The sequence below is a fragment of the Variovorax raffinosi genome (assembly GCF_051216615.1).
Classification (GTDB): domain Bacteria; phylum Pseudomonadota; class Gammaproteobacteria; order Burkholderiales; family Burkholderiaceae_C; genus Variovorax.
This window is the reverse complement of record NZ_JBPJZR010000010.1, coordinates 222433-278667: the sequence shown is the minus strand read 5'-3', so window position 1 is coordinate 278667 and position 56235 is coordinate 222433. Positions and strand designations below refer to the sequence as shown.

The 56235-nt window shown below is 64.8% G+C and carries 48 protein-coding genes and 4 pseudogenes (2 of these 52 cut by a window edge); 34 read left to right on the top strand and 18 right to left on the bottom strand.

Going from position 1 to position 56235, the window contains the following annotated elements; all coding sequences use genetic code 11:
• The 3 genes in view from ACSFB7_RS27230 to xylB are tightly spaced (at most 40 nt apart) and all read left to right on the top strand, a layout consistent with a single transcriptional unit that may run on beyond the window.
• A protein-coding gene (locus ACSFB7_RS27230) for a carbohydrate kinase family protein (RefSeq protein ID WP_435475447.1) crosses the window boundary here: on the top strand, positions 1-81 show its final stretch. 888 nt of this gene lie to the left of the window's left edge; 81 of the gene's 969 nt are visible here — the last part of the coding sequence; its start codon lies off the left edge, out of view; its stop codon occupies positions 79-81.
• 14 nt (positions 82-95) lie between these two features.
• Positions 96-1037, top strand: coding sequence for an AraC family transcriptional regulator (locus ACSFB7_RS27225; protein WP_187107989.1), 942 nt, complete (start codon positions 96-98; stop codon positions 1035-1037).
• 40 nt (positions 1038-1077) lie between these two features.
• The gene (gene xylB / locus ACSFB7_RS27220; protein WP_435475446.1) at positions 1078-2544 is read left to right on the top strand and encodes a xylulokinase; all 1467 of its coding nucleotides are present in this window, start codon (positions 1078-1080) and stop codon (positions 2542-2544) included.
• Positions 2545-2619: 75 nt separating this feature from the next.
• Here xylB and groL read toward each other — a convergent pair whose 3' ends face one another.
• From groL to ACSFB7_RS27190, 6 genes and pseudogenes are all read right to left on the bottom strand, one after another.
• On the bottom strand, positions 2620-4275 hold the full coding sequence (groL, locus tag ACSFB7_RS27215) for a chaperonin GroEL (protein WP_042579049.1): 1656 nt from the start codon (positions 4273-4275) through the stop codon (positions 2620-2622).
• A gap of 55 nt (positions 4276-4330) precedes the next feature.
• The gene (gene groES / locus ACSFB7_RS27210) at positions 4331-4621 is read right to left on the bottom strand and encodes a co-chaperone GroES (RefSeq protein WP_093125512.1); all 291 of its coding nucleotides are present in this window, start codon (positions 4619-4621) and stop codon (positions 4331-4333) included.
• Between the two features lie 346 nt (positions 4622-4967).
• The gene (locus ACSFB7_RS27205) at positions 4968-5747 is read right to left on the bottom strand and encodes a winged helix-turn-helix domain-containing protein (RefSeq protein ID WP_435475445.1); all 780 of its coding nucleotides are present in this window, start codon (positions 5745-5747) and stop codon (positions 4968-4970) included.
• A 69-nt stretch (positions 5748-5816) separates the two neighbouring features.
• Positions 5817-6050: a hypothetical protein gene (locus ACSFB7_RS27200; protein WP_435475444.1), complete on the bottom strand. Its 234-nt coding sequence runs from the start codon at positions 6048-6050 to the stop codon at positions 5817-5819.
• Positions 6051-6090: 40 nt separating this feature from the next.
• A pseudogene (locus ACSFB7_RS27195) lies at positions 6091-6417 on the bottom strand (YadA-like family protein); the annotation flags it as partial.
• 75 nt (positions 6418-6492) lie between these two features.
• Positions 6493-11814, bottom strand: a pseudogene (locus ACSFB7_RS27190) (beta strand repeat-containing protein); the annotation flags it as partial.
• A 91-nt stretch (positions 11815-11905) separates the two neighbouring features.
• On the opposite strand from ACSFB7_RS27190, the gene ACSFB7_RS27185 reads away from it, so the two are divergent.
• Both ACSFB7_RS27185 and ACSFB7_RS27180 read left to right on the top strand, forming a co-directional pair.
• Positions 11906-12289, top strand: a complete 384-nt coding sequence (locus tag ACSFB7_RS27185) for a hypothetical protein (RefSeq protein WP_435475443.1) — start codon at positions 11906-11908, stop codon at positions 12287-12289.
• Between the two features lie 150 nt (positions 12290-12439).
• Complete coding sequence (locus ACSFB7_RS27180; protein WP_435475442.1) at positions 12440-12670, top strand: hypothetical protein; 231 nt, start codon at positions 12440-12442, stop codon at positions 12668-12670.
• Between the two features lie 467 nt (positions 12671-13137).
• On the opposite strand, the pseudogene ACSFB7_RS27175 reads toward ACSFB7_RS27180, so the two are convergent.
• Positions 13138-13260, bottom strand: a pseudogene (locus tag ACSFB7_RS27175) (ESPR domain-containing protein); the annotation flags it as partial.
• A 653-nt stretch (positions 13261-13913) separates the two neighbouring features.
• Between ACSFB7_RS27175 and ACSFB7_RS27170 the strand changes: the two are divergent.
• Positions 13914-14180: a hypothetical protein gene (locus ACSFB7_RS27170; RefSeq protein ID WP_435475466.1), complete on the top strand. Its 267-nt coding sequence runs from the start codon at positions 13914-13916 to the stop codon at positions 14178-14180.
• Positions 14123-14470: pseudogene (locus ACSFB7_RS27165) on the top strand (agmatine deiminase family protein); the annotation flags it as partial. The gene ACSFB7_RS27170 and the pseudogene ACSFB7_RS27165, both read left to right, overlap by 58 nt.
• Before the next feature lie 134 nt (positions 14471-14604).
• Here the strand turns inward: ACSFB7_RS27165 and ACSFB7_RS27160 are convergent.
• Complete coding sequence (locus tag ACSFB7_RS27160; RefSeq protein WP_435475441.1) at positions 14605-16194, bottom strand: phospholipase D family protein; 1590 nt, start codon at positions 16192-16194, stop codon at positions 14605-14607.
• Between the two features lie 179 nt (positions 16195-16373).
• Here ACSFB7_RS27160 and ACSFB7_RS27155 point away from each other — a divergent pair, with 179 nt between their 5' ends.
• From ACSFB7_RS27155 to ACSFB7_RS27140, 4 genes are all read left to right on the top strand, one after another.
• The gene (locus ACSFB7_RS27155; protein WP_435475440.1) at positions 16374-18473 is read left to right on the top strand and encodes a TonB-dependent siderophore receptor; all 2100 of its coding nucleotides are present in this window, start codon (positions 16374-16376) and stop codon (positions 18471-18473) included.
• 30 nt (positions 18474-18503) lie between these two features.
• Complete coding sequence (locus tag ACSFB7_RS27150) at positions 18504-19703, top strand: PepSY-associated TM helix domain-containing protein (RefSeq protein ID WP_435475439.1); 1200 nt, start codon at positions 18504-18506, stop codon at positions 19701-19703.
• A complete protein-coding gene (locus tag ACSFB7_RS27145) occupies positions 19700-19885 on the top strand; it encodes a hypothetical protein (protein ID WP_435475438.1) in 186 nt (61 codons plus the stop codon). Before ACSFB7_RS27150 ends, ACSFB7_RS27145 begins: the two co-directional genes overlap by 4 nt.
• Positions 19886-19955: 70 nt before the next feature.
• Positions 19956-22088 carry a TonB-dependent receptor domain-containing protein gene (locus ACSFB7_RS27140; protein WP_435475437.1) on the top strand — a complete coding sequence of 711 codons (2133 nt, stop codon included), beginning with the start codon at positions 19956-19958 and terminating at the stop codon, positions 22086-22088.
• A gap of 339 nt (positions 22089-22427) precedes the next feature.
• On the opposite strand, the gene ACSFB7_RS27135 is transcribed toward ACSFB7_RS27140, so the two are convergent.
• The 3 genes from ACSFB7_RS27135 to ACSFB7_RS27125 are packed head-to-tail and all read right to left on the bottom strand — an operon-like array spanning position 22428 to position 25176.
• Complete coding sequence (locus ACSFB7_RS27135) at positions 22428-23303, bottom strand: ABC transporter permease (protein ID WP_435475436.1); 876 nt, start codon at positions 23301-23303, stop codon at positions 22428-22430.
• 35 nt (positions 23304-23338) lie between these two features.
• Entirely contained in the window at positions 23339-24154 is an 816-nt protein-coding gene (locus ACSFB7_RS27130; RefSeq protein ID WP_435475435.1) for an ABC transporter ATP-binding protein, read from the bottom strand.
• Positions 24155-24156: 2 nt separating this feature from the next.
• Positions 24157-25176 carry an ABC transporter substrate-binding protein gene (locus tag ACSFB7_RS27125; protein WP_435475434.1) on the bottom strand — a complete coding sequence of 340 codons (1020 nt, stop codon included), beginning with the start codon at positions 25174-25176 and terminating at the stop codon, positions 24157-24159.
• Positions 25177-25353: 177 nt separating this feature from the next.
• On the opposite strand from ACSFB7_RS27125, the gene ACSFB7_RS27120 reads away from it, so the two are divergent.
• Together ACSFB7_RS27120 and ACSFB7_RS27115 are read left to right on the top strand one after the other, a co-directional pair.
• Positions 25354-26028: a response regulator transcription factor gene (locus ACSFB7_RS27120; RefSeq protein ID WP_187108006.1), complete on the top strand. Its 675-nt coding sequence runs from the start codon at positions 25354-25356 to the stop codon at positions 26026-26028.
• A gap of 330 nt (positions 26029-26358) precedes the next feature.
• Positions 26359-27780 carry a sensor histidine kinase gene (locus ACSFB7_RS27115; RefSeq protein ID WP_435475433.1) on the top strand — a complete coding sequence of 474 codons (1422 nt, stop codon included), beginning with the start codon at positions 26359-26361 and terminating at the stop codon, positions 27778-27780.
• A 34-nt stretch (positions 27781-27814) separates the two neighbouring features.
• On the opposite strand, the gene metK is transcribed toward ACSFB7_RS27115, so the two are convergent.
• Positions 27815-28996, bottom strand: coding sequence for a methionine adenosyltransferase (gene metK, locus ACSFB7_RS27110; protein ID WP_435475432.1), 1182 nt, complete (start codon positions 28994-28996; stop codon positions 27815-27817).
• Positions 28997-29217: 221 nt separating this feature from the next.
• Between metK and ACSFB7_RS27105 the strand changes: the two genes are divergently transcribed.
• Entirely contained in the window at positions 29218-30111 is an 894-nt protein-coding gene (locus tag ACSFB7_RS27105) for a lysophospholipid acyltransferase family protein (protein ID WP_435475431.1), read from the top strand.
• Entirely contained in the window at positions 30108-30992 is an 885-nt protein-coding gene (locus ACSFB7_RS27100) for an LpxL/LpxP family acyltransferase (RefSeq protein WP_435475430.1), read from the top strand. The genes ACSFB7_RS27105 and ACSFB7_RS27100 overlap by 4 nt, the downstream gene beginning before the upstream one ends.
• On the opposite strand, the gene ACSFB7_RS27095 is transcribed toward ACSFB7_RS27100, so the two are convergent.
• Positions 30986-31900 carry an alpha/beta fold hydrolase gene (locus tag ACSFB7_RS27095; protein WP_435475429.1) on the bottom strand — a complete coding sequence of 305 codons (915 nt, stop codon included), beginning with the start codon at positions 31898-31900 and terminating at the stop codon, positions 30986-30988. The genes ACSFB7_RS27100 and ACSFB7_RS27095 overlap by 7 nt on opposite strands.
• 85 nt (positions 31901-31985) lie before the next feature.
• Positions 31986-32735: a ribosome biogenesis GTP-binding protein YihA/YsxC gene (yihA, locus tag ACSFB7_RS27090; RefSeq protein WP_435475428.1), complete on the bottom strand. Its 750-nt coding sequence runs from the start codon at positions 32733-32735 to the stop codon at positions 31986-31988.
• Between the two features lie 73 nt (positions 32736-32808).
• Here yihA and ACSFB7_RS27085 point away from each other — a divergent pair, with 73 nt between their 5' ends.
• From ACSFB7_RS27085 to ACSFB7_RS27065, 5 genes are all read left to right on the top strand, one after another.
• The gene (locus ACSFB7_RS27085; protein WP_435475427.1) at positions 32809-33483 is read left to right on the top strand and encodes a c-type cytochrome; all 675 of its coding nucleotides are present in this window, start codon (positions 32809-32811) and stop codon (positions 33481-33483) included.
• Between the two features lie 127 nt (positions 33484-33610).
• Complete coding sequence (locus ACSFB7_RS27080) at positions 33611-35791, top strand: cytochrome c biogenesis protein ResB (protein ID WP_435475426.1); 2181 nt, start codon at positions 33611-33613, stop codon at positions 35789-35791.
• Positions 35788-37104: a c-type cytochrome biogenesis protein CcsB gene (gene ccsB, locus ACSFB7_RS27075; protein ID WP_435475425.1), complete on the top strand. Its 1317-nt coding sequence runs from the start codon at positions 35788-35790 to the stop codon at positions 37102-37104. The genes ACSFB7_RS27080 and ccsB overlap by 4 nt, the downstream gene beginning before the upstream one ends.
• 117 nt (positions 37105-37221) lie before the next feature.
• On the top strand, positions 37222-38238 hold the full coding sequence (gene msrP / locus ACSFB7_RS27070) for a protein-methionine-sulfoxide reductase catalytic subunit MsrP (RefSeq protein WP_435475424.1): 1017 nt from the start codon (positions 37222-37224) through the stop codon (positions 38236-38238).
• Between the two features lie 31 nt (positions 38239-38269).
• Positions 38270-38935 (top strand): protein-methionine-sulfoxide reductase heme-binding subunit MsrQ, encoded by a 666-nt coding sequence (locus tag ACSFB7_RS27065; protein ID WP_435475423.1) that lies wholly within the window; start codon positions 38270-38272, stop codon positions 38933-38935.
• A 22-nt stretch (positions 38936-38957) separates the two neighbouring features.
• On the opposite strand, the gene lysA is transcribed toward ACSFB7_RS27065, so the two are convergent.
• Both lysA and lptM read right to left on the bottom strand, forming a co-directional pair.
• Complete coding sequence (gene lysA, locus ACSFB7_RS27060; RefSeq protein WP_435475422.1) at positions 38958-40247, bottom strand: diaminopimelate decarboxylase; 1290 nt, start codon at positions 40245-40247, stop codon at positions 38958-38960.
• On the bottom strand, positions 40247-40474 hold the full coding sequence (lptM, locus tag ACSFB7_RS27055) for an LPS translocon maturation chaperone LptM (RefSeq protein ID WP_435475464.1): 228 nt from the start codon (positions 40472-40474) through the stop codon (positions 40247-40249). Before lptM ends, lysA begins: the two co-directional genes overlap by 1 nt.
• A 63-nt stretch (positions 40475-40537) precedes the next feature.
• Here lptM and cyaY point away from each other — a divergent pair, with 63 nt between their 5' ends.
• Entirely contained in the window at positions 40538-40870 is a 333-nt protein-coding gene (gene cyaY, locus ACSFB7_RS27050; RefSeq protein WP_435475421.1) for an iron donor protein CyaY, read from the top strand.
• A gap of 9 nt (positions 40871-40879) precedes the next feature.
• On the opposite strand, the gene ACSFB7_RS27045 is transcribed toward cyaY, so the two are convergent.
• Positions 40880-43288 carry a penicillin-binding protein 1A gene (locus tag ACSFB7_RS27045; RefSeq protein ID WP_435475420.1) on the bottom strand — a complete coding sequence of 803 codons (2409 nt, stop codon included), beginning with the start codon at positions 43286-43288 and terminating at the stop codon, positions 40880-40882.
• Between the two features lie 239 nt (positions 43289-43527).
• On the opposite strand from ACSFB7_RS27045, the gene ACSFB7_RS27040 reads away from it, so the two are divergent.
• From ACSFB7_RS27040 to ACSFB7_RS26990, 11 genes are all read left to right on the top strand, one after another.
• Positions 43528-44607 carry a pilus assembly protein PilM gene (locus tag ACSFB7_RS27040; protein ID WP_435475463.1) on the top strand — a complete coding sequence of 360 codons (1080 nt, stop codon included), beginning with the start codon at positions 43528-43530 and terminating at the stop codon, positions 44605-44607.
• Positions 44604-45224: a PilN domain-containing protein gene (locus tag ACSFB7_RS27035; RefSeq protein ID WP_435475419.1), complete on the top strand. Its 621-nt coding sequence runs from the start codon at positions 44604-44606 to the stop codon at positions 45222-45224. Before ACSFB7_RS27040 ends, ACSFB7_RS27035 begins: the two co-directional genes overlap by 4 nt.
• 6 nt (positions 45225-45230) lie before the next feature.
• Positions 45231-45908: a type IV pilus inner membrane component PilO gene (locus tag ACSFB7_RS27030; protein WP_435475418.1), complete on the top strand. Its 678-nt coding sequence runs from the start codon at positions 45231-45233 to the stop codon at positions 45906-45908.
• Positions 45905-46444 carry a pilus assembly protein PilP gene (locus ACSFB7_RS27025; RefSeq protein WP_435475417.1) on the top strand — a complete coding sequence of 180 codons (540 nt, stop codon included), beginning with the start codon at positions 45905-45907 and terminating at the stop codon, positions 46442-46444. Before ACSFB7_RS27030 ends, ACSFB7_RS27025 begins: the two co-directional genes overlap by 4 nt.
• The gene (locus tag ACSFB7_RS27020; RefSeq protein WP_435475416.1) at positions 46441-48615 is read left to right on the top strand and encodes a type IV pilus secretin PilQ; all 2175 of its coding nucleotides are present in this window, start codon (positions 46441-46443) and stop codon (positions 48613-48615) included. Before ACSFB7_RS27025 ends, ACSFB7_RS27020 begins: the two co-directional genes overlap by 4 nt.
• Positions 48616-48638: 23 nt before the next feature.
• Entirely contained in the window at positions 48639-49187 is a 549-nt protein-coding gene (locus tag ACSFB7_RS27015; protein ID WP_435475415.1) for a shikimate kinase, read from the top strand.
• A 33-nt stretch (positions 49188-49220) separates the two neighbouring features.
• The gene (gene aroB / locus ACSFB7_RS27010) at positions 49221-50330 is read left to right on the top strand and encodes a 3-dehydroquinate synthase (RefSeq protein WP_435475414.1); all 1110 of its coding nucleotides are present in this window, start codon (positions 49221-49223) and stop codon (positions 50328-50330) included.
• A gap of 73 nt (positions 50331-50403) precedes the next feature.
• Complete coding sequence (locus tag ACSFB7_RS27005; protein ID WP_435475413.1) at positions 50404-51534, top strand: deoxyguanosinetriphosphate triphosphohydrolase; 1131 nt, start codon at positions 50404-50406, stop codon at positions 51532-51534.
• On the top strand, positions 51531-52787 hold the full coding sequence (locus ACSFB7_RS27000; RefSeq protein ID WP_435475412.1) for an MFS transporter: 1257 nt from the start codon (positions 51531-51533) through the stop codon (positions 52785-52787). Before ACSFB7_RS27005 ends, ACSFB7_RS27000 begins: the two co-directional genes overlap by 4 nt.
• The gene (locus tag ACSFB7_RS26995; protein WP_435475411.1) at positions 52784-53359 is read left to right on the top strand and encodes a DUF1415 domain-containing protein; all 576 of its coding nucleotides are present in this window, start codon (positions 52784-52786) and stop codon (positions 53357-53359) included. Before ACSFB7_RS27000 ends, ACSFB7_RS26995 begins: the two co-directional genes overlap by 4 nt.
• On the top strand, positions 53356-54240 hold the full coding sequence (locus ACSFB7_RS26990) for a class I SAM-dependent methyltransferase (RefSeq protein WP_435475410.1): 885 nt from the start codon (positions 53356-53358) through the stop codon (positions 54238-54240). Before ACSFB7_RS26995 ends, ACSFB7_RS26990 begins: the two co-directional genes overlap by 4 nt.
• A gap of 12 nt (positions 54241-54252) precedes the next feature.
• On the opposite strand, the gene ACSFB7_RS26985 is transcribed toward ACSFB7_RS26990, so the two are convergent.
• Positions 54253-54972 (bottom strand): DUF1266 domain-containing protein, encoded by a 720-nt coding sequence (locus tag ACSFB7_RS26985; protein ID WP_435475409.1) that lies wholly within the window; start codon positions 54970-54972, stop codon positions 54253-54255.
• Positions 54973-55040: 68 nt separating this feature from the next.
• On the opposite strand from ACSFB7_RS26985, the gene ACSFB7_RS26980 reads away from it, so the two are divergent.
• The gene (locus ACSFB7_RS26980) at positions 55041-55736 is read left to right on the top strand and encodes a transposase (RefSeq protein ID WP_435475408.1); all 696 of its coding nucleotides are present in this window, start codon (positions 55041-55043) and stop codon (positions 55734-55736) included.
• Between the two features lie 185 nt (positions 55737-55921).
• Positions 55922-56235 carry the start of a glutamate synthase-related protein gene (locus ACSFB7_RS26975; protein WP_435475407.1) on the top strand. The gene runs 4441 nt beyond the window's last position, so the window shows 314 of its 4755 coding nt (coding positions 1-314); the start codon lies at positions 55922-55924; the stop codon falls past the right edge of the window.

The following is a 56235-nucleotide window of genomic DNA, read 5'->3' as shown; positions in this document are numbered from 1 at the left end:
GGCGCGGACCCACCGACGCTGGAAGCCGTTCACGCCGCGCTCGCGCAGGAAGACAATGGGGCTGCCGCTTCCCGGTCCTGATGATCGGTGCTGCCATGACAACCTCCACACGCAAACGCGCGATTCCCCGTCAGCGCCAGCCGGAGCTGGAGCGCGACTTTGCGCGCTCGCCCTCGCTGGGCTACGAGGCGCCTGAAGAAACCGGCCTGGTGCGCTGCCTGGCGCATGGCTTTCCGAGCCCGCTGGTGCGATGGCACTTCCATGAAGACTACGAGCTGCACCTGATCACCGAGACATCGGGCAAGGCCTTCATCGGCGACTGGATCGGGCCGTTCCAGCCGGGGCACCTGGTGCTGTGCGGGCCACGGCTGCCGCACAACTGGATTTCGCTCGACGTGCCCGAAGGCGGTGCTGCGGGGCGTGATCGCGTGATCCAGTTTCGCCACGAGCCGATCGAGCGCGCGGCCTCTGACATTCCGGAGCTGCGCGAGGTGATGCAACTGCTGGAACGCGCGCGCCATGGCATCGAGTTCTTCGGCATGTCGCAGCAGGCGCAGGCGCACTGGGACAGCATCAAGGCCGCGCGCGGCGTGCGCCGCCTGGGCCTGTTCTTCGAGTTCATGGCCGACCTGGCGCAATGCACCGACTACCGGCTGCTGTCGAGTGTGCAGATGCAGGGCGCGCAGGGCGCAGACGGCGATGCACAGGTCGATCAGATCAACGGCATCGTCAACCGCATCACCAACAACATGGCGGAGCCGATCTCGATGTCGGACGTGGCGGCCGAACTGGGCATGAGCGAGAGCCGCTTCAGCCGCTTCTTCAGGCGTTCCACCGGCAACAGCTTCACCGACTTCGTCAACCGCGTGCGCATCAACAGCGCCTGCCACCTGCTGATGCAGACCGACCACTACGTGACGGACATCTGCTACCAGGTGGGCTTCAACAACGTGGCCAATTTCAATCGCCGATTTCTTGAAATCAAAGGCATGACGCCGAGCGAATTCAGGCGCCAGGCCGACACGCGCTTCGGCTGAAACGACCCGAATCTTCGGGAAGCAATCAGGGAGAACTATCTTGTATCTGGGACTCGACCTCGGCACGTCCGAGCTCAAGGCGCTGCTGCTCGCCGACGATCACCGCATCGTTGGCGTGGCACGTGCCGCACTCACGGTCGAACGGCCGCAACCGCTGTGGTCGGAGCAGGCACCGGGCCAGTGGTGGCAGGCGCTGGAGCAGGTCATGGCGGAGCTGCGGGCCGCGCATGGCGAGGCGCTGTCGGGCGTGCGTGCCATCGGCCTGTCGGGCCAGATGCATGGCGCCACGCTGCTCGATGCGGCGGGCGAGGTGTTGCGGCCGGCGATCCTCTGGAACGACGGGCGCAGCGGTGCGCAGTGCGAGGCATTGACGCGCGCCGTGCCGCGCCTGGGCGAGATCGCGGGCAACCTTGCGATGCCCGGCTTCACGGCGCCCAAGCTGCTGTGGGTGCGCGAGCACGAGCCCGAGATTTTCAAGCGCGTGGCGCGTGTGCTGCTACCCAAGGACTGGCTGCGCTTCATGCTCAGCGGCGAAGCGGTCAGCGAGATGTCGGATGCGGCGGGCACGCTGTGGCTCGACGTGGGGGCGCGCGACTGGTCCGACGAACTGCTCGCGGCGACGGGGTTCACGCGCGATCACATGCCGCGGCTGGTGGAGGGCAGCGAGGTGTCGGCGCAACTCAAGCCCGAGCTGGCGGCGCGCTGGGGATTGCGCGAGGGCGTGAAGATCGCGGGCGGTGCGGGCGACAACGCGGCCAGCGCGGTCGGCATGGGGCTGGTCGAAGCGGGGCAGGGCTTTGTGTCGCTCGGTACCTCAGGCGTGGTGTTCGTGTCGACCGATCGCTTCTTGCCGAACCCCGCGCAGGCGATGCACGCGTTCTGCCATGCGCTGCCGAAGCGTTGGCACCAGATGTCGGTGATGCTCTCGGCCGCGAGCGCGGTGAGCTGGGCCGTGAAGGCATTCAAGTTTGCCGACGAGGCTGCGCTGCTTGAAGCGGCGGCGTCGGTTGCGCTGGCGGATCGGGCGCGATGCCCGCTGTTCCTGCCGTACCTGTCGGGCGAGCGCTCGCCGCACAACAATCCGAACGCGCAGGGCGCGCTGCTCGGGCTGACGCATGCGCACGGCCCGGCGGAGATCGCTTATGCCGTGGTCGAGGGCGTGAGCTTCGGTTTGCGCGACGGCTTCGATACCTTGCGACTGCCGGCCGACATGCCGCTGCGCGAAGTCGCGTTGGTGGGCGGTGGTGCGCGCAGCATCTGGTGGGGCCAGTTGCTGGCCGACATCTTCCAGGTGCCGCTCACGCTCTACGCAGGCAGCGAGACGGGCGGGGCGCTCGGTGCGGCGCGTCTTGCATGGCTGGCCGATGGCGGTGCGGTGGCCGAGGTATGCACGCTGCCGCCGGTGAAGCAGAAGCTGGTGCCTTCGTCCGAAGGTGCCGATCAACACAAGACGCGGCATGCGCGATTCCAGGTGCTGTACATGGCGCTGCGCGATCAGTTTCGTTGAGTCGAACGAGCGCGCAATAAAAAAGGGCCGCTTGCGCGGCCCTTTTTGTTTTGGTGAGCAGAGCTCAGCCGGGCATTACATGCCCATGCCGCCCATTCCGCCCATGCCGCCCATGTCGGGCATGCCGCCACCGCCGGCGCCCGATTCGTCCTTGGGTGCGTCAGCAACCATGGCTTCAGTCGTCAGCAGCAGCGAGGACACCGAAGCGGCGTTCTGCAGTGCGGTGCGGGTGACCTTCGTCGGGTCCAGAATGCCCAGCTCGAGCATGTCGCCGTACGTGTCGTTCGCAGCGTTGAAGCCGTAGTTGCCCTTGCCGGCCAACACAGCGTTCACCACCACCGAGGCTTCGCCGCCGGCGTTGTTCACGATTTCGCGCAGGGGCGCTTCGATCGCCTTCAGCACCAGCTTGATGCCGGCTTCCTGGTCGGCGTTGTCGCCCTTGACCGACTCGCCCACGGCTTGCTTGGCACGCAGCAGAGCCACGCCGCCGCCAGCCACAACGCCTTCTTCCACTGCAGCGCGGGTAGCGTGCAGGGCGTCTTCGACGCGAGCCTTCTTTTCCTTCATTTCGACTTCGGTGGCAGCGCCAACCTTGATCACTGCAACGCCGCCAGCCAGCTTGGCCACGCGCTCTTGCAGCTTTTCACGGTCGTAGTCGCTGGTCGCTTCTTCGATCTGAACGCGCACTTGCTTCACGCGGGCTTCGATGTCACCAGCAGCGCCAGCGCCGTCGATGATGATCGTGTTTTCCTTGCCCACTTCGATGCGCTTGGCTTGACCCAGGTCGGCCAGCGTCACCTTTTCGAGCGTCAGGCCCACTTCTTCAGCGATGACCTTGCCGCCCGTCAGGATGGCGATGTCTTCCAGCATGGCCTTGCGGCGGTCGCCGAAGCCAGGAGCCTTGACAGCCACAACCTTCAGGATGCCGCGGATCGTGTTCACGACCAGCGTAGCCAGGGCTTCGCCTTCGACTTCTTCGGCAATGATCAGCAGCGGACGGCCAGCCTTGGCGACTTGCTCCAGCACCGGCAGCAGGTCACGGATGTTGCTGATCTTCTTGTCGAACAGCAGCACGAAGGGGTTGTCCAACAGCGCCGATTGCTTCTCGGGGTTGTTGATGAAGTAGGGCGACAGGTAGCCGCGGTCGAACTGCATGCCTTCGACGACGTCCAGTTCGCTGTCCAGCGACTTGCCGTCTTCCACGGTGATCACGCCTTCCTTGCCGACCTTGTCCATCGCGTCAGCGATGAGCTTGCCGATGGTTTCGTCGCTGTTGGCCGAGATCGAGCCGACTTGAGCGATTTCCTTCGACGTGGTGGTGGGCTTCGAAGCCTTCTTCAGCTCGGCGACCAGGGCCGTCACAGCCTTGTCGATGCCGCGCTTCAGGTCCATCGGGTTCATGCCGGCAGCCACCAGCTTGAAACCTTCGCGAACGATGGCTTGTGCCAGCACGGTCGCGGTGGTGGTGCCGTCACCGGCGTTGTCCGAAGTCTTGGAAGCCACTTCCTTCACGAGCTGGGCGCCCATGTTCTGCAGCTTGTCCTTGAGTTCGATTTCCTTGGCGACCGACACACCGTCCTTGGTCACGGTGGGGGCGCCGAACGAGCGTTCGAGCACCACGTTGCGGCCCTTGGGGCCCAGGGTCACTTTGACTGCGTTGGCCAGGATGTTGACACCCTCGACCATGCGTGCGCGGGCTTCTCCGCCGAAGACTACGTCTTTTGCTGCCATGATGAATTAACTCCGAATGGATTGGATATGAATGAATCGAAAGGGAGGAGAAGTCTTACTTCTCGACGACTGCGAACAGGTCGTCTTCCTTCATCACGAGCAGTTCGTCGCCATCGACCTTGACGGTCTGGCCGCTGTACTTGCCGAACAGGACGCGGTCGCCGACCTTGACGGTCAGTGCGGTCAGTTCGCCCTTGTCGGTGCGCTTGCCCGGGCCCACGGCCAGGACTTCGCCCTGATCGGGCTTTTCAGCGGCTGCGTCGGGGATGACGATGCCGGAGGCGGTCTTGGTTTCGCTGTCAACACGCTTGACGATCACGCGATCGGCCAAAGGACGAAGTTTCATTGCATCTCCTGGATATGGATAAGAAACGGGTTTGTGGTCGGGCGCCGGACTGGAAGACCGGCGGCCCATCGACTGGGAGCGAGGGCTGTTAGCACTCATCATCAGCGAGTGCTAATGATAAGGGCAATCGATGACCTTTCAAGGGCAGGGCTTGGTCTGGAGGGCTTGCTGGACGCCGTTTTCAGCCGATTTCGAGTGCTTCCCGGCCGGCTTTTGATCGCACGATCGTGCTTTTTTTAGGAGGAAGCTCTGGAGCTTTTGTAATTGGGGGCGGCCCGGTTTCCTTGGACTCTTTCCGCTATTTGGCCGGTGCATAGCTGGGCGGGAGCAAGAAGTGCGAGGTGAATCACTTCCGGGCGGGGGTTGCCCTGGATGTATTGGACGAAGAAGGTACAGCCATGAGCTGATAGCCGGTTCCGTACACGGCGCGCAGCACGAATCCGTTCTCGTGGCGAAGGTCCAGCCGCCTGCGCAGGCCCGCGGCGCAGACGTCCAGCGTCCGCGCTCCTTCGCGCTGAGGCGCGTCCTTCCATAGCGATTTCTGCAGCCAGCCTCGCGTGAGCACCTCGCCGACATTGCGAAACAGCGCCAGCGCGAAAGCGAACTGGCGCGGCTGAAGAATGATTTCGCGATCGTGGTGCAGCACGGTGTTGCTGCCGCCCAGGAATCGGTAGTCGCCCCGCACGAGGGTGTCTTCCGCAACATGGGCTTCTTGCCGCTGGGCGTTGCCCGCTCGCTGAAGCAGCAGGTGAATCTGCCAGTCCAGCTCCGCATCCATCGCTGTCGGCGCCTCGAGGTCGACGGCATCGCGCCACCGGGCGTCGTCATCCATCGGTAGCAGACGTTCCCGGCCGCCGTCCTGAGTCGCGAGAAGCGCCGGCATGCCGAGTACCTTGCACACGGCACGCAGGCTCGCATTCGTCATTTCATCTTGCGGGGCCAGCAACAACAGCAGGCTGAACCGCACGCCGTTGCTCAGCGTGGTCAGAAAATCGGGAGCGCCCGCGAATACGACGGACTGATGTCCCATGCGATCCAGCCTGCCCTGCAAGGCCGCCGTGCGCGTACCGTCGCTGCCTAGAATGGCGATCGACAACGCCCCTCTCACGCCGGTCATCATCTTCATTTGCAAATGTTCGTTGGTTCCATGGCCGGGGCGCCAGCAGGCCCGCACCGGCATCGCCGGGTTACTGGCTTACTGGGTATCGCGCGGCGCGTAGCTTGTGAAGTACCAGCCGTTGGACTCGAGCTTTTCGTAGAAGGTCTTGCCGCTGCCCGCTTGCGTTGCGAAGTCGACGTTGGCCCTGCCGCCTGCAGGCAGGCCCAGGCTGTCGTCCGGGTAGTGAGCGAGCGCCGCCGAGGCGTCGGCGCTCGCAGGTACCGGCAGGCAGATCCCGAGGCCGCGGAGGGCCGCAGACTCCCTGGTCAAGGGGTGCGCGCCTTCCGAACAAACGGTCGAGCGCGGATGCTCAATCGAACTCATAGCCCACACCCACGCCGATGTTGAACTTCTGGCCGCTGTAGCCGCCGTTGACCTTGTAGACCCACTTGCCGTTGTCCGAGCGCCCAGAGAAGCCGACGGCCATCGCGCTGTAGCCCGAGTAGTTGCCCACGCCGACCGACAGCAGCGTCTTGCCCGGTGTCATCGCCTGCGGCAGCGAACTCATCGCGGTGGCTATGGCCACACCCGAGTAGGCAATGCGCTGCGTGCTGCTGATCTGGCCTTGCAGTTGGCTCTGCGCGGCCGTCAATTGCCCCAGGTTGACGGCATCGGTCGGCGCGATGCCCGGCGCGACGTTGCTGATGCGCGTGCCGGCCGGCGCCTGGCCATTGCCCAGCATGACCTGGTTGTAATTGACCGAGCCGTCCGGGTTGGTCGCGTACTGCACGCTGCTGGCCGTTACTGCGCTGGCCGTGGCCTTCAACTGCGCTACGTTCGTCGCGTCGCTGTCGGCCGTGCCTGCCGCGACGCCGGTAATCTGGCGGAACTGTCCGTTGGCCGCATTGCCCACGGACACGGCCGCCTGTGTGCTGGTGGTGGCATTGACGGCTGCCGCCTGCTGCGCGGCTGCGTTCGCTGGTACGTAGCCGGCCACACCGGCCGCCGTTGACGCCACAGAGCCCGAGCCCAGTGCGACACCGCCGCTTTGTTGCACCACCGCGCCGAAGCCGATGGCCGTGCCCTTGGAGACGTTCTGCGCCTGGCTCAACGGCGTGCCGCCGGCATCGGCGTTGTCGCCCAGCGCCACGCCTCCACCGCCTGCACGAGCATTCGCGCCGATGGCCTGCGAACCGGTGGCCAAGGCGCCCGTACCGATCGCGATGGCGTTCGCGCCCGTGGCCTGCGCACCGAAGCCCACCGCCACCGCACCGTCGGCCGTGGCCTGCGCGCCGTTGCCGGCAGCGAACGAGTTGGCACCGCTGGCTACCGACTGCGGGCCGATCGCCACCGCTTCCTGCCCGCTGGCACTGGAGTCCGCCGCCGTGGAGTTGGCATGGAAGTACTTGGTGCCAGTGTTGTAGATGGTGTTGACCGTCGTGCTCAGGCTGGTGACATTGAGGTTGGTGGTGCTCAGGCCGGAGGACAAGCTGCCGATGCCGCTTGCAGCGGTGCTCAGGCCCACCGAGGTGGAGGTCGAGAGACTGTTGAGGTTGACGTTGGTCGTGCTCAGGCCAGTGGACAGGCTGCTGACGCCGCTGATGGCGGTGCTGAGGCCGGTCGATGTCGAGGTCGACAGGCTGGCCACGGCGCTGTTGGTCGTGCTCAAGCCCGTCGACAGGCTGCCGATGTTGCTGGTCGCGGTGCTCAGGCCAGTAGACGTTGAGGTCGACAAGCTAGCAACAGAACTATTGGTTGTGCTCAGGCCCGTTGACAAGCTACCGATGCTGCTCGTTGCGGTGCTCAGTCCTGTGGACGTCGAAGTCGAAAGGCTGGCAACGGCACTGTTGGTCGTGCTCAAGCCAGTCGACAAGCTACCGATTCCGCTCGTCGCGGTGCTCAGGCCAGTAGATGTCGAGGTCGACAAACTCGCGACGGCGCTGTTGGTCGTACTCAGGCCAGTCGACAGGCTGCCGATGCTGCTCGTCGCGGTGCTCAGACCCGTAGATGTGGAGGTCGAGAGACTGTCGATGCTGCTGGTTGCTGTGCTCAGGCCAGTCGATGTCGAGGTCGACAAGCTAGCAACGGCACTGTTGGTCGTGCTCAAGCCAGTCGACAAGCTACCGATGCTGCTCGTTGCGGTGCTCAGGCCTGTGGACGTCGAAGTCGAAAGGCTGTCGATGCTGCTGGTTGCTGTGCTCAGGCCAGTAGATGTCGAGGTCGACAAGCTAGCGACGGCGCTGTTGGTCGTGCTCAGGCCTGTCGACAAGCTGCCGATGCTGCTCGTCGCGGTGCTCAAACCCGTAGATGTGGAGGTCGAGAGGCTGTCAATGCTGCTGGTTGCTGTGCTCAGGCCGGTCGAGGTTGAGGTCGACAGGCTGGCAACGGAACTGTTGGTCGTGCTAAGGCCAGTAGACAAGCTGCCGATGCTGCTCGTCGCGGTGCTCAAGCCCGTCGATGTCGACGTCGAAAGACTATTGATGCTGCTGGTCGCTGTACTCAGGCCGGTCGATGTTGAAGTCGACAGGCTGGCGACCGCGCTGTTGGTCGTGCTCAAGCCAGTCGACAGGCTACCGATGCTGCTTGTCGCGGTGCTCAGTCCCGTGGATGTCGAGGTCGAGAGGCTGTCGATGCTACTGGTCGCTGTACTCAGACCAGTCGAGGTTGAAGTCGACAAACTCGCAACGGCACTATTGGTCGTGCTGAGGCCAGTGGACAGACTGCCAATGCCGCTGGTAGCTGTACTAAGGCCCGTCGACAAGCTACCGATACTGCTGGTTGCTGTACTCAGCCCGGTCGAGGTTGATGTCGACAAGCTGGCCACAGAGCTGTTGGTCGTGCTGAGGCCTGTCGAAAGGCTGCCGATGCTACTGGTGGCGGTGCTCAAGCCCGTCGACGTTGAAGTCGAAAGACTGTCGATGCTGCTGGTTGCTGTACTCAGGCCGGTCGAGGTCGAAGTCGACAAGCTGGCAACGGAGCTGTTGGTCGTGCTGAGGCCAGTCGACAGGCTTCCGATGTTGCTGGTCGCTGTGCTCAAGCCAGTCGATGTCGAGGTCGACAAGCTGGCGACCGCGCTGTTGGTCGTGCTCAGGCCTGTCGACAAGCTACCGATGCTGCTGGTGGCTGTGCTCAGACCCGTCGACGTCGAAGTCGACAAGCTGGCAACGGCGCTGTTGGTCGTACTCAGGCCCGTCGACAGGCTGCCGATGCCGCTCGTCGCGGTGCTCAGACCCGTGGATGTCGAGGTCGACAGGCTATCGATGCTGCTGGTCGCCGTACTCAGCCCGGTCGAGGTTGATGTCGACAAGCTGGCAACAGAGCTGTTGGTCGTGCTCAAGCCCGTCGACAGGCTACCGATGCTGCTCGTCGCAGTGCTCAGACCCGTGGACGTCGAGGTCGACAAGCTGGCTACAGAACTGTTTGTCGTGCTGAGGCCCGTCGACAAGCTACCGATGCCGCTGGTGGCGGTGCTCAAACCCGTGGATGTTGACGTCGAAAGACTGTCGATGCTGCTGGTCGCCGTACTCAGCCCGGTCGAGGTCGAAGTCGACAGGCTGGCAACAGAACTGTTGGTGGTGCTCAGGCCGGTTGACAAGCTTCCGATGCTGCTGGTTGCCGTGCTCAAGCCCGTAGACGTCGAGGTCGACAAACTGGCGACCGTGCTGCTGGTTGTGCTCAGGCCGGTCGAAAGGCTACTGATGCCACTGGTTGCGGTACTCAGGCCCGTCGACAAGCTGCCGATGCCGCTTGTCGCGGTGCTCAGACCCGTGGACGTTGACGTCGAAAGACTGTCGATGCTGCTGGTCGCTGTACTCAGGCCTGTCGACAGGCTGCCAATGCCGCTGGTCGCGGTGCTCAACCCGGTGGACGTCGAGGTCGACAGGCTGCTGATGCTGCTCGTCGCCGTGCTCAGCCCGGTCGAGGTTGATGTCGACAGGCTGCCGATGCTGCTGGTTGCGGTGCTCAGGCCCGTAGATGTCGAAGTCGACAAGCTAGCAACCGCACTGTTGGTGGTACTCAGACCCGTCGACAAGCTGCCGATGCCGCTGGTGGTTGTACTCAGGCCCGTCGACAGGCTACCGATGCTGCTGGTCGCGGTGCTCAGGCCAGTCGATGTTGAAGTCGACAGACTTGCAACTGCGCTATTGGTCGTACTCAGGCCGGTCGACAAGCTGCCGATGCCACTGGTGGCTGTGCTCAGGCCGGTCGATGCCGAGGTCGAGAGACTTGCAACGGCGCTGTTGGTCGTGCTCAGGCCCGTCGACAGACTGCCGATGCTGCTCGTTGCGGTGCTCAAGCCCGTAGATGTCGAAGTCGACAAGCTGGCCACAGAGCTGTTGGTCGTACTCAGGCCTGTCGACAAGCTACCGATGCTGCTGGTCGCGGTGCTCAGGCCAGTCGATGTTGAAGTCGACAGACTTGCAACCGCGCTGTTGGTCGTACTCAGCCCAGTCGACAGGCTACCGATACCGCTGGTCGCAGTGCTCAAACCGGTGGATGTCGAGGTCGACAGGCTGCTGATGTTGCTAGCGGCAGTGCTGAGACCTGTCGAAGTCGATGTGGACAGGCTGGCAACAGAACTGTTGGTGGTGCTCAGGCCAGTCGACAAGCTACCGATGCTGCTCGTCGCGGTGCTCAGGCCTGTCGACGTCGAGGTCGACAAGCTGCTGGTGCTGCTGGTCGCTGTGCTCAGACCCGTCGAGGTCGAAGTCGACAGGCTGGCAACAGCGCTATTGGTCGTGCTCAGGCCAGTCGACAGGCTACCGATACTGCTGGTCGCAGTACTCAATCCGGTGGACGTCGAGGTCGACAGACTGCTGATGCTGCTCGTCGCGGTGCTCAGACCCGTCGAGGTCGAAGTTGAAAGACTTGCAACCGCGCTGTTGGTCGTGCTCAGGCCAGTCGACAGGCTACCGATACTGCTGGTCGCAGTGCTCAAGCCGGTGGATGTCGAGGTCGACAGGCTGCTGGTGCTGCTGGTCGCCGTGCTCAGACCCGTCGAGGTCGAAGTTGAAAGACTTGCAACCGCGCTGTTGGTCGTGCTCAGGCCAGTCGACAGGCTACCGATACTGCTGGTCGCAGTGCTCAAGCCGGTGGATGTCGAGGTTGACAGGCTGCTGGTGCTGCTCGTCGCGGTGCTCAGGCCTGTCGAGGTCGAAGTCGACAGGCTGGCAACCGCGCTATTGGTCGTGCTCAGTCCAGTCGACAGGCTACCGATACTGCTGGTCGCAGTACTTAAGCCGGTGGACGTCGATGTCGAAAGACTGCTGATGCTGCTAGTAGCAGTGCTGAGACCAGTCGAAGTCGATGTCGACAAGCTGCTGGTGCTGCTGGTCGCTGTGCTCAGACCCGTCGAGGTCGAAGTCGACAGACTTGCAACAGAACTGTTGGTCGTGCTCAGGCCAGTCGACAAGCTGCCGATGCTGCTGGTTGCGGTGCTCAAGCCGGTGGACGTCGATGTCGAAAGGCTGCTGATGCTGCTCGTCGCGGTGCTCAGACCCGTCGAGGTTGAGGTCGACAAGCTGGCGACGCTGCTGTTCGTCGTACTCAAACCAGTGGAAAGGCTGGTGATGCCACTCGCCGACGTGCTCAGCCCGGTTGAAAGACTGTTGATGCTGCTTGTTGCAGTGCTCAGGCCAGTGGACGTCGAGGTCGACAGGCTGCCAATGCTGCTGGTCGCCGTGCTCAGACCGGTCGAGGTCGAAGTCGACAAGCTCCTGATGCTGCTGGTTGCTGTGCTCAGGCCCGTAGACGTCGAGGTCGACAGGCTGCTGATCCCAGTGGAAGTCGAGGTCGACAAGCTGCTGATGCTGCTCGTCGCCGTGCTCAGGCCCGTCGACGTCGAAGTCGACAGGCTGCTGATGCTGCTGGTCGCCGTGCTCAGACCGGTGGAGGTCGAAGTCGACAAGCTCCTGATGCTGCTGGTCGCGGTGCTCAGGCCCGTAGACGTGGAGGTCGACAGGCTGCTGATCCCGGTGGAAGTCGAGGTCGACAAGCTGCTGATGCTGCTCGTCGTCGTGCTCGCCACGGAATACAGCTGGCTTCCGTTGATCGCGTCGGTGCTGTTGGCACCAACCAGGCCAGCTGCGACGTTTTGAATGCGGCGCTCCGCACCCGGGCCACCCACGCTCACCACCCCTGCCGATGAATCGCTCCCTGCAAAAGAGCCGAACGTCGTGCCACCAATGACCGCGTTGCTGACGGTTCCGGTGCCGCCGGTGGCAGCCGTTGCAGTGCCGGCAGTCGTCGCGCTCGGCCCGAGGGCAACCGATCCCGCGACGCTGGCATTGGACCCGAGACCGATCGCGATACCTGAAGTAGCGCCCGCGGTGACGATGGACTGCCCGCCAATCGCGATGGCATTGCTTCCAGCAGCCAATGCGCCGCCGGTGCTGTTCGAGCCGATCGCCGTGGCGCCATTACCGGTCGCGAACGCCGTTCGGCCCAGGGCAGCACCGAAATCACCGGTCGCCTGGGCTCCCGAGCCGATAGCCACCGAGCGATTTCCGTTCGCGACCGAGGCGGTTCCAAGTGCGAGGGCGTTCTCTGCGCCAGCCTGCGCACCGTAGCCAAACGCTGCGGAAGTCTTTCCTGCGGCGTTGGAGAGGGTGCCGAATGCAGTAGAACCACCACCGCTGGCATTTGCATTGTTGCCAAAGGCCGTTGAAGGCGCCAAGCCACTTGTATCGCCAACCGCCTTTGCGTTGGTGCCAAAGGCCATGTCATTGCTGAAGGCCGCGTTGGCGTTATTGCCAAACGCTGTTGCTCCTCCGCCATTTGCCCGGGCGCCGCTGCCGACCGCGGTGGTATTGGCACCGTTGGCAAAGGCGTTCAAGCCCGTGGCGATTGCACCGCTTGACGCGGCGTTCGCGCCGGTGCCAATCGCAATCGAATCATCGCCAGCGGCCGTCGTTGCCGTTGTGCCGCCACCGATGGCCAGCGCACGCTGACCGGAAGAAGCGGCCAAGGTCGAACTGCTGCCGATGCGCATGGAACCGTTGTTGGACGTGCCGCCGCCCAAGCCCAGGTTGCCGCTGTTCACGTACAGCTCTCCGCCCAGCGTCAGCGAGTTCGATCCGGTGGCGCTGGACGGGTTGTAGAAAAGCGCCCGGTTTGTTTGAGTTGCCTTATCGGTCGGGGCACACATCGACGAAGGGGAACCCAGTTGGGCGAGGGTGGGTACTGGCGTGCCCGATCCCAATCCCCCGAGAGACATCGAATTGCCGCCTGTCGGAGTGGGATTGCTGCCGCCGTAGTTGCCCATGACGGACACGCCCGCGGTATCGAACGTCCAGGTACAGGCGGTGTCCGAACCATCGTTGATGAAGATGCCGTAGCCCGCGACTGCGGGCAGGCTCACCCATCCGAGACATACCGCGACGACCGCGCCACTGACGCTTGCCACCCGGAATCGCTTCCGACCCTGGCTGTTGCCGCTCTGCTGGCTGGCGCTCGGCTTGCCGCGCGCGCTGAAGATTTCTGCAACAGCCACCCAGGCGCCAAGCGATTCGTTCCAGATGGATCGGTAAGTCTTATTCATAGTCAGTTCCCTTTGAGTAATTTCCAACTCGCATCTGCTCGATGCCGGATTCGCCTGTCCCGCTCTCCACCGCGCGCCGGTTCGATGACATGCCATCGCCAGTTGCGGGCTCGACCTGCAGCAACCCCCGCAGCTGCAATCGATTGATGCCCGCAAACGGCTGAAAATCGTCTCGATCCAGCTCGCGTTGTCTTGTTAACTTTTGTTATCTATTTTTGAAAATCGCGAGTCTAAAAGCCCTTGATTGCTTATGGGTGTTAACTATTTCTCAAGGTCTTCAGCGACTTTTGACAACTGCCCTGATTTGTCAAATGCCGGGTTGTTTGTGTGCGATTTGTCGCGCTCGGTGGACCGCGCCAATCGTCAGGTTCCACTCAGGATTCACCGAATTTCTGTATGCAGAGCGATGGGTCTCGCTCCCCCGACGCGGCCAAAGTTTTCGGCGATCAGCGGATTTATTTCGCGCGTCGCATCCAACGCAACGAGTTCCGCAGCGTTTTGAAACGATGTACTGAAAAAGCACTTGTCAATCTGGACGCCGCCGGTTCAGATTGATGACATTTGTGAACAATTTCCAAAGATGGCGGGCGCGCATGGCGCATGCGCACGAGCGCAATCCCCACGCCTGTCCGTGCCGCGATAGGGCTTGAGCAATGAGCTTCATTGACATTCGTCCAGGCCTTGCCAAAGACCTCGCGCCCGGCAATCGAAGGCACCGCTTTCATATCCCGCCGGGTTGCGGTACTTCGACGGCAGTTCCTCGAGGCATATGCAAGGCGCTTCCGCGGCCCGGACAGCCCGAGCGCGACCCGCTTTCGGACCTGCTGGACCTTGTCCGTATTCGCGGCGAGATGGCGCTCACGTGCACGCCCGAGGCTCCTTTTGCGCTGTCGTTTCCTGCCAATACCGCCTGCATGTAGTGACGCATGGCACGGTGACCGTGCACGTCGAAGGCGTGGATGCGCCCATCGAATTGAACCCCGGTGAGCTGATCTTGTTGCCGCATGGCACGGCGCACGTCATGAAGGCCGGCCACGCGCGAACGCGTTTCTGCGACATCTATGCGAACTACATCCTCGTGAATGGCGCGGTGATTTCCAGCGCCTTCGACGTGCCCCAGGACGAACAGGCGCGCGAGGTGTTCGCCCGCGCCTTCCCGGATCGCCGGATCGAACTGCTGCCGATCAGCGCGATCTCGCTGGGCGGCGGGGCCACGCATTGCCGCATTGCGCTACGCAGCAGCAGCCGATGCTGGGGAGCCGGCTGGCTGTTTGCGAGCTGGCCATGGCGTCACACGCCTGATGTTGAGCGGGCCGCTGCGTCGCGCGCTGCCCGCTCACCTGCTCACAACTGGTCGGTAGGCACGAACCAGGAAAACAGCAGCAGCTGCAGCCGCGTCAGCATGCTCGAGTCGGGCTCGCTGTCGAGCACTTCGTTGTTGACGTCGCCGGTGCCGACCCATTGCACGTTCTGGCCATCGGGCTTGAGCACCACGCGGTAGACGCCCTCGATGTCGTCGAGCTGGTAGGCGAACAGCAGCGCCTGCGTCAGGTCGAAGCTGCGCACGCGCACGCCGAATTCGGTGTTCAGCAGGGCCGAGCGTGGATCGAGATTCATGGAGCCGAGCAGCACCCACTGGCGGTCGACCAGCGCCAGCTTGGCGTGCAGCCGGCCGCGCGCCTTCTTGAGCAGGTCGCGAAACTGCCCGCTGCGCTTGAGCTGCTGGGTGCTCACCTCGTACAGGTTCACGCCCAGCTTGAGCATGTCGACGCGGTAGCGGTTGTAGTTGATGTTGACCAGCGGCTCGTCGCTGTCGGCGAGCGAGTTCGTGATCACCGTGATGTTCACGCCGTGATCGCGCCCCATGCGGATGCGGGCCATGCCCTCGTCGCCCGGAATGAAGTAGGGCGAGATCACCACCACGTTCGACTGGGCCGTCGCCATCATTTCGTGAAAGCGCTGTGCCAGCGATTCGGTGGGGTGCGTCATGACGCCCAGCGCCTTGTTGGGGCTGTCGGCGGTGGCGTGCGCTTCGGCGCGCATCCATTTCACCTCGTCGATGTTCGCGAGCTGCGCGGCCAGCGGCAGGTCGCCCAGCAGGTCGGTGATGGGCAGTGGGTCGGGCGGCGGGGCGTGGGCCGGGGAGGTGGCGGCGTCGAAATCGGTCTTCAGCGTTTCCGGCGTCAGGCTGGTGCTGGCGACCCGCTGCAGCGGGTAGACCACATCGCTGTTCCAGTAGGTGTCGAAGATGGCGGCGGATTCGGGAACCACCGGGCCGGCCATGAGCAGTTCGAAGTCGATGAAGTTCGCGCTCTCGCTGCGCAGGAAATATTCGTCGGCGAGGTTGCGCCCGCCCGCGATGGCCATGGCGCCGTCGGCCACGAACAGCTTGTTGTGCATGCGGTGGTTGAGCCGCCGGAAGTCGCCGAAAAATTCCAGCCAGCGTCCGGACGAATGGTCGCGCGCGTTCACGAAGGGGTTGAACAGGCGCACTTCGGCATTGGGCTCCGCGGCCAGGCCCAGCAGCAGGCGGTCCATGCCGGCCGTGTAGAAATCGTCGAGCAGCAATCGCACGCGTACGCCGCGTCGGGCGGCATTGCGCAGCTCGCGCAGGATCAGGCGGCCGGTCTTGTCGTTGCCGAGCTGGTAGGTCTGCACGTCGAGCGACGACTGGGCGCGGCGCATCAGTTCCAGCCGTGCATCGAGCGCGTAGGACGCCTCGATCAGCGGCCGCATGCTGGACAGCCCGTCGGGCGGGGCGTTCAGGCTTTCGGCCGCGTGGCCGAGCGCGGTGGCGGGCGAAGCGGCGATCGCGAGCGTTGGCGGCTCGGGTGTCCGGGGAGGCAGGCCCGCACATCCCACCAATGCAAAGGCGATCAGCAGCAGAGCCGGACCGCGCAGCGCAGGAAACAGAAAGGCAATGAGCTTGAGCATGAGGGCCGCCAACGCACGGAGAAGCCCGTGCGCGCGGCATCGTAGCTGCTTCACCCCCCAATCGAAGACGCAATTTCGCAACGCAACCCGCCGCGCCCGGGGAGGAATTGGCCGGATTGAGACTTTGTGGCCACTAGAATGAGAATGGTTCTTAATTGTATTTTCGGAGTGAAGCAGGAATGACGAGGTTGTTGGCGCGGCGCAAGGCCGCATCGGTGCTGGTGGGGTGCCTGGCGATTTACATGCAGCATCAGGTGCTGGCCCAGACGGCGGGAGCGGGTTCGCTGCCTGAAGTGCGGGTGGACGCAAACGCCGAGCCAGAAACCGCCAAGTCGCCCGTGATCGGCTATCGCGCGAAGAACGCCGTGACCGCCACCAAGACCGACACCCCGCTGTCCGAAACCCCGCAATCCGTCACCGTGGTCACCCGTGACCAGATGGTCGACCAGGGCGCAACCAACCTGCAGGACGCGCTCAACTACGCGGCCGGCGTGCGCTCCGATGCGTACGGCCTCGATTCGCGCAACGATGCGGTGCGCGTGCGTGGCGCGACGCCCGACGTCTATCTCGACGGCCTGCGCCAGTCCTACGGCTACTACACGAGTACCACCCGCACCGAGCCCTACACGCTGGAGCGTCTCGAAGTGCTGCGCGGCCCCTCGGGCATGCTGTTCGGCGCGGGCACGGCCGCCGGCGTGATCAACATGGTGAGCAAGCGACCATTGCAGGAAGCGCAACGCGAGGTGAGCGTGCAGTTCGGCAGCTTCGGCCGCAAGCAGATCCAGGCCGACCTCACCGGTCCGCTGAATGCGGACGGCAGCCTGTCGTACCGCCTCGTCGCCCTGCAGCGCAAGTCCGATACCCAGGTCGACCACGTGCCCGACGACCGCAGCGTGATCGCGCCCTCGCTGACCTGGCGGCCCAACGCCGCGACCTCGCTGACGCTGCAAGGCCTGTGGCAAAAAGACAAGAGCGGCAGCAGCTCGCAGTTCCTGCCGTGGCAGGGCACGCTGCTGCCCAGCATCAACGGCCGCATTCCCACCAGCCGCTTCATCGGCGAGCCGGGCTTCGACTACTACGACAGCGAGCGCAAGACCTTCGGCTGGCAGTTCGAGCACAAGTTCAACGACGACTGGACCGTGCGGCAGAACTTCCGCTACGCGCGCAACCAGAACGACAACCGCTACCACTACGGCGATTCCTTCAGCGATCCCGGCGGTTGGGCCGCGGACCCTGTCTTCAAGCGCGTGCTGGGCCGCTACTACGACAGCTCGCTGACGCGCAACCGCACGCAGACGCTGGACAACCACGTCGAAGGCCACTTCCAGACCGGCGCCTTCAAGCACACGCTGCTCGTGGGCGCAGACTTCGCGCGCCAGCGCGAGAGCGTGTGGAGCGGCACCACCTTCGACACCATCGACGTCTACGCGCCCGTCTACGGCCATGTCGACGTGCCCGAGCGCACCGCCCGCCCGCGCACGCGCCAGCGCCAGAACGGCTTCTACCTGCAAGACCAGATCAAGTTCGACAACTGGATCTTCGTGGCCGGCCTGCGCCACGACAGGGCCGTGTCGAGCGCCGAAGGCAGCAACGACGAAAAGAGCAGCGCAACCACCAAGCGATTTGGCGTGATGTACGCCTTGCCCTCGGGCTGGTCGCCGTACCTGAGCTACAGCGAGTCGTTCACGCCACAGTCGGCGCGCGAAGGCCGCATCTTCACGCCCCTGCGCGGCGAGCAGTGGGAAGCCGGCGTGAAGTACGAACCCAAGGACCGCGCCCTGGCCTTCAGCGCCGCGGTGTACGACCTGCGCGAGAAGAACCAGATCGTCGAGCTGCAGCCCAAGGTGTTCTCGCAACTCGGCCAGACCAAGACCCGGGGCGTGGAGCTGGAGGCCAAGGGCTCCGTCGGATCGAACGTCGACCTGATCGCGCACTACAACTACACCGACGTCGACGCGAAGATCGAAGGCCTGCCCAGGCACCAGGCCAGCGTCTGGGCCAAGTACCGGTTTTCCATCGGCGGCGTGAACGGCTTCTCGGCCGGCGCGGGCCTGCGCCTGATGAGTTCGTTCCGCGACATGCAGGCCGGCATCGGGCCACGCATTCCGGGCGTGGCGCTGGCCGACCTCGTGTTCGCCTACGACACCGAGCGCTGGCGCTATGCGCTCAACATCAACAACGTGACGGACAAGGTGTACTTCAGCACCTGTCTTTCGCGTGGCGACTGCTGGTACGGCTCGCGCCGCAACATCGTCGCCAGCGCAACCTACCGTTTCTAAAATTCGTCCCCACACCAGAATCACCACGACATGAACAGCCGAAAGATCAAGACCTGGGCCTGGGTGCACAAGTGGAGCAGCCTCGTGTGCACCGTGTTCATGCTGCTGCTGTGCATCACCGGGCTGCCGCTGATCTTCCACCACGAGATCGGCCACCTGCTGGGCACCGAAGTCGAGGCGCCGAAGATGGCGGCCGGCACGCCGCACATCAGCCTGGACAAGGTGCTGGAGATCGCGAAGGCCAAGCATCCTGACCGCGTGGTGCAGTTCGCCTCGCAGCCCGAGGACGACGACGGCCTGTGGTTCGTCACGCTCACGCCCACGCCGGCACCCACCGACGACTTCAAGTCGGTGGCGGTCGACTCGCGCACGGGCGCGGTGCTTGCACAGCCGAAGTTCGACGAAGGCTTCATGTACGTGATGTTCAAGCTGCACGTCGACCTGTTCGCCGGGCTGCCGGGCAAGCTCTTCCTGGGCTTCATGGGCCTGCTGCTGCTGGTGGCCATCGTCTCGGGCGTGGTGCTGTATTCGCCCTTCATGCGCAAGCTCGATTTCGGCACGGTGCGGCGCGACAAGCGGCCCCGCCTGAAGTGGCTCGACCTGCACAACCTGCTGGGCGTGGTCACGCTGGTGTGGCTGTTCGTGGTGGGCTCCACCGGCATGATCAACACGTGGGCCGACCTGGTCATCAAGTACTGGCAGTACGACCAGCTCAGCGCGCTGCTCGCGCCCTACAAGAACGAGCCGGTGGTGGCGGCGTCCGAACGCGGCTCGGTGCAGCGCTCGATGGAGCAGGCCATGCAGCGCGCGCCCGGCATGAAGCTGTCGTTCATCGCCTTCCCCGGCACTTCTTTCTCGAGCCCGCACCACAACACCTTCTTCCTGCGCGGCAACGAGCCCTTCACTTCCAAGCTGCTGCAGCCGGTGCTGGTCGATGCCAAGACCACCGAAGTCACGGCGGCGCCGAAGATGCCGTGGTACCTGACGGCGCTGTTGGTGTCGCAGCCGCTGCACTTCGGCGACTATGGCGGCATGCCGATGCAGATCCTCTGGGCGCTGCTGGACATCGCGACCATCATCGTGCTGGGCAGCGGGCTGTATCTCTGGCTCAAGCGGGGCAACCCCGTGCCCGCATCCACCAAGGCGTCCACCAAAGCGGCAACGCATGAAAAACATGCGCCCGACGCATCGCAACCCGAGCCGGCACCGGCCATGAAAGCGCAGGCATGAAACAGCATCACAGCTTCTGGCGCATGTGGCGCTGGCCGATCGTGCTGGGCCTGCTCACAACCGTCGGCCTGATCTCCGCGCTTTTCAGCGACGGCGGGCTGGGCGACATCTTCGCGTGGTTCGCGCTGGGCGTTCCCGTGGTCGTGTGCGTCTGGTTCGGCTGGCGCCGCCCCGCGCGCTAGTTGCGTTTCCCGCCACTGAGCGGGTTCCCGCTAGGCAAGCCGCCCGGCGCACCGAAGCAGAATCGGTGCGATGAATGTCGCCTTCGCCACCGCCGCCCGCCTGCTGATGCTGGGCGTTCCATTCGCCGCGCAGGCACAGCAGGAACCGCAGGCTGACACGGCGGCGGCCCGGCTGCGCGAAGTGACCGTCTCCACCCCGCGCGGCGAGGTCACGCCCTTCAATGTGCCCGGCTCGGTCGATCGCATCGATGGCGACGAGATGCGCAACAGCCGCCTGCAGGTCAATCTCTCCGAAAGCCTCGGCGCCGTGCCGGGGCTGCAGGTGCAGAACCGGCTGAACTACGCGCAAGACCTGCAACTGTCCATTCGCGGCTTCGGCGCGCGTTCCACCTTCGGCGTGCGCGGCGTGCGGCTGTACGTCGACGGCATTCCCGCCACCTTGCCCGATGGACAAGGCCAGACCTCGAACATTGACATCGGCTCGGTCGACCGCATCGAGGTGCTGCGCGGGCCGTTCTCCGCGCTCTATGGCAATTCTTCGGGTGGCGTGGTGCAGGCGTTCACCGCCTCGGGTGAGGGCGCGCCGCGCCTTTCATATTCGCTCGCGGGCGGCAGCTTCGGCACCTGGCGCCAGTCGCTCCAGCTCAGCGGTTCGGAGGGCGCCGTCGACTATTTGCTCGATGCCAGCCGCTTTCACACCGACGGCTGGCGTGAGCACAGCGCGGCGCGGCGCGACATTGCCAACGGCAAGCTCGGCATTGCGCTGGACAACGGCGACAAGCTCACGCTGATCCTGAACAGCGTGCGCATCGACGCACAAGACCCGCTGGGCCTTACTGCCGACCAGTACGCGCTGGCGCCGCGCAATGCGCCGCTTGCCAACCAGTACAACACCCGCAAGACGGTCGAGCAGACGCAGATCGGCCTGCTTTATGAGCGGCGCATCGATGCCGACCAGGCGCTGCGCCTGATGGTCTACGGCGGCGAGCGCAAGACCACGCAATACCAGTCGATCCCGGTGTCGGCGCAGCAGAACCCGCTGCATGCGGGCGGTGTGATCGATCTGTCGCGCCAGTACGGCGGCGTCGACCTGCGCTGGAGCGCCGCGCTGAAGCTGGCCGACCGGCCGTTCGATGTGGTCGCAGGCCTGGGCTACGACAGCCTGCGCGAGCAGCGCCGCGGCTACGAGAACTACCTCGGCCCCGTCGCGGCGCCGCTGCTCGGCGTGCAAGGACGGCTGCGCCGCAACGAACTCAACACGGTGTGGAACCTCGACCCCTACGCGCAAGCCAGCTGGCGTTTCACCGACCGATGGACGCTCGAAGCCGGCGTGCGCCGCAGCAGCGTGCACTTCGACTCGCAGGACCACTACATCGTCGGCACCAACCGCGACGACAGCGGCAACGCGCGCTACAGCCGGACATTGCCCGTCGCGTCGCTGCGCTACCAGGCCACGCCGGACCTCGCGCTGTACGGCTCCATCGGCCGGGGCTTCGAGACGCCGACGCTCAACGAACTCTCGTACCGCGCGAACGGCGCCAGCGGGCTCAACTTCGCGCTGCGGCCTTCGGTCAACGACAGCATCGAGCTGGGTGCCAAGGCCCGGCTTGCAGGCGGACTGCTGACGGCCGCGTTGTTCCAGACCCGCACGCGCGACGAGATCGTGACCGACACCAATGTCGGCGGCCGTGCGACTTTCCAGAACGCCGGACGTACGCGGCGCAACGGCTTCGAGCTGGGTTGGCAGCACGAGACGGCCAACCACTGGCGCACGCAACTGGCCTACACGTGGCTGGACGCAACGTACCGTGACGCCTTCTGTTCGCCGTCGCCCTGTGGCACTGCGAACACCGTGGCTGCGGGCAACCGCATTCCGGGCATCGCGCGGCAGTCGCTGTTTGCGTCGCTGGGCTGGGTGCCGCCCGAAGGTTGGCGCGCGGGTGTGGAGATGCGCGCACTGGGCCGCATCCAGGCCAACGACGTCAACACCGCCGTCGCCGCCGGCTATGCGGTCGCTGCGGCCTACGCCGGCTATCTGAAGAAGTGGGAGCGTTGGGAGTTCAACGCTTTCGCGCGCATCGACAACCTGTTCGATCGCCGCTACGTGGGGTCGGTGATCGTCAACGAAGGCAACGGTCGCTACTACGAGCCTGCGCCTGGGCGTAGCTGGACCGTGGGGTTGAGTGGGGCTTATCGGTTCTGAGTTGATGCGTCGTTTGTGCGCTGCTGCTGTTCAGGGCGACGCTCACGCCGACACGGTGCTCTTTTTCGCGAATGTCCCCCGCTTCGCTCCTCCTTTATTTCGCGAAAAAGAGCCCCGTATCGGCGCGAGCGCTGGACAGAGCAGTCGTTGATCGGCTGCACACCAGCAGCGTGCCCCTGTGCGAATGGCACCAGGTGCTCCCCGCAGCGAAATAAAGGAGGAGCGAAGCGGGGGACATTCGCGGAGGGGAGCACCTGGTGTCATTCGCACGCGCCCCGAACAACAGACACAAAAAAAACGGCGGGTAATCCCCGCCGTTTTTCCATCACCGTGTCGAGTTCAGAAAGCAGCAGGCCGCCACTTCAGCAACCGCTTCTCGAGCGAACTCAGCAGGAAGTCCGCAGCCAGAGCCACGACAGCAAGAACGATCATCGCCGCGAACACGCCGCTGGCATTGAACGCGCCTTGTGCCGTCGAGATCAGCAGGCCGATGCCTTCCTTGGCGCCGAGGAACTCGCCGACCACCGCACCGACCAGTGCAAAGCCGAAGCTCACGTGCAGGCTGGCAAGAATCCACGACATGGCCGATGGGATGACCACCGACATCGTCACCTGGCGCGGCGAAGCACCGAGGATCTGTGCGTTCGCGATCATGAACTTGTCGGCCTCGCGCACACCCTGGAAGGCGTTGCCGAAGACCACGAAGAACACCATCACCACCGCCAGCGCCACCTTCGACGCCATGCCCAGGCCCAGGGCGATCACGAAGATCGAGCCCAGCACCACGCGCGGGATCGAATTGGCGATCTGGATGTAGAGGCTGAACACATCCGACAGCAGCTTGTTGCGTCCCAGCAGGATGCCGCAGAGCACGCCGGCCACCGAGCCGATCAGGAAGCCGATCACCGTTTCTTCCAACGTCACCGCGACCTGCATCCACAACGAGCCTTGCGAGGTGCCGTCGCGAATCCACTCCACGAGCTGGTCGTAGATCATCGTGGGCATCGAATAGAAGAACGGGTCGATCCATTTCAGGCGCGCCGCGATCTCCCAGCCGCCCAGCACCACCACCAGCACGATCAGCCGCAGCGCGATGATCATGCGGCGACGGCCACGGATGGCCGCTTGCGCGATTTCGGATTCGCGCGCCAGCGCGGCGTCGCTGAGCGACGAGGGCAGCACGGCTGCCTTGAGGGTGGAAGAAGAGGTGGTCATGGCAGGTCCGGATGCTGAAACAGGAGAGGGCGTTGTCATTGGATGACCACTTCTTCGCGCAGGTCGTCCCAGATGTGCTTCGAGATCTCGATGAACTGCGGCGTGTAGCGCACCTCGGACATGATGCGCGGGCGCGGCAGGTCGATCTCGTACACGCGCTTGAGCGTGGCGGGCCGCGCCGACAGCACGAACACGCGGTCGGCCAGCGCGATGGCTTCTTCGATGTCGTGCGTGACGAACACCACCGAGCCGCCGTTGCCCGACCACAGTTGCAGCAGCTCGTCCTGCATCAGCGTGCGCGTCTGCATGTCGAGCGCCGAGAAAGGCTCGTCCATCAACAGGATCTCGGGGTTGTTGATGAAGGTCTGCGCCAGCGCCACGCGCTTGCGCATGCCGCCCGAGAGCTGGTGCGGGTAGTGCTTGCCGAACTTGGAGAGGCCCACGCGATGAATCCACTCTTGCGCGAGCGCCAGCGCTTCCTTCTTCGGCTTGCCACGGAAGATCGGGCCGGCGGCCACGTTGTCTTCCACGCTGCGCCACGGGAACACCGCGTCGGCCTGGAACACGAAGCCGATGCGTGGATCGACGCCGTTCACCGGTTGGCCCATCACCTTCACGTCGCCCACGGTGGGCTTGAGCAGGCCGGTGATCATGTTGAGCGTGGTCGACTTGCCGCAGCCCGTGGGCCCGACGATGGCGACGAACTCGCCGCGCGCCACCGACATGCTGAAGTTGCGCAGCGCCACGGTGGCGTTGCCGTCCTGCGAGATGAAGCGCAGCGACACGTCGTTGAAGTCGATGGCCGAGGTCACGGCACTGCTGCCGCTGCTGGGGGGCGTTCCGTTGCGCATGGTCACTTCGCCGCCGCTGCCAGGTAGGCGTTGCTGTAGGTCTTCGACAGGTCGATGTTCTTGCTCTTCACGAGCGGCTTGTAGGTGGCCAGCACCTTCAGCACGGTCTCGGGGCCGCCGGCGGGCATCTTGGCGTCGGTGGTGAACATCGGCAGCGAGGCCTTCAGCGCCGTGACGTACAGCTCCTTGTCGTTGCCGTAGTAATCGCGCGGCACCTTCTCGGCGATTTCCTCGGCGCTGTGGGTGTGGATGTATTCCATGGTGCGGGCGAAGGCGCGGGCCAGCTTGGTGGCTTCGGCCTTGTGCGACTCGGCCCAGGTGTTCTGCACGTAGAGGCTGGCCGCCGGGTAGAGGCCGCCGAGCGCCTTGATGGTGTCGGCCTCGGTGCGCAGGTCGACCAGCACCTTGGCGTCGCCGGTCTTGAGCATCTGCGACACCGTGGGCTCGGTGGTCATGCCGGCCTGGATGCGGTCCTGCTTCATGGCGGCGATGAAGGTGTTGCCGGCGCCCACGGGCAGCAGCGAGTAGTCCTTCGAGGCCACGCCGGCGCGGTCGGCCAGGTAGCGCGTGAGGAAGTCGGTGGAAGAGCCCAGGCCCGTCACGCCCAGCGTCTTGCCGCCCTTGGCGTCGGCCATGGTCTTGAAGCCGGCGGCTGCCGCCTTGGTCGACACCAGTTCGACTTCGCCCGGCACCTTGCAGAAGACGGCGATGGCCTGGATTTCCTTGCCCTTGCTCTGCAGGTCGATGGTGTGGTCGTAGAAGCCGACCACGCCCTGCACCGCGCCGGCGATCAACTGGTTCTCGGCATCGACGCCGGCGGGCTGCGACTGCAGTTCGACGTTCAGGCCTTCTTCCTTGAAGTAGCCCAGCGCCTCGGTGAGCTTGGCCGGCAGGTAGATGATCTTGTTGATGCCGCCCACCATGATGGTGATGGGCGCGTCGGCGGCCTGTGCGAGCGGGGCGGTGGCGGCGAGCGCGGTGCAAATGGCGGCGGCCAGCAGAGTGCGGCGTGAAGCGGACATGGTTTTCGGGTCTCCGTTATTGGAAGAAGTTGAAAGTCCCAGCGCATCTGCCGCAGGACGAGGCCAGTCTAGGAAGCGGCATCCTTCGGCCAGCTTTCGAAGCCTCGCGTGATTTGTCATGGTTATCCCTAGGGCTGGCGGATGCTTCCTAGAATCCACCGCCACCACCCCGACCCCATGAAGCTGCTGCTCATCGAAGACAACCCGCAACTCGCGCACTGGCTCGCGAGCCTGCTGCGCGAGCAGGACTTCGTGGTCGACCACGTGGACAACGGCGACGCGGCCGACCGCCTGCTGCTGCAGACGGCCTACGACGTGGTGCTGCTGGACCTGAACATCCCCCAGCTCTCGGGCAAGGCTGTGCTGCGGCGGTTGCGTGAGCGTGGCGATGCGGTGCCGGTGATCATCCTCACGGCCACCGCCTCGCTCGACCAGAAGGTGCTGTGCCTGGAGATCGGGGCCGACGACTACCTTGTGAAGCCTTTCGAGATCCGCGAGCTGGTCGCGCGCATCAAGGTGCTGGTGCGTCGCCAGATGCCGGGCAAGGCCAACGACATTGCTTGCGGCGACCTGCACTACGACTTGCGCACGCGGCAGTTCGCGCTGGCCGGCGAGGAGCTGGCGCTGCCGCCGCGTGAACGCACGCTGCTCGAAACGCTGATGTTGAAGGCGGGGAGCACTGTCTCCAAACAGGCGCTGATTGACGCGATCTTCGGGCTGGACGATGAGCCGAGTGCGGACGCAGTCGACATCTACATCCATCGGTTGCGAAAGAAGCTCGAAGCGAGTCAGGCGACGATCATCACGCTGCGTGGCGTGGGCTACTTGTTGCGCACGCGGCAGGAGGACTAGGGTGAAGGTCCGTTGCGTTGTGTTTGGCGTTTGCTATTCATGGCGCGCTCACGCCGACGGCGTGCTCTGCTCCGCGAATGTCCCCCGGGGCGCTGCGCGCCCCTCCTCCTTTATTTCGCTGCGCAGAGCACCCCGCCAGCGTGAGCGTTATGCGCAGCGGTCGTTGATCGCCGATCACCAGCAGCGTGCCCCTGTGCGAATGACACCGGGTGCTCCCCGCAGCGAAATAAAGGAGGAGCGAAGCGGGGGACATTCGCGGAGGGGAGCACCCGGTGTCATTCGCACGTACCCCGAACACGCACACCCCGAACGCACGACAGAGGCATTCAGATGAAGCGCGCCAGCCTGCGCCTGCGTCTCGCACTGTGGTTGCTGCTGCCCATGTCCGTGTTCGTTGCGATCTGCGGCTACCTGAACTGGCGCAATGCGGCAGAGGTGGCCGACTATGTGCAGGACCACGACCTGTTGTCTTCTGCCAAGGTGCTGTCGGACCGGCTGATCTGGGAGGACGACGACGTCAAGGCCAGCGTGCCGCCTTCCGCGCTCAGCCTGTTCGTGTCGGCCGAGCGCGATCATGTGTTCCTCAGTGTGATGGGGTCTGACGGCGAGGTGCTGGCCGGCTCGGCCGACTTCCCGCTGCCCGCCGTGCGCAAGCCCGAGGGCATCGACCGTGCGCAGTGGTACGACACGCATTTCGCAGGCTGGCCGCTGCGCGCCGTCGTCACCACGCGCTCGATGTACGAGGCCGGCGGCGCGCGCGACATCACGATCACCGTGGGCAAGACCGAGCGCAGTCGTGACCACATGCTGCGCACGCTGTGGTGGCCGTCGATGGAGTACCTGCTGATTGCACTGGTGCTCACCATTGCGCTTGCCGTGGCGGCGCTCACGCTCGAACTGCGTCCGATCGTGCGGCTGAGCCAGCAGCTTGCGCAGCGCGACCCGCTGCACCTGGACCTGGTGGTCGACCCGCAGGCATTGCACTCCGAGCTGCGGCCGGTGGCCGACACCATCAATCGCTTCGTGGGCCAGCTCAAGGCGCACTCGGAGGCGCAGCGCCGCTTCATCGCCGATGCGGCGCATCAGTTGCGCACGCCGCTCGCGATGCAGGCCTCGCAGATCGAGTTTGCGCGTTACACGCGGCAGCATCGCGGTGAATGGGACACGCGCCGCACCGACATGGATGCGATGTGGGTCGCGATGCAGACCAGCAACCGCCGGCTGGTCGACGTGACCAACAAGCTGTTGTTGCTGGCGCAGGCCGAGCACGGCGACGCACACACGCGGCTGGAACGGCTCGATCTGGCCGCGGTGGCGCTGCGCTGCGTGGAGCAACTGGCGGCGCTGGCAGACCGGCGCGGCATCGACCTGGGGTTGGAGGCGGATGCGGGGCCGCAGGGCGCTCTCGTGCTGGCGCAGCCCGCGCTGCTCGATGCGCTGGTGACGAACCTGCTCGACAACGCGCTGCGCTACACGCAGGAAGGCGGTCGAGTGACCGTCGGCGTGCGACAGATGGCAGGTGCTGCTGTGGAATTGACGGTGGAAGACAACGGCCCCGGCATTCCCGTCGAGGCGCGTGAGCGCGTGTTCGAGCGCTTCTACCGGGTGGCCCAGGACACCGAGGGAACGGGGCTGGGCCTGGCCATCGTGCGCGAGATTGCGCGGGCCTTCGATGCCAACGTGGATCTCGCAGCCAACCCGCGCGAAGCGCAGGGGCTGCTGGTCACGGTGCGATTTCCGCCGGTCGCCTGAGCTTGAGAAAGCGGCGACCGACTGGGGCCTTCGATCAGAGGCCGGCAGCTGCGCGCAGGGCTGCCGCCTGGTTCGTCGCTTCCCAGGTGAACTCGGGCTCTTCGCGGCCGAAGTGGCCGTAGGCGGCGGTCTTCTGGTAGATCGGGCGCAGCAGGTCGAGCATCTGGATGATGCCCTTTGGACGCAGGTCGAAGTGTTCGCGCACGAGGGCTGCGATCTTCTCGTCGGAGATCAGGCCGGTGCCTTCGGTGTAGACCGTGATGTTCATCGGCTCGGCCACGCCGATCGCGTAGGCCACCTGGATCTGGCACTGGCGCGCGATGCCGGCGGCCACGATGTTCTTGGCCACGTAGCGTGCGGCGTAGGCGGCCGAGCGGTCGACCTTAGACGGGTCCTTGCCCGAGAACGCGCCACCACCGTGGGGGCAGGCGCCGCCGTAGGTGTCGACGATGATCTTGCGGCCGGTGAGGCCGCAGTCGCCTTGCGGACCACCGATGACGAAGCGGCCGGTCGGGTTGATCAGAAAGCGCGTGTCCTTCAGCCATTCCTTTGGCAGCACCGGCTTGATGATCTCTTCGATGATGGCTTCGTTGAACGAAGCCTTCATCTTGGTTTGCGTCTCGCTCTGGTCGGGATGGTGCTGCGTCGACAGCACGACGGTGTCGATGCTGTGCGGCTTGCCGTCCACATAGCGCATCGTGACCTGGCTCTTGGCGTCAGGGCGCAGGAAAGGCAGGCGGCCGTCCTTGCGCAGCTGGGCCTGGCGCTCCACGAGGCGGTGCGCGTAGTAGATCGGCGCGGGCATCAGCTCGGGCGTTTCGTCGCAGGCGTAGCCGAACATCAGGCCCTGGTCGCCGGCGCCGGTGTTCAGGTGGTCGTCCGACGCGTGGTCGACGCCCTGGGCGATGTCGTTGGACTGCTTGTCGTAGCAGACCATCACAGCGCAACCCTTGTAGTCGATGCCGTAGTCGGTGTTGTCGTAGCCGATGCGCTTGATGGTGTCGCGCGCGACCTGGATGTAGTCGACGTGCGCGTTGGTCGTGATCTCGCCGGCGAGTACCACGAGGCCGGTGTTGGTCAGCGTTTCGGCGGCCACGCGGCTGCGGGGGTCCTGCTCGAAGATCGCGTCCAGGATGGCATCCGAGATCTGGTCGGCGACCTTGTCGGGGTGGCCTTCGGAAACGGATTCGGAAGTGAAGAGGAAATCGTTCGCCATTTGTTCAAAACTCCTTGAAGTGACTTGGCGCGTTGCCAACTCTGCGGAGCCCTGGCGAACGCTTTAGCAGAGTGTCGAAAAAAATCGACGGGGCACAATCGCTTTGCGCTTGTGTTTGTCGCCCTGCAAGTTGTTCCGTAACTCGGCGACAATTGGCATTCTATTCGAGCCGCGCAATACCATGCGCGCGCGTCCGTTTTTTGACTCCCCCTCCTGTTTCAATGATCACCCTGTTCCGCCTGCTTGCCCGCGTGCCGATGCCGTTGATGCATCGCCTGGGCACCATGCTGGGCTGGCTGGTCTGGTGGAGCGCGCCGGACTACCGTCGCCGCTTCAAGGCCCACGCCGAGCGCGCGGGCTTCGCGCCCGACCAATACCGTCCCGCCATCGCCGCCGCCGGCAAGATGGCCTCCGAGCTGCCCTGGCTGTGGCTGCGCCCGCAGGGCGAGACCGTGCTGCCGCGCGTGGTGCGCTGGGAAGGCGTCGAAGCCTTCGAGGCCGCCATGCAGGCGAAGAAAGGCGTGATCCTCGTGGCGCCGCACCTCGGCAGCTGGGAGATGTGCGGCCAGGCCATCGGCGAACGCTTCCTGGCGGCTTATGGCCCGATCACGGCGCTGTTTCGCCCGGCACGCAAGAAATGGATGGCCAGCCTGATCGCCGCGGGTTCGCGCGACCGGCCCGGCCTGCAGACGCTGCCGACCAACAACAGCGGCGTGCGCGGCCTGATCCGCACCCTGCGCGGCGGCGGCTACACCGGCATTCTTCCCGACCAGGTGCCGCCGCTGGGGCAGGGCGTCTGGGCGCCGTTCCTGGGGCGGCCGGCCTACACCATGACCCTGCTTCCGCGTCTGGCGCAACAAACCGGCGCAGCCTGCTTCCTGAGCGTGTGCGAGCGCCTGCCGCGCGGTGCGGGCTACGTGATCCGCTTCGAGCCCATCGTCGGCACCGCGCTGACCGATCCGAAGGCCTCCATCGAAGAGGCCGCTGCAGCGATGAACGACGCCATCGGACGGCTGATCCACAGCCTGCCCGGCCAGTACGTGTGGGACTACGCACGCTACAAGGAGCCGCGCGCCGAGCGAGTGATTGCCGCCACGGCCGGGGAGGCGCCATGAGCCTCGGTTCCCAACTCGGCATCGGCTTCATGCGGGCGATCGCGCCGCTGCCGCTGCCGCTGGTGCGTGGCTTCGGCGCGTTCCTCGGCCGCATCCTGCACACCGTTGCCGTGCCGCGCAGGCGCGTGGTCGACACCAACCTGGCCGTCTGCTTCCCCGAGAAATCGGAGGCCGAGCGTCGCGCCATCGCGCGCGAGACCTTCGTCTTCGTCGCGCAGTCGTGGCTGGACCGCAGCTGGCTCTGGCATGCGCCCGAGAAGGTGGTGGCGAGCCGGCTCAAGGTGGTCGGCGCAGCATCGGAGATCCGCGAGATCGCCGAAGGCGACGCGCCCATGATCCTGTTCGCGCCGCACTTCTACGGCCTGGACGCGGCAGCCACCGCGCTGACCATGCACACGGCCCGCCCCTCGGCCACCATCTACACGACCCAGCGCGACCCGATGGTCGACGCCTGGATCCGCGAGGGCCGCACGCGCTTCGGCGACGTGGCCGCGCTGAACCGGGTGGACGGCATCAAGCCGGTGCTGTCGGGCCTGCGCAAGGGCGGCCTGCTGTACCTGCTGCCCGACATGGATTTCGGCCGCGACCAGACCATCTTCGTGCCGTTCTACGGCGTGCAGGCCGCGACCGTGCCCTCGCTCTCGCGCTTCGCGCGGCTGGGCAAGGCCAAGGTGGTGCCGATCGTGTCGAAGCTCACGCCCGGCGGCTACGAAATCCAGGTGCTGCCGGCCTGGCAGAACTTCCCGACGGACGACGTCGAGGCCGACACGGCGCTCATGAACAAGCGCCTGCAGGGCTACATCGACACGATGCCTTCCCAGTACTACTGGGTGCATCGCCGCTTCAAGACCCGCCCCGAAGGCGAGCCGCCTATTTACTGATTGCGCTGCAGGAAGGCCTCGATCTCACGGGCCACCAGCTGCGGTTGCTCGTGCACGATCCAGTGGGTCGCGTTGGGCACTTTCTTGATCTCGAGCTGGGGCACGTAGTCCTCCAGCCCTTCGAGCAGACCGGGCAGCAGCGCCGCATCGTCGAGTGCCCAGAACACGAAAGTCGGCACGTTCACCGTGAGCCGTTCGCGCGGCAGCACCGGGATGCCGTCGATGGTCTGGCCCGGCAGCGGCGGCTTCATCGGCGTCACGCGGTACAGGTTGCACGCACCGGTGAGGCCCGCACCCCAGACCTCGCGGTACTTCTGCTTCACCTCTTCGGTGAGCCAGCCGAAGCCGTCCGGCCCGGCCTTCATCAGCAGGAAGAAGGGCCACATGCGCTTGAAGTCGTCGGCCGCGAGCAGCGCCTCGGCGTCGGGGCGCGCGAGGAAGTTCATGTACGCGCTGGCCTGCTGCTGCGCGGGGCTGTTGCGCAGCTCGCGCGTGAAGGTGCCCGGATGCGGCGAATTGATGATGACCAGCTTGCCGACCTGCGCCGGAAACGCGTTGGCATAGCCCCAGCCGAAGGCGCCGCCCCAGTCGTGGGCGACCAGCGCGGCCATGGTGCCGTCGGCGCTTTCGGTGGCGACGAGCTGCTGGATGTCCTGGATCAGTAACTGCGGCTTGTAGGCCGCCACTTCAGTCGGCGCGCTCGATTTCTCGAAGCCGCGCAGGTTGGGCGCGACGCAGCGGTAGCCGCCGTGAGCGGGGTCCGAGAAGTAGTCGAGCAGTTCGTCCCAGATGAACGCGGCTTCGGGAAAGCCGTGCAGGAACACCATCAGCGGCTGCCCCGGCTTGCCGGCGGCGCGGCAGCTCAGGGTGGTGCCGTTGGGCAGGCTGCGTTGGAAAGTCTCGATCATGCTTCTTGTCTCCTTGGGTTGACTGTCGCTATTGTTTTGATAGTGAACTTCGCAGATGGGACGGTCGGTGCAGCCTGTTTTGTGCTCAGGCCTCTTCTGGTTCCGCCGGCGGCTCCGGTGGCGTTGCCGGTGCGGCCGCCCCCTCGGGATGCACCCAGCGCCACAGCAGCTCGGCGGCTTCACCAACGCCCTGCTTCTTCAAAGCCGAGAACAGTTTCACCTCACCACCGCCGGCGTTCAGTCGCGTAATCGACAGCACCTTGGCGGCTTCGCTGCGGGTGAGCTTGTCGGACTTGGTCAGCAGCACCAGGAACTTGAGCCCTTGCTCCACCCGCGGGCGGATCACGTCGAGCAGGATCTCGTCGAGTTCGGTCAGGCCCTGGCGCGGGTCGCACATGAGCACCACGCCGCGCAGGCTCTCGCGCGTCATCAGGTAGTTGCCCATCACGCGTTGCCAGCGCAGCTTGGCCTCTTTCGGCACGGCCGCGTAGCCGTAGCCGGGCAGGTCGGCCAGCACCGCGTCGTCGACCTTCTGCTTGCCGATGCCGAACAGGTTGATGTGCTGCGTGCGGCCTGGCGTCTTGGATGCGAAGGCCAAGCGGGTCTGCTGCGTGAGGGTGTTGATGGCGGTCGACTTGCCCGCGTTCGAGCGGCCGACGAAGGCAATTTCAGGCAGGTCTACAGGGGGCAAATGCTCCAGCTGCGGCGCGCTGGTGAGGAAGTGGGCGGTGTGCAGCCAGCCCAGCGCGACGCGCTCGCGCTCGGCGACTTGGGGATCCGCAGGCTGAGCCGCGCGGGGAGGGTAGGCGGCGGACTTGCGCGGCGGGGTGGGCATCTACGGACTTTCGAAACTAGACCCACATTGTAGAATCGTGAGGTTTTGCGCCAATAAATTCGAAGCCCCCGATATGAAGTTGTTTGCCAATATTCTGCTTGCAGCCCTCGTGGGCATCGCATCCAGCGCGAGTTTTGCAGCCGATGAGCATGCAGCGGCCCCGGCCGCGGCAGAGCCCGCGAAGCCGGCCAAGCCCGATCCCGCCAAGGGCGACACGGTGTTCAATGCAACGCCGGCGAACAGCCAGAGCTGCGCTTCGTGCCACAACGCGGACGGCAACTCGGCCATTGCGGCCAATCCGAAGCTGGCGCAACAACATCCCGAATACATCCTCAAGCAGCTTCAGGACTTCAAGTCCGGCAAGCGCAAGAGCGCGATCATGAAGCCGCTGGCCTCGGCGCTGTCCGACGAAGACATGCGCAACATCGCCTGGTTCGTGGGCTTGAAGAAGGTCAAGCCGGGCTTCTCGAAAGACAAGGACACCATCGCGCTGGGCGAGAAGATCTACCGCGGCGGCATCGGCGATCGCCAGATCCCGGCCTGCGCCGGCTGCCACAGCCCCAACGGCGCCGGCATGCCTGCCCAATACCCGCGCCTGGGCGGCCAGAACGCCGACTACACCGTGGCCCAGTTGACCGCCTTCCGCGACAACGTGCGACTGAACAGCCTGCCGATGACCGGTGTCGCCGCCAAGCTGAACGACCGTGAAATCAAGGCCGTGGCCGACTACATCGCCGGCCTGCGCTGAAGATGACGCGCTTTCGGGCGTGATGAACTAACCGCCGATAACAACCCCAAACAAAGGGCGGGCCGATCCAGGAGGATGGCCCGCCCTTTTGTTTTTTCCTCTCTTTTTCCTTTTCTTCTCCCATTCGATGTCAGTCTCCACCCATGGCCTTCGCGTTCATCGCGGCCCGCAGGTGCTTCGCGCTGGTGTGGAGCTGTTCTCGTCGATGCGCTTTGCGATCGCTCTGCTCACCATCATCTGCATCGCTTCGATCATCGGCACGGTGATCAAGCAGCATGAGCCGATCAACAACTACATCAACCAGTTCGGCCCGTTCTGGGCCGAGTTCTTCCGGGCCGCCCGGCTCGACTCGATCTACAGCGCCTGGTGGTTCCTGCTGATCCTGCTGTTCCTCGTGATCAGCACCACGCTGTGCATCGTGCGCAACACGCCGCGCATCCTGATCGACCTGAAGACCTTCAAGGAAGACATCCGCGCGCAGAGCCTCAAGGCCTTCGGCCAGCGCGCCGAGACCCGCCTGGACGAAGCGCCGGACGCAGCGGCCAACCGCATCGGCCAATTGCTGGTCAGCGGTGGCTGGAAGGTCAAGCTGCAGCAGCGTGAAGCCTCGGGCGACGGCAAGTCCGCCGGCGGCTGGATGGTCGCCGCGCGTGCCGGCGGTGCCCACAAGCTGGGCTACATCGCGGCCCACAGCGCGATCGTGCTGGTGTGCATCGGCGGGCTGCTCGACGGCGACCTGGTGGTGCGCGCCCAGACCTGGTTCAACGGCAAGAGCGTGTTCACCGGCGGCGGCATGATCGCCGACGTGGCGCCCGAGCACCGCCTGTCGGCCAGCAACCCGACCTTCCGCGGCAACATCCTCGTGCCCGAGGGCGGGCAGGGCAGCGTGGCCATCCTGAACCAGGCCGACGGCGTGCTGCTGCAGGAGCTGCCGTTCTCCATCGAGTTGAAGAAGTTCATCGTCGACTACTACTCGACCGGCATGCCCAAGCTGTTCGCGAGCGAGGTGGTGTTGCATGACCGCGAAACCGGCGAGCAGGTGCCGGCGCGCATCGAAGTCAACCACCCGGCCAGCTACAAGGGCGTGGAGATCTACCAGTCCAGCTTCGACGACGGCGGCTCCAAGGTGAAGCTCAAGGCCGTGCCGATGGCGGCCGCGGCCAAGCCCTTCGAGGTCGAAGGCATCATCGGTGGCCCCAGCACCGAGATCACCAACGGCAAGGAAAAGCTCACGCTCGAATACGCCGCGCTGCGCGTGATCAACGTCGAGAACTTCGCCGATGCCGGCGCCATGAGCAGCGGTGCCGACGTGCGCAAGGTCGACCTGCGGCACGACATCGAATCGCGCCTGGGTGCCGCCAACAAGGTCAACAAGCCCAAGGTGCTGCGCAACATAGGCCCGAGCATCGGCTACAAGCTGCGCGACGCCGCAGGCCAGGCGCGGGAATATCAGAACTACATGGTGCCGGTCGACACCGGCGACGGCCAGCCCGTCTTCCTGCTTGGCATGCGCGAGAAGCCCGAAGACCCGTTCCGCTACCTGCGCGTGCCGGCCGACGACCAGGGCTCCATGGACGGTTTCGTGCGCATGCGCGCAGCGCTTGGCGATGCCGACACCCGTGCACGCGCCATCGAGCGCTACATCGCCAAGGCGAGCGACCCCAAGCGCCCCGAGATGGCCGAGCAGCTGCGCGTGTCCGCCACCCGCGCGCTGGCGCTGTTCGCGGGCAGCGAGCGCGCCAAGGCCGACGCCACCACGGTGGGCGGCTGGCAGGCAATTGCCGAGTTCATGGAGGTCAACGTGCCCGAGGCCGAGCGCGAGCGCGCCGGCGGCGTGCTGGTGCGCATCCTCAATGACGTGCTGTTCGAGGTGCTCAACCTGAGTCGCGAAGGTGCTGGCTTGGCGGCCATGCCGAACGACGAGAAATCGCAGGCCTACCTGACGCAGGCGGTGCTGGCGATCAGCGACGCGCACTTCTATCCCGCGCCCGTCGCGATGATGATGACCGACTTCACCCAGGTGCAGGCCAGCGTGTTCCAGGTGGCGCGTGCCCCTGGCAAGAGCGTCGTCTATCTGGGCTGCCTGTTGCTGATCATCGGGATTTTTGCCATGCTGTACGTCCGCGAGCGCAGGCTGTGGGTGTGGCTGACGCCCCAGGACGCTGGTTCCGCGGACAACGGAAACAGCACAACGGCCGCCACGATGGCGTTCTCGGTCAACCGCAAGACCATCGACAGCGATCGCGAATTCGAGCATCTCAAGTACAAGCTGCTCGCACTGAACAAAGACGAACCGGCGACAAAATGAACACCACGACCCTCACGCTCAATGAAAGCTGGCTCTCGCGCCGCAACCTGTTCGACTGGGTGTTCGCGGCGCTGGTGCTGGCGGGCGGCATGTTCGCCTTCGCGCGCTATGCGGGGTCGATGGACTACTACGAGAAGCCGATCCTGGCCGGTGCGGTGATCGCGATGATTTCCATCTGCTGGTTCTGGCGTCCGCTGCGGGTGCTGGCCCTGGTGGTGGCCGCTGCGTCGCTGCTGGCCATCAGTTCGTACCAGGGCGACCTGGCACGTGCCGACTCGGTGTTCTGGCTCAAGTACTTCCTGTCGAGCCAGTCGGCCATCCTCTGGATGAGCGTGCTGTTCTTCATGAGCACGATCTTTTACTGGCTCGGCTTCTTCGGTGGCAAGCAGTCCGACACCTTCGATGCGATCGGCTCGCGCCTGGCCTGGGCCGCCGTCACGATGGCGCTGATCGGCACCATGGTGCGCTGGTACGAAAGCCACCAGCTTGGCCCGGACATCGGCCACATCCCGGTCAGCAACCTGTACGAAGTGTTCGTGCTGTTCTGCTGGATGACGGCCGCGTTCTACCTGTACTTCGAAGAGCGCTACAACACGCGCGCGCTCGGTGCCTTCGTGATGCTGGTGGTCAGCGCGGCGGTCGGCTTCCTGCTCTGGTACACGATCGTGCGCGAGGCGCATGAAATCCAGCCGCTGGTGCCTGCGCTGCAAAGCTGGTGGATGAAGCTGCATGTGCCGGCCAACTTCATCGGCTACGGCACCTTCTCGCTCGCGGCGATGGTGGCCTTTGCCTACCTCATCAAGGAGCAGGCCAGCGAAACGCGCTGGTACAAGCTCACGCCGATCTGGCTGTTGGGCGTGGCGCTGTGCTTCGTGCCGGTGGCCTTCCGCCAGCGCGTGCAAGAGGCCGGTGGCAGCTACTGGGTGGTGTATGCGGGCATCTCGGCGCTCATCGCGGCCGGCATCCTGCTCGGGCGCAAGCGCATCGCGGCCCGCCTGCCGGCCAACGAAGTGCTCGACGACGTGATGTACAAGTCGATCACGGTCGGCTTCGCCTTCTTCACCATCGCGACCGTGCTCGGCGCCCTGTGGGCGGCCGATGCCTGGGGCGGCTACTGGAGCTGGGACCCGAAGGAAACCTGGGCGCTGATCGTCTGGCTCAACTACGCGGCGTGGTTGCACATGCGGCTCGTGAAGGGGCTGCGCGGCACCGTGGCGGCCTGGTGGGCGCTGGGCGGGCTGGCGGTGACCACCTTCGCTTTTCTCGGCGTCAACATGTTCCTGAGCGGCCTGCACAGCTACGGCACCCTGTAGGCCTCGGGCTTTCGGCTTTTCGCGAAGAATTGAAACCACGCGCTGCAATGGCGCGTAACCAAATCAAGGTAAGTCACGAACTACCCTGAGCACAACGATTCACGCGAAAGGCCTGTCATGTCGTTTCATTCCCGTCCGCAACGTCGCTCCACCGACAACGGCTTCATCCATCCGCTGTCGAGCGAGATCACGCCGCGCGCCGTGTACGAAGGCCGGCGCGACCTGCTCAAGCTGATGGCCGGCGGCGCGGCAGGCGCGGCACTGGCGGGTTTCGCATCGCGCCAGGCGCTGGCCCAGACGGTGCGCCCCAACAAGCTCGCACCGCTGCCGGGCGCCAAGTCGGCCGTGCCGGGCGCGATGTCGATGGACAAGCTCACCGACTACAAGGACGCGTCGAGCTACAACAACTTCTACGAGTTCGGCACCGACAAGGCCGATCCGGCCAAGAACGCCGGCACGCTGAAGACGCGGCCATGGACCGTGGAAGTCGAAGGGCTGGTCAAGAAGCCGGGCAAGTACGGCATCGAAGACCTGCTCAAGCTCAGCGCGCAGGAAGAACGCATCTATCGCCTGCGCTGTGTCGAAGGCTGGTCGATGGTCATTCCGTGGGTGGGCTATTCGCTGGCCGAGCTGATCAAGAAGGTCGAGCCGCAGGGCAATGCCAAGTTCATCGAGTTCGTGACCTTGGCCGATCCCAAGACCATGCCCTTCGTGGGCTCGCACGTGCTCGACTGGCCCTACACCGAAGGCCTACGCATGGACGAGGCGATGCATCCGCTGACGCTGCTGGCTTTCGGCATGTACGGCGAGGTGCTGCCCAACCAGAACGGCGCGCCGGTGCGCCTCGTGGTGCCGTGGAAGTACGGCTTCAAGTCGGGCAAGTCGATCGTCAAGATCCGCTTTGTCGAGAAGGAGCCGAGCACGGCATGGAACAAGGCCGCGGCCAACGAATACGGCTTCTATTCGAACGTGAACCCGAATGTCGACCATCCGCGCTGGAGCCAGGCCACCGAGCGCCGCATCGGCGACGGCGGTGGCCTGTTCGCCAAGCGTCGCAAGACGGAAATGTTCAATGGCTATGAAGCCCAGGTCGGCCAGCTCTATGCAGGCATGGACCTGAAGAAGAACTACTGAGCCGGCCCCGTCGTCACACGGCCATCGCCCCATGAACAAGCTGCTCATGCACCCGGCGACCAAGCCGGTCATCTTCCTGCTGTGCCTGCTGCCATTCGTGCGGCTGGGCTACGGCGCATTCACGGACGGGCTCGGCGCCAATCCGGCCGAGTTCCTGATCCGCGCAACCGGCGACTGGACGCTGCGCTTCATTTGCATCGTGCTGGCGGTGACGCCGCTGCGCGTCATCAGCAAATGGAATGCGCTGGCGCGCTATCGCCGCATGCTGGGGCTGTTCGCGTACTTCTATGTGGTGCTGCACCTGCTGTGCTACAGCTGGTTCGACATGGGCTTCGAGTGGGGCGATATCGCCAAGGACATTGCGAAGCGGCCGTTCATCCTGGTGGGTTTTTCGGCCTTCGTGCTGCTGACGCCGTTGGCCGCCACTTCGTTCAATCGCGCGATCAAGGCGATGGGCGCGAAGCGCTGGCAGATGCTGCACAAGCTGGTCTACGTGATCGCGGGGCTCGGCTTGCTGCACTTCTTCTGGATGCGCGCGGGCAAGAACAACTTTGCCGAAGTGTTCATCTACGTCGCGATCATTGCGGTGTTGCTTGGCTGGCGCGTGTGGAATTTCGCGAACAAGCGCAAGGCAAAGCAACCGGCGGGTGCCGTGCGAAGCGGCGAAAAGCCACTGCGCAGCACCACGACCGGCTGAGCCTGTCAGTCAGGCCGGGTGTTCAGCCGTCGATCTGTTCGCTACGCAGCTGGTCTTCCATCGTCTCGCGACGGCGGATCAGCTTGGCGCTGGCACCGCTCACCAGCACTTCGGCGGCACGGGCGCGCGTGTTGTAGTTGCTGGCCATGCTCATGCAGTACGCACCCGCCGACAGCACGGCCAGCAGGTCGCCGGCCACCACGTTGAGCGCGCGGTCGCGGCCGATCCAGTCGCCGCTCTCGCAGACCGGGCCGACCACGTCGTAGGTCGGCGCATCGCCGGCACGGGTGCGCAGCGGCACGATGTTGTGGAAGGCCTGGTACATCGCGGGACGCGGCAGATCGTTCATGGCCGCATCGACGATGCAGAAGTTCTTGTCTTCACCGGGCTTGGTGTAGAGCACTTCGGTCACGCACACGCCAGCGTTGCCGACCAGCGAGCGGCCCGGCTCGATGACGAGCTTGCGCTGGCCGAAGCCGCGGGCGTCGAGCCGCGCGAGCAATTGCTGCCAGAGCGCATCGGCCTTGGGCGGGGTTTCGCCGTTGTAGTCGATGCCCAAGCCGCCGCCGAAGTCGAGATGATGAATCGGCACGCCCGCGGCCTCGATGGCTTCGACCACATCGAGCACACGCTCGCAGGCGTCGAGATAGGGCGAGGCTTCCGTGATCTGCGAGCCGATGTGGCAGTCGATGCCGACCACTTCAAGGCCCGGCAGCCTTGCGGCATGCAGGTAGGCCTCGACAGCGCGGTCGTGCGCGATGCCGAACTTGTTGCCCTTCAGGCCCGTGGAAATATAGGGGTGCGTCTTCGGATCGACGTTGGGATTGATCCGGATGCTGATGGGCGCGCGGCGGCCTTCTGCCACTGCCACTTCATTGAGCACGTCGAGTTCTGCTTCGCTCTCGACGTTGAAGCAGGCGATGTTGGCGGCGAGGGCCTGGCGCATTTCCGCTCGGGTCTTGCCCACGCCCGAGAAGATGATCTTCTGCGGATCGGCGCCCACGGCCAGCACGCGCGCCAGTTCGCCGCCCGACACGATGTCGAAGCCGCAGCCGGCTTCGGCGAACACGCGCAGCACGCCCAGTGACGAGTTGGCCTTCATCGCATAGCAGATCAGCGTCTGGCGGCCTTCAAAGCCACGCTGGTAGGCGGCGAGCGCGTCCAGCATCCATTGCTTCGAATAGACAAAGAGAGGCGTGCCGTGCTCGCGGGCCAGTGCGTCGAGTGCGAGGCCTTCGATGTGAAGCGCGCCATCGCGCTGTGCGATGTGCGGGTGGCCGGGCAGGGCGGCGGAGGATGTGTTGTTCGCCATCACTTGCGCGCTCCGTTGTCGGTGGTGGCCGCAGCGGGTGCGCTGCTGGCTGCGGCCGGTGCTGGAGCCGCCTCGGTCGAGGAGGGGGTTGAGCTCAACAAGCCGCCCGGCACCAAAAGTTGCGGCAGCGTGGCCCGTTGGGCGGCAGCCGGATCGTTCGGCTGATACAGGGCGCCCTTTTGGCCGCAGGCAGCCAAACTGGCTGCCCCCACGGCGAGGCAGACCATGAGCGCAGTGCGGGCGCGAGCGCTCACTAGAATTTGGCGGAGATTCAACATGATGAAATTGTAATGACCGACACCGAGTACATGGACCGCGCAGAAGCCGCACTTGCTGCCATCGAGCGGGCTTGCGACAGCATCAACGATGTGACCGAGGCCGACCTCGACAACCAGAGGGTGGGCGGGATGATCACGATTTCATTCCTCAATGGCAGTCAGTTGATCGTGAACCTGCAGAAGCCCCTGCAGGAAATCTGGCTTGCCGCGCGTTCCGGCGGCTACCACTACAAGCACAACGGCCAAGCCTGGGTTGACACCAAGACGGGCGAAGAGTTCTTCGGCAACCTGTCGCGCGAGGCGACCCTTCAGGCGGGGCAGCCGCTGGTGTTCGCGGCTGCCTGATTGCCATCGTCAGTTCCTGAAGAGATCGAGGATGCGATTGCGCTCCTCGGGCGGGGCCGGCGGGCTCGACGGCGCCCCGCCTTGCGACTCTGCCGGCGCGGCAGGCGTCGACTCCACGCCCAGGCTCGCGACACCGCGGCCCGGCGCGTAGTCGTCGTAGTACCACTCGCCACCCACGTTCACGATGCCTGAAGGCGGGGTGGCGGACAGTTCGGTCACGGGCACGCCCTTGATGGCGGTTTCCATGTAGTTGATCCAGATCGGCAGGCTCAGGCCGCCGCCGGTTTCGCGGTCGCCCAGGTTGCGCGGCGTGTCATAGCCGATCCACGAGATGGCGGTCATCGTCGGCTGGAAGCCCGCGAACCAGGCATCGAGCGAGTCGTTGGTGGTGCCGGTCTTGCCGTAGAGATCGGGCCGCTTGAGCATCGCCTGCGCCTTGGCGGCGGTGCCGGCGCGCGCCACGGAATTGAGCAGCGTGTCCATGATGAAGGCGTTGCGCTGCGGAATGGCGCGGTTGGCGTCGTTGAGCAGCGGCGGCTGCTTGTCGACCAGCAGCTTGTCCTTGTGGTCGGTGATGCGGGTCACGAGGTAAGGATTGACGCGGTAGCCGCCATTGGCGAACACCGAGTAGCCCACCGCCATCTGCATCGGCGTGACCGAGCCCGCGCCGAGCGCCATCGGCAGGTAGGCGGGGTGCTTGTCCTTGTCGAAGCCGAAGTTGGTGATCCAGTCTTGCGCGTAGCGCGTGCCGATCGATTGCAGGATGCGGATCGACACCAGGTTCTTCGACTTCATCAGCGCGGTGCGCATCGACATCGGGCCGTCGTAGCCGCCGCCGTAGTTCTTGGGCTCCCACGGTTGGCCGCCGGTGGTGCCGGCGTCGAAGAACAGCGGACCGTCATTGATGATGGTGGCGGGCGTGAAGCCCTTTTCGAGGGCGGCCGAGTAGATGAAGGGCTTGAAGCTCGAACCCGGCTGGCGCCACGCCTGCGTGACGTGGTTGAACTTGTTCTTGCCGAAATCAAAACCGCCCACCAGCGCCTTGATGGCGCCGTCGCGCGGGTCCATGGCGATGAAGGCGCCTTCCACTTCGGGCAGTTGCGTGATTTCCCAGGTGTTCTTGGGCGTCTTCACCACGCGGATCACCGCGCCGCGGCGGATCTTGATGTTGGGCGGAGCCTTGTCGGAGAGGCCCGACTGCGCGGGCTTGAGGCCTTCGCCCGTGATCTGCACCGGGTCGCCGTTGCCACGGACCGCGGAGATTTCCTTGGCATTGGCCTTCAGCACCACGGCCGCCATCACGTCGCCGTTGTCGGGGTGGTCGCTGAGTGCGTCGTCCACCGCTTCGTCGAGGTCCTTGGCGTCGTTGGGCAGGTCGACGAACTTCTCGGGGCCGCGGTAGATCTGGCGGCGCTCGTAATCCATGATGCCCTTGCGCAGCGCCTTGTAGGCAGCGGCCTGGTCGGCGGCGACCAGCGAGGTATAGACCTTCAGGCCGCGCGTGTAGGTGCTGTCGCCGTACTGCGCATACATCAGTTGGCGAACGGTTTCTGCAACGTACTCGGCGTGCAGGCGGTTCGGGTCGGCGGCATCGCGCAGGTGCAGCTCTTCCTTCTTGGCTTCGGCGGCCTGCTCGGCGGTGATGAAGCCTGCTTCCTGCATGCGGTCGATCACGTAGAACTGGCGGCCGCGCGCACGCTGCGGATTGTTGACCGGGTTGTTCGCGCCCGGCGCCTTCGGCAGGCCGGCCAGCATGGCGGCTTGCGCGATCGTGAGTTCCTGCAGGGGCTTGCCGAAGTACGCCTCGGAGGCTGCGGCAAAACCGTAGGCGCGGTTGCCGAGATAGATCTGGTTCAAGTAGATCTCGAAGATCTGGTCCTTGCTGAGCAGGTGCTCCAGCTTGAAGGTCAGCAGCACTTCGTAGATCTTGCGTGTCAGGGTCTTTTCGGAGCTCAGGTAGACATTGCGCGCCACCTGCATCGTGATGGTCGAGGCGCCCTGGCTCTTCACGCGGTTCATGTTGGCCAGGCCCGCGCGCACCATTCCCTTGTAGTCGACGCCGCCGTGGTCATAGAAGCGGGCGTCTTCGGCGGCGAGCACCGCGTCCTTCACCACCTTGGGAATCGCCGCGATTGGCGTGAGGTTGCGGCGCTCTTCGCCGAATTCCCCGATCAGCGTGCCTTCGGCCGAGAAGACCCTCAGCGGCAGCTTGGGCCGGTAATCGGAGAGTTCCGAGATGTCCGGCAGGTTCGGGTAGGCCACGGCAAGTGCCACGGCCACTACGCAAAGGACAGACAGCACGCCGGCCGCGGCAAGACCGAACCCCCAGAAGAAGAAGCGCAGCAGCCATCTCAGCCAGGCTGGGCGTGCGAGTGGAGGGGTCTTGGCTGGCCCTTTGGGGCTTGATGTTTCTTGCATGGAGGGCCGGAGAGTCACCGGACATTATAAAAAGCCGGTCCCTTCGCACGGTCCGATCTTTGCTCCCCTCGCGATGCTCTAATCCAAAAGTTACAGAATGCGGCTTTGATGTCAGGTTTTGACAACGATTGGTGTTTTTGCCCCCCGGCGTTGCTTGGTTGGCGCTACGCCTGCTGCTAGCATGCAACCGAACGCAATTTTTTCCATTGGTTACAAATACAGGGGGAGAGGGACCTAACTTGGCTGCTCTTGGATCATTGTTTCGTCGTCAGAATGCTCCCCTGCTGGGACTGGATGTCAGCTCGTCCAGCGTGAAGCTGGTCGAGCTCGGCCGTGAGGCCAGCGGCAAGCTGGTTCTGGAACGCTGTGCCATCGAACCCCTGGAACGTGGCTGGATCACTGACGGCAATGTCGAAAAGTTCGACGAGGTCGCGGAAGCTGTTCGGCGCGTCATCCGCAAAAGCGGCACGCGCACCCGCAATGTCGCGCTGGCATTGCCGCCGTCGGCCGTGATCACCAAGAAGATCATTCTTCCGGGTGGCATGAGCGAGCAAGAGCTCGAGATTCAGGTCGAGTCCGAAGCCAACCAGTACATCCCCTTCTCGCTGGACGAAGTCAGCCTGGATTTTTGCGTCACCGGCCCGAGCACCACTTCCATCGGTGACGTCGAAGTGCTGATCGCCGCCTCGCGCAAGGAAAAGGTCCAGGACCGCGAAGGCCTGGCAGAGGCTGCCGGCCTGAAGGCCATGATCCTCGATGTCGAGTCCTATGCGTCCCGCCTTGCAACGGCCCGCCTGATCGAGCAACTGCCCGGCAAGGGCGTGGATTCGATCGTGGCGCTTTTCGAAGTGGGCGCGTTCACGACCAGCATGCAGGTGCTGCGCAACCAGGAAGTGTTGTACGACCGCGACCAGGCGTTCGGTGGCGCGCAACTGACCCAGTTGATCGTGCGCCAGTACGGCTTTTCGGCCGAAGAGGCCGAAGCCAAGAAGCGCAGCGGCGACCTGCCGGACGACTACGGTTCCGGCGTGCTCAAGCCCTTCGTGGAAAGCATCGCCCAGGAAATCGCGCGTGCACTGCAATTCTTCTTCACGAGCACGCCGCACAACCGTGTCGACTACGTGTTGCTGGCCGGCGGCTCGTCGTCGCTGCCGGGCTTGACCAATGCCGTCACGCGCCAGACCTCGTTCGCCTGCTCGCTCGTGAATCCTTTCGACGGCATGGACTTCGGCCCCAACATCCGCGAGAAGAAGGTCCGGCGTGAAGCGCCTTCCTACCTGACCTCGTGCGGCCTGGCCATGCGGAGGTTTCTGCAGTGATCCTGATCAATCTGCTTCCGCACCGCGAAGCTGCGCGCAAGCGCCGGCGCGAGGCTTTCTATGGAACGTTGGGGGCCGCCGCGGTCTTGGGCGTGCTCATCGCCGGTCTCGGCTACCTCTGGTTCGAGGCCCAGATTTCCAGCCAGGAATCAAAGAACGGCTTGCTCCAGGCCGAGATCAAGAAGCTCGAGGTCGAGATCAAGGAAATTTCGACGCTGCAGGAAGAAATCGCCGCCCTGCGCGCGCGCCAGGCGGCGGTCGAAGATCTGCAGGGCGACCGCAACCTGCCAGTGCATTTGCTCAATGAACTCGTCCGGCAACTGCCCGATGGCGTGTACCTGACCAGCATGAAGCAGGACAACCAGACCGTCACGCTGCAGGGCATGGCGCAATCGAACGAGCGGGTGTCCGAATTGCTGCGCAATCTGGGCAACAACAGTCCCTGGCTGGTGAAGCCGGAACTCGTCGAAATCACGTCCACGACGGTGAACTTGAGCCAGCGCGATCAACGCCGCGTGGCGAACTTCACGATGCGCATCGGCCTGAAGCGCCCCACCGACGCGCAGAAGGCAGCGGCCGACAAGGCGTTGGCCGCTGCGGCGCAATCCAAGGGGTAACCGATCATGGCAAGCAATCGCCCCTCCCAAAAAATTGACGTCGCCGCTGCACTTCGCGGGTTCGGCGAACAGTTTCGTGGCCTCAATCCAAACGATCCGTCCGTATGGCCGGCAGTGCCACGCTATGCACTGTGCGTGGCGGTCACCGCGCTGGTGCTGGTGGCCCTGTGGTTCGTCTGGCTGACCAATTCGAACGATCAGCTCGAAAGCGAGCGCGCGAGGGAAGTCACGCTCAAGGAAGATTACAAGAAGAAGGTGGCGCAGGCGGCCAACCTCGACCTTCTCAAGAAGCAGCGTGAACAGGTGCAGCAGTACGTGACCTTGCTGGAAAAGCAACTGCCCAGCAAGGCAGAAATGGATGCCTTGCTTTCGGACATCAATCAGGCGGGGCTCGGCCGTAGCCTCCAGTTCGAGCTGTTCCGGCCAGGGCAGGTTTCGGTCAAGGACTACTACGCCGAGCTTCCCATCGCCGTGCGCGTCACCGGCCGATACCACGACATGGGCGCCTTTGTCGCCGATGTCGCGGGGCTCTCGCGCATCGTGACGCTCAACAACATTACCGTCACGCCGCAAAAGGACAAGGATGTGCTGACGATGGATACCACCGCGCGCACCTTCCGCTATCTCGATGAAGATGAGCGGGCCGTCCAGAAACGCGCTGCGGCGCCGAAGGCGAAGAAATGAAAGCAGTCGCCAAAGTCCTGTGGCTGACACTGGCCACATTGGGCCTGAGCGCCTGCGATTCCGGTCAGGAAGACCTGCAGCGCTGGATGGTCGAGCAGCGTGCCGAGGTAAAGCCTTCCGTGCCACCGATCACGGAGCCGAAGAAGTTCACGCCGCAGACCTACACCGAGGCCTCGTCGTTCGAGCCTTTCAACATGCTGAAGCTGACGCAGGCGCTGCGCCGCGAATCGAACCAGCCGAGCACATCGGAGCTGATAGCGCCCGAGCTGGCGCGTCGCAAGGAATCGCTCGAAGCGTTTCCGCTCGACACGATGGCGATGGTCGGAAGCATGAACCGCAACGGCCAGCCTGTGGCGCTGGTCCGTGTCGACAAGCTGCTCTACAAGGTGCGCGTCGGCGAATACCTGGGACTCAACTACGGGCGCATTACCCGTATCAATGAAACCGAAGTTGCCTTGCGTGAAATCGTGCAAGACGCCGCTGGTGAATGGATCGAACGCGTGGCAACGCTGCAGCTGCAAGAGAGTGCGAAATGAACCAAGAAAAATCAACGATGGCACAGTGGCTGCGCGCCGCAGGGCTGGGTCTGCTGGCGTTCGGCGCATTGGCCGTGGCCCATGCGCAAAACGCCATCGAGGCCGTCACCAGTTCGACGCAGTCTGGCGCCGAGGTGATCCGGATCGATCTCGCACAGCCGCTCGCCGCCGTGCCGGCTGGCTTCGTCGTGCAGAACCCGGCGCGCATCGCGCTCGATTTCCCGGGCGTCACGAACGCCATCGGTCGTTCCGCGATTGAAGTGAACCAGGGCAACCTGCGTTCGGTCAATGTGGTCCAGGCTGGCGAACGCAGCCGCGTGGTGCTGAACCTGAAGCAGGCCGCTGCGTACAAGGCTGAAATCCAGGGCAAGTCGCTGCTGGTCATCCTTGAGCCGGCGGCAGGTGCTGCATTGGCGACTTCCGCAGCGACGACTTTTGCGGAAAACCGCAATCGCGACACTCTACCTTTGCGGGACGTTGATTTCCGCTTGGGTTCCGACAAAACCGGCCGGGTCATCGTGGATCTGCCGAACAACCAGGTCGGTGTCGATGTCAAGCAGCAGGGCAAGAACCTCGTGGTGGAGTTCACCAAGTCGACCCTGCCCGAAGGCCTGCGCCGCCGCCTCGACGTGGCTGACTTCGGCACCCCGGTGCAGTTGATCACGTCGCAGCAATCCGGCGACCGTGTGCGCATGACGATCGAGGGCAAGGGCGACTGGGAGCACAGTGCCTACCAGAGTGAAAATCAGTTCGTGGTGGAGTTGCGTGCCCGCAAAGTCGATCCGACCAAGCTCACGCAAGGCGTCGGCTACAACGGCGAGAAGCTCTCGCTGAACTTCCAGAACATCGAAATCCGCTCGCTGCTGCAGGTGATCGCTGATTTCACGAACTTCAACATCGTGACCTCGGATTCGGTGACGGGTGCGCTGACGCTGCGGTTGAAGGACGTGCCCTGGGACCAGGCCCTCGACATCATCATGCAGGCGAAGAACCTGGGTATGCGCAAGAATGGCAGCGTGCTGTGGATCGCGCCCAAGGACGAAATCAATGCCAAGGAAAAGCTCGAGTTCGAGGCCAAGGCCACTATCGAGAACCTGGAACCATTGCGCACCCAGTCGTTCCAGCTCAACTACACCAAGGCCCTCGTCATTGCACAAGGCTTGATGGGTACGGGCGCATCGGCTGGTGGCGGTAGTGGTAGCAGCGGTACGACGACCCGTATCTTGAGTCCTCGTGGCAGCGTGATCGCCGAATCGCGCACCAACCAGTTGTTCGTCTCCGATATTCCGTCGCGCCTGGCCCAGGTGACCGAGCTGATCCAGAAGCTGGACATTCCGGTACGGCAGGTGCTGATCGAAGCCCGGATCGTCGAAGCTTCCGATACTTTCGGCAAGTCGCTCGGTGTGAAGTTGGGGGGTGGGGTGATCAATCGCAACAACTCGTTTGGAACCTGGCCTTCGGTCACTGGTGGTGGTACGACCTCCTCGCAGACCTCGACTGGCGGGGCTACGACCACGACCACGACCTCGACCAGCCCTACTGTCAGCTTCGGCTCGCCGACCAGCAGCAACTTCATTAATCTTCCGGCTGGCGATGCGGGTAGTACGGGCAGTACGGCAGGAACGTTCGCGCTTTCACTGTTCAATTCAAGCTTCTCGCGGATGCTGAACCTCGAAATCTCCGCACTGGAAGCCGACGGCAAGGGCAAGCTGGTGTCCAGTCCCCGCGTCATCACCGCCGACCAGACCAAGGCGCTGATCGAACAAGGTGAAGAAATTCCCTACCAGCAGGCAACGTCCAGCGGCGCCACCTCGATCTCGTTCCGCAAGGCGGTGCTGAAGCTTGAGGTCACACCGCAGATCACGCCCGAGGGCAACATCATCCTGACCCTGGACGTGAGCAAGGATGCCCGTGGCGTCAACACGTCGGCGGGCCCGGCCATCAACACCAAGCACGTGCAAACCGAGGTGCTGGTCGAGAACGGCGGCACGGTCGTCATCGGTGGTATCTTCGAGCTCACCGAAACCAATGACGAATCGCGCGTGCCGGTGCTGGGTGAAATCCCCTACATGGGGGCATTGTTCCGCAAGCGCGAACGCGTTGCCAACAAGACCGAAATGCTCGTCTTTATCACCCCGAAGATGATTACCGACCGCAACGCCGCGCGCTGACGCGCGGGCGTAGCAGCTACCGCGTGGCGGTCGCACTCGTCGGTTTGCCCGGCGCCGGAAAATCCGCAGTGGGCCGGCGCCTGGGGATGCGGCTGGACCTTCCATTCATCGACACGGATCACGTGATCGAGCACCGCATCGGCTGCTCGATCCGCGATTATTTCGAGCGTGAAGGGGAGGTCGCCTTCCGCGATCTCGAGCAATCCGTGATCGCCGATCTCGCGGCAAATGCACAAGGCGTGCTGGCCACCGGCGGCGGCGCCGTATTGCGGGAAGCCAACCGCAGCCAGTTGCGCGACCACTTCCACGTGATCTACCTGCGCTCCTCGCCCGAAGACCTGTTCCGGCGCTTGCGCCACGATGTCAAGCGGCCCTTGCTGCAAGTCGCCGATCCACTGGGGCGGCTGCGAGAGCTGCACGACGCGCGCGATCCGTTCTATCGGGAAACCGCCCATGACGTGGTCGACACCGGGCGTCCTTCCATTGCGATGCTGGTGAACATCATCGTGATGCAGCTCGAGCTGGCCGGCATCGTCGAGCCCGGCGCCCATCCGGAAGAGCCCTCCGCCTGAACTGCCCCGGCGGCAGCGCCTAAACTCGCGGCCATGTCCTTGCCCGTACTTTCCGCTTCGCCAGAACGCGTCGACATCCAGCTCGGCGACCGCAGCTACCCCATCTTGATTGGCGCCGGCCTGCTGGACGACCCCCAGAGCTTTGCCGCCACGCCCGCAGCCGCTTCAGCCCTGATCGTCAGCAACACCACGGTTGCGCCGCTCTATGCCAAGGCGCTCCGCGATGCGCTGGCGAACCGTTTCCGCACCGTGCACCTGCTCGAGTTGCCCGACGGCGAAGTGCACAAGGACCTGCAGACGCTGAACCTGATCTTCGACGCCCTGCTCGGCCACGGCAGCGACCGCAAGACCGTGCTGTTCGCCCTGGGCGGCGGCGTGGTGGGCGACATGACCGGCTTTGCCGCCGCGAGCTACATGCGCGGTGTGCCTTTCGTCCAGGTGCCGACCACGCTGCTCGCGCAGGTCGATTCCTCGGTCGGCGGCAAGACGGCCATCAACCATCCGTTGGGCAAGAACATGATCGGCGCGTTCTATCAGCCGCAGCTCGTGCTCTGCGACCTGAACACGCTGCAGACCCTGCCGCCGCGCGAACTCAGCGCGGGCCTGGCCGAAGTGATCAAGTACGGCCCGATCCACGACATGGCTTTCTTCGACTGGATCGAAGCCAACATCGATGCGCTGACGGCCCGCGACCCTGCCGCCTTGGCCCATGCCGTCAAGCGCAGTTGCGAGATCAAGGCGCTGGTGGTCGGCCAGGACGAGCGCGAGATGGGCTTGCGCGCCATCCTCAATTTCGGCCACACCTTCGGCCATGCCATCGAGTCCGGCCTGGGCTACGGCGAGTGGCTCCACGGCGAAGCGGTCGGCTGCGGCATGGTCATGGCGGCGCATCTGTCGCAGCGGCTCGGCGGCATCGATGCGGCCTTTGTCGATCGGCTCACGCGCCTGATCGAGCGTGCCGGCCTGCCCATCGTCGGTCCCGCACTTGGCGCCGAACGCTACCTGGAGCTGATGCGCGTCGACAAGAAGTCGGAAGCCGGCGAGATCCGCTTCGTGGTCATCGACAAGCCCGGCTCGGCCGTGGTCCGCAGCGCGCCCGATGCGCTCGTGCGCGAAGTGCTCGCGCAGTGCTGCGCGGGATGAGCGCCGCGCCGGGCCGCCCCAAGCAAGCTCGCTCCCGCTTGGCGGGAAGGCGCGCAGCGCCAAGGGTGCACCAATGAGCCTGGCGGCCTATGCCTGCCACCCCGCGCAATCGCGCGGGAGGCGCCATGCCGAACCGCCCGCACCCACGCGCGACGCCTTCCAGCGCGACCGCGACCGCATCGTGCATTCCACGGCTTTCCGCCGGCTGGTCTACAAGACCCAGGTTTTCCTGAACCACGAAGGCGACCTGTTCCGCACGCGGCTGACGCATTCGCTGGAAGTCGCCCAACTGGGCCGTTCGATTGCCCGTGCCCTGCGCCTGAACGAAGACCTCGTCGAGGCGATTGCGCTGGCGCACGATCTGGGCCACACGCCGTTTGGCCACGCCGGGCAGGATGCGCTGAACGCCTGCATGGCCGGGCACGGCGGCTTCGAGCACAACCTGCAGAGCCTGCGCGTGGTCGATGCGCTCGAGCATCGCTACCCGCAATACGACGGCCTGAACCTCAGCTTCGAGACCCGCGAGGGCATCCTCAAGCATTGCTCGCGCGCCAATGCCGAGCGCATCGAGGCCGCCGAGCCGCACGGCGTGGCGCGGCGCTTTCTGGACCGCACGCAGCCCGCGCTCGAAGCGCAGTTGTGCAACCTGGCCGATGCCATTGCGTACAACGCCCATGACATCGACGACGGTGTGCGCTCGGGCCTCATCAGCGTCGAGCAGCTGGCCGAGGTGGAGCTTTTCGAGCGATATCGCCGCGAAGCCCTGGCCGAGCACCCGCAGTTGCAGGACCGGCGCGTGCTCTATGAAACCATCCGGCGCATGCTGAGCGCGCAGGTCTACGACGTGATCGACGCAACGCGCGCGGCCATCGAAGCGCTCGCGCCGGTCGATGCAGACGCCGTGCGCAACGCCCCGCCCATCGTCGCCTTCAGCGAAACGATGCAGGCGCAGTCGGACGAGCTCAAGCGTTTCCTGTTCCGCAATCTCTACCGGCATCCCCAGGTCACCCAGACCACCGACCAAGCGCAGCAAGTGGTGTGGGAGCTGTTCGAGGCTTACCTCGAACGAAGCGACGAGATGCCCGTTTCCTATGCCGATCGCCACGACCGACACCGCGCCGTGGCCGACTACATCGCCGGCATGACCGATCGTTTCGCCATGCGCGAGCACGAGCGGCTCACCGGCCGCCGGGGCATCGCATGAGTTCGACCACGCCTGCACGCGTGCCTGCCGCTGTTTACGCGGTCCTGCTGGGAGGCGTCAGCGGCGCCTTGCATCTCGGCAAGCTGCCGCCCGCCGTGCCGGCACTGCAGGCATCGCTCGGCATCAGCCTCGTGGAGGCCGGCTTCCTGCTGTCGCTCGTGCAGGTGGCGAGCATGACCCTGGGGCTGATCGCCGGTCTCGCGGCCGACACCATCGGCCTGCGCCGCAGCATGCTGACGGGGCTGGTGGTATTGACGGTCGCCAGCCTGCTGGGCGGCGCGGTCGGCGCCGGGCTCGTGGGCGGAACGCATGCGGTGCAGTGGCTGCTGGTCTTGCGCGCCATCGAGGGCATTGGTTTCTTGCTGTCGGTCATGCCGGGGCCGGGACTGATTCGTGCACTGACACCCCCGGGCGCCGACAAGGCCGCGATGGGGTTGTGGGGCGCCTACATGCCGCTCGGCGTGGCGCTTGCGTTGTTGCTCGGGCCGGCCCTGATCGGCTGGGGCGGGTGGGCCGACTGGTGGTGGCTGCTGTCCGTGGTGTCGGCCGTTGCGGCGCTTTGGGTCTGGCTGGCCGTGCCTTCGGACCGCCTGCGCACGGCCGCTGTGGGCAATGCGTCCGTCGGCTGGACGCCGCGTTTGCGCGCCACGGTCGGTGCGCGCGGGCCCTGGCTGATCGCGCTGACTTTCGCCGTGTACTCGGCCCAGTGGATGGCGGTGATCGGCTTCCTGCCCGCCATCTATGCCGGCGCGGGCGTACCGGCCGGCTGGAATGCGGTGCTCACGGCGCTTGCGGCCGCAATGAACATCGTCGGAAACATCGCCGGCGGCCGCTGGCTGCAGCGCGGCGTGGCTCCCGAGCGGCTGCTGCAATGGGGCTTCCTGGCAATGGCATTGGGGGGTGTGGCGGCGTTCGCGCAGGTGGGGCAGGGCGCTGAGGCGTTGAGCCTGCCGCCGGCGCTTCGCTACATCGCCGTTTGCGCCTTCTCTCTGGGCGGCGGCATGGTGCCGGCGACCCTGTTCCTGCTCGGCGTGCGGCTGGCGCCCAGTCCGAACACCGTGTCCACGACGGTCGGGCTGATGCAGCAGGCGTCCTCGCTCGGCCAGTTCCTGGCACCGCCGGCGGTCGCGTGGGTGGCCCACCGCGTCGGCGGCTGGCATTGGACCTGGACTGCCACGCTGGCCTGCTCGCTGGCTGGCATGGCGCTCGCGCGGCGCCTGGGGCGGATTCGCCCTTCAGCGGAGGTGGCATGACCGGCCCGACGACAATAGCCGCCGCCCAGGCCGAAGCCGATACGCGGCGCTGGCTTGAACGCGCGGTGATCGGCCTGAACCTGTGCCCGTTCGCAAAGGCGGTGCATGTGAAGGCGCAGATCCACTACGCCACCTACCTGCCCACCGAGGAGGCCGACTTGATGGATGCGCTTCTTTCCGAAGCCCGCGAGCTCGCAGCCCTCGACGCCACCGTGCGCGACACCACCCTTCTGATAGCACCCAACACCTTGGCCGATTTTCTGGACTTCAACGATTTCACGGCGCGCGCCGAGCGCCGCCTTGCGCGCGCAGGTTTCGACGGCGTGTTTCAGCTTGCGAGCTTTCATCCGCAGTTCCAGTTCGGCGGCACTGAGGTCGATGACATCGGCAATGCCACCAACCGTGCGCCTTACCCCACGCTGCACCTGCTGCGCGAAGACAGCGTGAGCCGCGCGGTCGAGGCATTTCCCGAAGCGGAAGCGATCTTCGAGCGCAACATCGAGACGCTCGAAGCGCTGGGCGCGTCGGGCTGGGCGGCGCTGGACGTCGGTGCCGGGAGTGCCAAGCCATGAACGCCAAGGTCGCGACCCAACCCGTGAAAACCAACAAAGCCGCCAAGGCCGATGCAGAACTGTCCGAAGTCCTGCGCGAGGGCCAGTCCATCGAGCTGCTGAAAGAGCTGCACATCCTCACGCGCGAGGGCCGTCTCAACCAGGACTCGCGGCGCAAGCTCAAGCAGGTCTACCACCTGTTCCAGTTCATTGAGCAACTGCTGCGCGAACTGCCTGAAGGAGGCGCAGGCGCCACGCTGGCCGACCATGGCGCGGGCAAGTCCTACCTCGGCTTCATCATCTACGACCTGTTCTTCCGGGCACGCCAGGGCGGCCACGTCTACGGCATCGAGACGCGCGCCGAGCTGGTCGAAAAATCACGGGCGCTTGCACAGCGCCTGGGTTTCGGCCGCATGTCGTTCCTGAACCTGACGGTCGCCGAATCGGCCCAGGCCAGCGAACTGCCTGATCAGATCGATGTGGTCACCGCGCTGCATGCCTGCGACACCGCCACCGACGACGCCATTGCCTTCGGTCTCGCCAAGAAGGCGCGCTGCATGGTGCTGGTGCCCTGCTGCCAGGCCGAAGTGGCCGCCTGCCTGCGCGAAACCAAGGCGCTGGCGCTGTCGCGCACGCCGCTGGCCGAGCTGTGGCGCCATCCGCTGCACACGCGCGAGATCGGCAGCCAGCTCACCAACGTGCTGCGCTGCCTGTACCTGGAAGCCAATGGCTACAGCGTGACGGTGACTGAGCTGGTCGGTTGGGAGCACAGCATGAAGAACGAGTTGATCCTGGCGCGCTACACCGGCCAACGCAAGGCGAGCGCGGCAACGCGGCTGGGTGAGCTGCTGTCGCAGTTCGGGCTCGACACGCTGGGCGACACGCGCTTTCGCCTGAACTGACCTGACTGAATTTCAGGTGGGGCGGGGCGTTTCGCGCGACGCCAGCAGCGCGAGCAGCGAATCCCGTTCGGGCCACGCCACCGTCTTCCAAGGGCTGCGTTCGCTTTCGAGCAGCTTTTCGGCCACCGAGGCCAGCAGCTTGCGGCCGACGAAATTGCTGCCCGGCGCTTCGCGCTCACCCGCGAGGAAGCTTTGGGCATAGTGGTCCCAGCCGCTGAAGCGCTCGACCGCCAGCTCCACGGCCGGCACCAGCCATTCCAGCGCCTCCTGTGCGCTGACATAGCCCACCGCTGCCGCACCCGTGGCCAGGTGGCTGGCGCGTCCGATCCAGAGGGCCAGGTCATCGTCGTTGGGTTGCAGGGGAAGGCCTTGGACGATCTCCGTCACCGCGGCCTCGGCGCTCTCGCACTCCGTGACCGAAAAGTCGCGCGCCAGCAGCTTCTTCCAGGGCTCGACCTCTTTCGCGGGAATATCGACGCACAGCAGGTGCACCGCGCTGCGCTGCATCTCCTCGGCTTCCCGCAGATCGGACGCAAAGGTCTCGCGGTACACCGCCGCCAGCGCCACGGCGAAGTTCTCGAAGCGCGACGAGGCGGCAAGACGTGCTTCCAGCGCTGCGTTGCCTTCCTGCCGCGCCGCTTCGCGCTCGGCCGCCTCCTGCGCCAGTTCGGCCTTTCCCTCCGCCAGGCCTTCTTTCGCCGAGTCGATCAATTCCTTGAAAAACTTGAACATTCGCAGCTCCCCAGACTGGTTGGTAAACGGGCCGCTTAGGATACAAGCCCTGCGCCACAACCCATCCCATGGCCCGTCTACCCCGTCTCACGCTGGCCGACATACCGCACCACGTGATCCAGCGCGGCAACAACCGCCAGCCGATCTTTGTCGATCGTGCGGACCACGAGAAGCTGCTCGGCCTGCTGGCCGAAAACGCCGTGCGCTTCGGTGTCGCGCTGCACGCCTACGTGCTGATGGACAACCATTTCCACCTGCTGGCCACGCCGAACAGCGCCACCGGCCTGCCGCAGTTCATGCAGTCGGTGGGGCGCAGCTATGTGCGCTACTTCAACGACCGCCACGGCCGCAGCGGCACCCTGTGGGAAGGGCGCTACCGGTCGACGCTGATCCAGACCGATCGCTACCTGATGACCTGCATGGCCTACATCGACCTCAACCCCGTGCGGGCGGGCATGGTGGCCGATGCGCGCGACTTCCCCTGGTCCAGCCACGGCCACTACGCCGGGCTGCGGCACGACCGGCTGCTGACGCCCCATCCGCTGTACTGGGAGCTGGGCAACACGCCGTTCGCGCGCGAGGCCGCCTACGTCGACTTGGTGCGTGGCGGGGTGCGGGCGGCTGACCAGACCGCGCTGACGGAGGCCACTTTGCGGGGCTGGGCGGCGGGCGATGGGGAATTTCTCGACTCGCTTCAGAAGGCCACGGACCGCCGTGTGGTCAAGGCCAAGGCGGGGCGACCGCCTTCAAACCCCATTTCCTGAGCACTCAGTAGGCCTCAAGCCGTTGCAAAGGCTAGGTCTTTTGCTCCTGTTTTTAATATGTCCCTAATTTAATTCTGACAAGAAAACTCGGGATTTAATAAGAATCTGACCCCTATTAAAGTGTTTGGCATTCTTTGTGCATCGCAATATGCTCCCTTTCCCTGCGAAAACTGAAGGAGTGCGCCATGACGACGGCTGCCGAGATCGAACATCTCCAAAAACACGGTCTGTATTCCGGTGCTGATGAGCACGACGCCTGCGGCGTCGGCTTCGTCGCCCATATCAAAGGCGAGAAAAGCCACGCCATCGTGCTGCAGGGCTTGAAGATCCTCGAAAACCTCGACCATCGCGGCGCAGTGGGTGCTGACAAGCTGATGGGAGACGGCGCCGGCATCCTGATCCAGTTGCCCGACCACCTGTACCGCGAAGAGATGGCGAAGCAGGGCGTCACGCTGCCCCCGCCGGGCGAATACGGCGTCGGCATGATCTTCCTGCCGAA

What these genes read in the sequence shown, in the direction of transcription:
- ACSFB7_RS27180 (WP_435475442.1), top strand. Translation starts at nt 12,440, where the DNA reads ATGTCATTGCTGAAGGCCGCGTTGGCGTTATTGCCAAACGCTGTTGCT.
- ACSFB7_RS27225 (WP_187107989.1), top strand. Translation starts at nt 96, where the DNA reads ATGACAACCTCCACACGCAAACGCGCGATTCCCCGTCAGCGCCAGCCG.
- msrP (WP_435475424.1), top strand. Translation starts at nt 37,222, where the DNA reads ATGTCGTTTCATTCCCGTCCGCAACGTCGCTCCACCGACAACGGCTTC.
- ACSFB7_RS27045 (WP_435475420.1), bottom strand. Translation starts at nt 43,288, where the DNA reads ATGCAAGAAACATCAAGCCCCAAAGGGCCAGCCAAGACCCCTCCACTC.
- metK (WP_435475432.1), bottom strand. Translation starts at nt 28,996, where the DNA reads ATGGCGAACGATTTCCTCTTCACTTCCGAATCCGTTTCCGAAGGCCAC.
- ACSFB7_RS26985 (WP_435475409.1), bottom strand. Translation starts at nt 54,972, where the DNA reads ATGTTCAAGTTTTTCAAGGAATTGATCGACTCGGCGAAAGAAGGCCTG.
- groL (WP_042579049.1), bottom strand. Translation starts at nt 4,275, where the DNA reads ATGGCAGCAAAAGACGTAGTCTTCGGCGGAGAAGCCCGCGCACGCATG.
- ACSFB7_RS27135 (WP_435475436.1), bottom strand. Translation starts at nt 23,303, where the DNA reads ATGACCACCTCTTCTTCCACCCTCAAGGCAGCCGTGCTGCCCTCGTCG.
- lptM (WP_435475464.1), bottom strand. Translation starts at nt 40,474, where the DNA reads ATGGTCTGCCTCGCCGTGGGGGCAGCCAGTTTGGCTGCCTGCGGCCAA.
- ACSFB7_RS26980 (WP_435475408.1), top strand. Translation starts at nt 55,041, where the DNA reads ATGGCCCGTCTACCCCGTCTCACGCTGGCCGACATACCGCACCACGTG.
- ACSFB7_RS27000 (WP_435475412.1), top strand. Translation starts at nt 51,531, where the DNA reads ATGAGTTCGACCACGCCTGCACGCGTGCCTGCCGCTGTTTACGCGGTC.
- ACSFB7_RS27105 (WP_435475431.1), top strand. Translation starts at nt 29,218, where the DNA reads ATGATCACCCTGTTCCGCCTGCTTGCCCGCGTGCCGATGCCGTTGATG.
- groES (WP_093125512.1), bottom strand. Translation starts at nt 4,621, where the DNA reads ATGAAACTTCGTCCTTTGGCCGATCGCGTGATCGTCAAGCGTGTTGAC.
- ACSFB7_RS27125 (WP_435475434.1), bottom strand. Translation starts at nt 25,176, where the DNA reads ATGTCCGCTTCACGCCGCACTCTGCTGGCCGCCGCCATTTGCACCGCG.
- ACSFB7_RS27145 (WP_435475438.1), top strand. Translation starts at nt 19,700, where the DNA reads ATGAAACAGCATCACAGCTTCTGGCGCATGTGGCGCTGGCCGATCGTG.
- aroB (WP_435475414.1), top strand. Translation starts at nt 49,221, where the DNA reads ATGTCCTTGCCCGTACTTTCCGCTTCGCCAGAACGCGTCGACATCCAG.
- ACSFB7_RS27185 (WP_435475443.1), top strand. Translation starts at nt 11,906, where the DNA reads ATGACCGCGTTGCTGACGGTTCCGGTGCCGCCGGTGGCAGCCGTTGCA.
- ACSFB7_RS27095 (WP_435475429.1), bottom strand. Translation starts at nt 31,900, where the DNA reads ATGATCGAGACTTTCCAACGCAGCCTGCCCAACGGCACCACCCTGAGC.
- cyaY (WP_435475421.1), top strand. Translation starts at nt 40,538, where the DNA reads ATGACCGACACCGAGTACATGGACCGCGCAGAAGCCGCACTTGCTGCC.
- ACSFB7_RS27030 (WP_435475418.1), top strand. Translation starts at nt 45,231, where the DNA reads ATGGCAAGCAATCGCCCCTCCCAAAAAATTGACGTCGCCGCTGCACTT.
- ACSFB7_RS27160 (WP_435475441.1), bottom strand. Translation starts at nt 16,194, where the DNA reads ATGCTCAAGCTCATTGCCTTTCTGTTTCCTGCGCTGCGCGGTCCGGCT.
- ACSFB7_RS27100 (WP_435475430.1), top strand. Translation starts at nt 30,108, where the DNA reads ATGAGCCTCGGTTCCCAACTCGGCATCGGCTTCATGCGGGCGATCGCG.
- ACSFB7_RS27080 (WP_435475426.1), top strand. Translation starts at nt 33,611, where the DNA reads ATGTCAGTCTCCACCCATGGCCTTCGCGTTCATCGCGGCCCGCAGGTG.
- ACSFB7_RS27140 (WP_435475437.1), top strand. Translation starts at nt 19,956, where the DNA reads ATGAATGTCGCCTTCGCCACCGCCGCCCGCCTGCTGATGCTGGGCGTT.
- ACSFB7_RS27005 (WP_435475413.1), top strand. Translation starts at nt 50,404, where the DNA reads ATGAGCCTGGCGGCCTATGCCTGCCACCCCGCGCAATCGCGCGGGAGG.
- ACSFB7_RS26995 (WP_435475411.1), top strand. Translation starts at nt 52,784, where the DNA reads ATGACCGGCCCGACGACAATAGCCGCCGCCCAGGCCGAAGCCGATACG.
- yihA (WP_435475428.1), bottom strand. Translation starts at nt 32,735, where the DNA reads ATGCCCACCCCGCCGCGCAAGTCCGCCGCCTACCCTCCCCGCGCGGCT.
- ACSFB7_RS27130 (WP_435475435.1), bottom strand. Translation starts at nt 24,154, where the DNA reads ATGCGCAACGGAACGCCCCCCAGCAGCGGCAGCAGTGCCGTGACCTCG.
- ACSFB7_RS27065 (WP_435475423.1), top strand. Translation starts at nt 38,270, where the DNA reads ATGAACAAGCTGCTCATGCACCCGGCGACCAAGCCGGTCATCTTCCTG.
- ACSFB7_RS27115 (WP_435475433.1), top strand. Translation starts at nt 26,359, where the DNA reads ATGAAGCGCGCCAGCCTGCGCCTGCGTCTCGCACTGTGGTTGCTGCTG.
- ACSFB7_RS27205 (WP_435475445.1), bottom strand. Translation starts at nt 5,747, where the DNA reads ATGAAGATGATGACCGGCGTGAGAGGGGCGTTGTCGATCGCCATTCTA.
- ACSFB7_RS27170 (WP_435475466.1), top strand. Translation starts at nt 13,914, where the DNA reads ATGAGCTTCATTGACATTCGTCCAGGCCTTGCCAAAGACCTCGCGCCC.
- ccsB (WP_435475425.1), top strand. Translation starts at nt 35,788, where the DNA reads ATGAACACCACGACCCTCACGCTCAATGAAAGCTGGCTCTCGCGCCGC.
- ACSFB7_RS27120 (WP_187108006.1), top strand. Translation starts at nt 25,354, where the DNA reads ATGAAGCTGCTGCTCATCGAAGACAACCCGCAACTCGCGCACTGGCTC.
- ACSFB7_RS27020 (WP_435475416.1), top strand. Translation starts at nt 46,441, where the DNA reads ATGAACCAAGAAAAATCAACGATGGCACAGTGGCTGCGCGCCGCAGGG.
- ACSFB7_RS27025 (WP_435475417.1), top strand. Translation starts at nt 45,905, where the DNA reads ATGAAAGCAGTCGCCAAAGTCCTGTGGCTGACACTGGCCACATTGGGC.
- ACSFB7_RS27155 (WP_435475440.1), top strand. Translation starts at nt 16,374, where the DNA reads ATGACGAGGTTGTTGGCGCGGCGCAAGGCCGCATCGGTGCTGGTGGGG.
- ACSFB7_RS27150 (WP_435475439.1), top strand. Translation starts at nt 18,504, where the DNA reads ATGAACAGCCGAAAGATCAAGACCTGGGCCTGGGTGCACAAGTGGAGC.
- ACSFB7_RS27085 (WP_435475427.1), top strand. Translation starts at nt 32,809, where the DNA reads ATGAAGTTGTTTGCCAATATTCTGCTTGCAGCCCTCGTGGGCATCGCA.
- ACSFB7_RS26990 (WP_435475410.1), top strand. Translation starts at nt 53,356, where the DNA reads ATGAACGCCAAGGTCGCGACCCAACCCGTGAAAACCAACAAAGCCGCC.
- lysA (WP_435475422.1), bottom strand. Translation starts at nt 40,247, where the DNA reads ATGGCGAACAACACATCCTCCGCCGCCCTGCCCGGCCACCCGCACATC.